The organism is Microscilla marina ATCC 23134, assembly GCF_000169175.1.
GTDB classification, from domain to species: Bacteria; Bacteroidota; Bacteroidia; order Cytophagales; family Microscillaceae; genus Microscilla; species Microscilla marina.
This window is the reverse complement of record NZ_AAWS01000015.1, coordinates 1-57,671: the sequence shown is the minus strand read 5'-3', so window position 1 is coordinate 57,671 and position 57,671 is coordinate 1. Positions and strand designations below refer to the sequence as shown.

The following is a 57,671-nucleotide window of genomic DNA, read 5'->3' as shown; positions in this document are numbered from 1 at the left end:
ATCATACCCACCATACAAAGCATAGTAATATTTATCATTGCCTGCTCCTCCATACAGCTTATCATTGCCTTTGTCTCCATAAAGTTTATCGCTACCGTCTTGTCCATACAAGTCATCATTTTCTTTCCCCCCATATAGGTCATCATTGCCCGAACCTCCATATAGCTTGTCATTGCCTTGATCACCCTTTACTATGTCAGAGCCATCGTTTCCTTGGAGGTAATCATCGCCCTTACCTCCGTAAATCACGTCATCGCCTCCATTGGCATATACTTGATCGTTGCTGGCATAGGCAATGATTTGCTCAGAAGCGGAAGTACCTTGCAAAAAATCTTGTCCAGAGGTGCCATATACTGTACGTGTAGTAGTCATGCGGCTTTTAGTAGTGGTTGTTAATTGCTTTGTCTCAGGTTTGGGGTCTGTTTTTTCTGTTTTTTTGCAGCCATAAGTCATAAGTGTTGCCGCAAAAATGAATAACATGTAAATCTTTTTCATAAGAATTTGTGATTAAATAGTCGGTAGTAGCAATACAGCGTTAAACCCATCTAAATAGTAAGAATATAATTAATTTATAATGAGCCAATTAATCTTACTTATAGCTTATCATTCACTGCTTGTTTCTACTTATAATTTCTTTGTACATAAAATATTGAAACTTGTCATGGCTTTCGCTCACGGTGAGGTTGCGTTAGTGGCGCTTCCCTTGGTTGTTTACCACCCAGGTATAGTTTGTTTTTCCTGGAGTTACCCACTCCAAAAAGAAATAGCAATACATAGGGTAATAATTACCACCATTGTTGTAGCTAAACCATTTATCTATGGTAAAGCGGATATCATCTTTCCGTAGGTAAGCAGTATTAAAAGATTGTTTGTAACCATTTTTGGTTAATTGATATTTGAGGGTAATGCCCCAAGAATCTTCAGTAGCAGTGCCATTGGTTACGGTAGCCCAAACATTATAACCAAACTTGTGGAGGGTAACACTTACAAAAGCAGCACAGGCAACACCTGCATGCCCATTGGCTTCGTCAGGCAGAGATCGCCAGTTGTCATCAGCATATTGAGCACGTATTGCTATTAGCAATACTTACTACTTTACTGTCTCTATGCTACCATTTTGTATGGTTACTCTGCCCGAAGAGACACTCAATATCACATTGTTTCCTCTATAAGCTTACTGATTGATTTTTAGCAATACTTTGCAAGTAGATCAAATCGGCACCGTTGGCATCTTCAATAACATCATAACCACCATACAAAACATAGTAATATTTATCATTGCCTGCTCCACGATACAGTTTGTCGTTGCCTTTGTCCCCGTAGAGTTTATCGCTACTGTTCGTCATTTTCTTTCTCTCATACAGGTCATCATTGCCCAAACCTCCATATAGCTTGTCATCGCCTCCATTGGCATATACTTGTCGTTGTTGGTGTAGGCAATAATTTGCTCAGAAGCTGGGGTACCTTGTAAAAAATCTTATCCAGAAGTACCATAAATGATTTTAGTAGTAGGCATCCGATTGGCTATATTGGTTTGAAGGTTCTACAGTTGGGCATGCCTTTTCTGTTTTAGTACAACTCCCCATTACCAAGGCTACTACCCCTCCGCTAACAATTTTTTTTTCATTACTTTGTAATTAATGTTTGAAAAAATACGCTCTGACAATGATTTGATAATTGTCTTGGAGCTGATGCAATGATAAGAGGTGAAACTCAATAGAGGCAAAAAAGGGAGGTGAACAAAAAGTAAACATCATGAAAGGGATATTGGCAATTGAGTAAACACTTTGCTCTTGTGCAATGCATTAGACTAAAAATAAAGTACTGATAATCAATTCTTTATTAAAGAAAGGGAAATGTAAACATATCAAGCAAAAAAATAATTTCACTAAATTTCCAGGAAGGTTTATAGCATTATTAGATCAAAAATTCAATGCAAGCTATGGTCTTCATAATGCTTTAAAGAGTCACACATAAGACACTGATTAAAAGTTTTTTACAAAAAACTCACTTACTATTTCATAGGTAATATCTATCAAGTATCCCGTATTGGTCTATATAAAATACCTGTATAGTAGCTCAATCAGGTTTATTCAAAAATATAATTTATCTAATATTTAAACTCTAATTAACCATTGTTTTATAATTTGATAGCCTCGTTTTTTAGCATTTTATTTGAGAAAATATTTCAAGATTTGATTTGGCAAAAAAACCAAAAGCATTATTATATAAGCCTTCCTTCCAAAATAATAAATGATCAGAAGCATTCTTCACTCAAATTCAGTTGAACACTCATGAACAAAATAGCCGCTCTATGAGAATTTTTATTACAGTATATTGTTTAGGGTTGTTTTGGTGCTCAGTAACTGGGTATGCCCAAAACTCCAACATTGATAGTTTACAACGCCTACTGCTAAAAGCGGATGCCCCCAAAGAAGAGGTACAACTACTGGATGCCATAGCCCAAAAACTGCAACCAACAGATGCAAAACAAGGGCTTGACTACATCAATAAGGCTATAGCATTGGCAAAACAAAACGCCCTCAGTACTCAGCTTGCCTATTGCAAACTCACGCTTGCTTCTCTGCAAAACAGGCTCAAAAGGTTTGGCAAATCTAAACAAAATATTGCTGATGCGTTGGCTTTATTTCAAGCACAAAATAATGTAACAGGGCAAGTACAAGCTTATTACTTGATGGGTATAAGAGCAAGCGATCAGAACAACGAACAAGAAGCCATTCGGCATTATCAAAAAGCATTAAAAATCAACACAAAAACGTCTACTAGTGATCAAAAAAAACAAGCTAGTGCAGATATACACAATGGGTTAGGGTATTCTTACGATGTGCTAGGCAAGCTCCCCAAAGCAGTAAAGTATTATCAACAAGCCCTTGCTACCTACAAAGCATTGGGCAACGAAGCACGCCAAATGGCTTTGCACATTAACCTAAGTCAGATAGAAAGAGTTTTGGGAAATGTAGGGCGTGCGTTTACACATGTTAAAAAGGGCTTGAAGCTGGCTAAAATGCTGAAAAACACAAAAATGGAGGGGTATTTATATAACAATCAAGCCATTATCTATGAGAAACAGGCAGAATATACAGAAGCACTTAAGTTGTATCAAAAAGCCTTGAAGTTCGATGAAGAGGCAGGAGATAAAGATGGAATGGCGCTTTCGCTCATGAATATTGGAAATGTTTATTTGTTCACAAAAAAATATAAACAAGCCTTTAATACTTATCAAAAGGGGATGAAAATAGCGCAAGAAACTCACAACAAGATGATAGAGCAACAGCTCAAGGGTAATATTGCCTATGTAGAGTTCAAAATGGGTAATTATGACAGCGCCATTAGTAAGTTTCTTGAGGAGCAAAAGTATTATAAACAACAAGGATTAGAAAAACAGCAAGCCATTGCATTGGCAGATATGGGAGAAGTGTGGGAGGCTAAAAAACGTTATGAAAAGGCACTTACGCTGTATGAAGAAGCTTATGCCCTTTTCAAAAAAATTCAAGATAAACGACACCTGGCTAAGGTAACTAATGCAATCGCCGAAGTGCGCTTTAAAATGAAAGACTATGAGGCTGTACAAAAACACCTAAAAATAGCCCAAAAACTAGCCAAGGGGGTAAACGCCAAAGATATTTCTCAACGTATATTTTTGAATTTATATAGACTTGACTCTGTTAGACAAAACTATCAATTGGCTCTTCATTATTACCGTCAATATAGCGTATTGAAAGACAGTAGCAATAACCTTAAAAAAAACAAACAACTGGAGGTCTTGCGTATCAAATATGATTTGGCAGATAAAGAAAAAGAGGCGCAAAAACAAAGTAAAAAAGCAGAGATTATGGCACAAAATGCCCGTTATGATCAACTGCTGATTTGGAGCCTTATTGGAGGATTTACACTAGCAAGCATAGCAGTTACTTGGTTGATTTTTTGGCAACGTAGTAACCAAAAAAAACTCAATCAACTTAAAGAAACTGAACGGGTGTTGTTGCAGGAGCGCTTGCAACGCAAAGAGATAGAAGAACAAGTATTACAAGAACAACTGCGTGCTGACCAAGCAATCCAACAACAACTCAAAGAAACCTTGGAACACAAAAACCATGAGTTAACCAAACAAACCTTGTACTTGGTACAAAAACGTCAGTTTTTGGGCGAGCTAGAACATAAAATCAAACTAATATCGCAAGAGTGCAACCCTACTGCCCAAGGCAAACTCAAGAGCCTTAGCAAGACCATTAAGAAAGAATCGGCTGAACACAAAGAATGGGAAAAATTTAGGCAAACGTTTGAAATAGCGCACCCTAAGTTTTATCGAAACCTCAAAGAATTGTTTCCTGAGCTTACCCCCAACGAAATGAAGTTGTGTGCTTTATTACGACTTAACTTTAATACTAAAGAGTTGGCATCTATTCTTAATATAACTACCGAAAGTGCCAACAAAGCACGTTTTAGACTGCGTAAAAAGCTGAACCTTTCAGACGAAAACCTGAACGAGTATTTAATCAATTTATAGGCAACACTGGCTTTATCTACAAGCAGAAACTCTACTGCATTCATCAAAAAACTAAAATTTTATTTAAATTGGATTAAAATATCAACTAAAGGCCACAGGGTCAAGCATTGTACCTTTAATGATAACAAAGTTTTACATTAGTTAATTACTTGTAGCTCAACCTGTAAACACGCTCTACCTGGGAGGTGGAAATACAAAGTGTTATTTTTCGAAAAAAGTTGGCTTTTTTTGAGAATGCATGCAACCCTTGACTATTACGAGGGTCTTTACACCGAACCTATAAATGTAAGAGATGTGCTACAAAGAGCAGCTTTAAAGCAAAAAGTCTTGAAGAAAGGATATACTGATATACACCAAAAACTGGTGGAATCTTGTAAGCGAGGTGACCGTAAGGCACAATATGAATTATACAAGCTTTACTCAAAAGCCATGTTTAATATATGCATGCGCATTACCAATGATTATGCAGAAGCAGAAGATGTGTTGCAAGAAGCTTTCGTGGATGCTTTCCGAAAGTTAGATACATTTAAAGGTGATGCTACTTTTGGAGCCTGGCTCAAACGAATTGTGATTAATAAGTCTATTAATCATGTCAAAAAACGTAAAGCCGACTTTGTGTCGGTAGATAATATGGATTTTGGTGAAGAACCACCCCGTACCACTAAAGAAGATGAGATGGAGCTTAAGCTTCAGGTAAAACAGGTACACCGTGCCATTCAACAACTCCCCGATGGGTTTAGAGTGGTTCTGACTTTGTACTTGCTGGAAGGCTACGATCACCGCGAAATCTCGGAAGTACTGGGTATTTCAGAATCAACATCCAAATCACAATACAATCGGGCAAAAAAACGATTGTTAAGTATCATTAGAGAAAATGTATTGATATGACTCGTCTGAATGATAAAATATTAGAAGATTTCATCACCCAACACCGTAAGGCGCTGGAGGTGTTTGAACCACCCGCTGAAATGTGGCAACGCATCGCAGAGGAACTGGACAACGATGCCCCTATAGCCCTTGACGAAGAGGAGGATGGCTCTGATATGCATACATTAGAGACTTTTATCAGCCAAAACCAGTCAGACTTAGATCTGTTTGAACCACCCACCGAAGCCTGGCAACGCATTGCTGGAGCATTAGACAATGTCTCAACCGAGCGTGACCAAGAAGATGCTCAACTTGAAGGCTTTGTAATGGAGCGTCAAGATGAATTTGATGTATTTGAACCATCGTTGGAAGTATGGCAAAAAATTGCGGAAGAAATCAGTGACCCAGTTTTGACTGAACCAACCCAATCGTCGCCAAGCCATCATCAAACCACAACAGATGAACTACTAGAGCAGTTTGTTACAAAAACCAGGGACGAATTCAATATGTTTGAACCACCTGCCGAAATTTGGCAACAGGTTTCGGGAGCACTGGACAACGACTATACAGGCAAGGTCATTACTTTGTCTTATCGTTCTATTTGGAAAATAGCCTCAGCAGCGGCAGTTATCCTATTAGTTGGTTTTATTGGCGTGAAATTTTGGGGAGGGCAAACACCTGCTTCTACTCATGACAATATGGCGACCACAGAAGACTCTACTATATTAAAAAATACTTTGGCAGACGATTTTAACCTCAAAGAGTTAGATCCTGAACTTGCCGAAGCAGAAAGCTACTACACAGAATTGATTGCGGAAAAAAAGAAGGAATTAGATAAGTATTCTTTAGAAGATGTAACACTAAAAGAAGAATTTAAGGGGGATATTTCTGAACTGGACTCTACTTACAATGCTTTGAGAAAAGAGTTGTACAATGTGCCCAGCAAAGATAAAGTAAGTGAGGCAATGATATTGAATTTACAGACTCGTATCGAGATTCTGAACCAACAACTTAAGATTTTAGAAAAAGCGAAGAAAAAGACAAAAGGAAAGAAAAATGAAAAAATGGACATTTAATATATTGATCCTTTTCTTAGTACTAAACACAGCCACTACTTTTGCACAGGTAGAAAAAACTAAGAAAGTCTCAAAGTCTTATACTGTAAGCAACACCACGGCTTTGAATATAGACAATAAGTATGGAAAGGTACACATCAACACCAACAATGGCAATACCATTAAAGTAGATGTAACTATGGTAGGGCGGTCGTCAAGCGGTGAACGTGCCCAGGATATTCTAGACAACCTAAAGGTAGATGTGGTAGAGGGCAATGAAATTAGCTTTCGTTCGGGTATTATCTCCAGCATTCGTTCATCGCGTCGTTGGAAACGCAAAGGCACCCGTTCTTTCGAAATCAACTATTTAATATCAATGCCTAAAAACATAAAACTTAAGGTAAAAAATAAATTTGGCAGCGTATTTTTAGGCGATTATATCGGAGAACTTGACTTATATGTGGCCTATGGCAGCATTAAAGCCGGCAAAATAACCAATGTAGAAGACAAAAAAATCAAAGTAGCTTTTGGTTCTGCCGACATAGACCAGGTAGAACAAGGAGAATTGACAATAGCTTACGGGTCGCTCAAACTAGACAACGGCAAAAAACTATTGGTAAAAAACAGCTTCTCTACAATGGAGATCAGAGATATTCAAGACTTAGACATCACGAGCAAGTATGGAACTGTCAATATTACTAAAGTAAACAATCTGTCAGGCAGTTCATCTTTTGATACTTTTAAAATTGGTGAGTTGAACAACAACTGTACGCTTAAGCTGAAGTATGCCAAAGGGTTTGAAGTAAGCCGGGTAAATAAAAATTTCAAAAAAATAGACATTGACGGACAGTTTAGTGCTATGGAGCTTCGCTTTGACGAAGGGGCTTCGTTTGACTATGAGGTGAATACCAAATTTGGCAAACTCAAAGCAGCTTTGCGCCAAAAGATGAAGATTAGAAAGCAAATAGAACAAACCAATAGCAACTACTACGAAGGAAAGTATGGACAGGGCAATGCCAAATCTAAAGTAACCATTAAGTCTAAGTATGGTAGCGTGAGAATTAAGTAAGTGATGGACTCAGGCTGAGTGCTACAAAACATCACTACATTTTGGCAATATACAGAATGTCCAACTACGATTTTATATATTTAAAAACATCTCTTAATCTGAGCATTAAGAGATGTTTTTTTATGTATTGTAAGCAGTATGTTCCAGAAGTTTTTAAATTTGTTGGTACGAATAAACCCCTGATGTTTTATGATACCCTTGGAGTACTATTTATATGTAGCGGCTTTTTTGTTTTGTGTTGGTGTGGTATTGGTGCTTACCAAACGTAATGCTATAGTGGTACTCATGGGGATTGAACTCATTTTTAATGCTGCCAATATCAATTTAGTAGCTTTCAGCCAATATGACCCTACCCATCTTCAGGGGCAAGTATTTAGTTTGTTTGTAATTGTAATAGCCGCAGCAGAAGCTACCATTGCTCTCGCCATTGTTCTAAAAGTATACCAACGTTTCAAAACCATACGTTTGGATGATTTGAACGAACTGAAGGGATAACTTTTGTAAGTGCGCCCTCCTGCTTGCTTCCAAGCACATTTTTTCGTTCACCTTGTCTGTTTATCAAATCATACCACGACAAGGCAAATAAAACTCATGGTTATTTTTAGGTTTAAGTTTGAAAACTTGAAGCAGTAAAGTAGATTGGTTTCCAAATGATAAAAAGTTATGAAACTGCACCTACAAAATTTTGGACCTATACAAGAAGCCACAATAGATTTGACAAAAAAAATCTATGTATTTGTGGGCTATAACAATAGCGGCAAAACTTACCTTTCACAATTGATCTGGAGTATTTTTTCGGAAGACACCCTACAACGCTTTACCAAAAGTGTAACTACGCTGGGAAAACCCACCCAAGAAATGCAGCTTACTCCTACCCTGCTCGACGCGGTCACCCATCAGTTTGCTGAATTTATTCTACAAGAGGTACTACCTGAGGTGTTCAACGACTCGCGCAAAGAGTTTATAGGCAATCATCAGCTTCAGCTGAATTTTCGCTATACAATTGAAGCACTTATTCCATTAGAGGTAGACTTGCACTATCCAGCTTTGGCAAGTGAAGGAGGGCTGATAAGAATGGTCAAGCCCAAGGGGAGTGAAGTGATCAGGGCTGAACATGGCATACCTACTGCGGTGCAATGGGTAGATTGTATCACTCGTTTACTGTTTCACCAAACCGTAGGTCAAACACCTCTTTTTTTGCCAGCCAACCGGATTTTTTTTCCTGCTTTTTACAAATACCTGTTTCAGCTGGAGCGTGAAGATAAACAACGCATGGAGACTGAAATGTCTCGTTTGTTTCGCTTGTTGCAATCAGACACTGAAGAACTACAGCAAGCTATGAAAACCTTGATGGAGGCTTTTCAAAGCCCTTACACCGCTCCTACCAATGTTTTGTTCAAAAAAATGTATGAGCTCAATACCCACTCGGTGCCCAAAAACCACTACCGGGACTTGATGCTTATCTTACACGAATTGTTGGGAGGAGATATTGTCATGCGTACAGTAGAGGGCTTGGGTATTGTAGAGTTTAGGCTTAAGCTACACAAACAGTCACGTGACTTACCTATGTTTCTGGCGTCTTCGTCGGCTAACCAACTCACTACCTTGTATTTATACTTAAAGTATTGGGCAGAAAAACAAAACAATTTTTTGATGATAGACGAACCAGAGGAAAACCTACATCCTGGCAATCAGGTAAAGCTCAGCAACTTGCTCATTAGGTTTGCCACTGAGCACCAAAACCGGGTACTGATTAACACCCACAGCCCTTTGATGGTAGAGAATATTAACAATTATGTGTACCTCAATATTTTACGTGAACGCATAGGGCAAGACGTAAAGGATATTATTCGCCAAAACGGGCTCAGGCTAGACCCCGACATTCGTCTAAAGCGGGAAGATTTGGGAGTATACTTCTTCAAAAGGGGCAAAGTAACCAACCTGGACAATGAGTCTACTGATTTTGGTATTCATTTCCGCGATTTTTACCGTGTATCGCGAGAATTGAGCAATACAGGGAAGATTTTGACTGATTACATAGATTTTGCCGACGATGAAGAAGATATATTTGATTAATCATCAGACTGAAGATGGCTTGCTCAAAAGCTTGTTTCCGGTAGCATTGCGCAGCGAGGGACTAGGGTTTATAGAACAGGTGCCGCTCAACCAGCACATTCAAATAAAAGGAGGCACTCTGGAACGCGCTCCTAAACTAAACGCCTTGAAAATAGAAGGGTTAGATGAAATACAAAACCTGCGCGAAGTATTGGTGGTACACCTGGAGCAAGACATAGAGGGAATATCTACCAAACATCGCACTCCCGAAGTAGCTATTTTGTTGTTACAGGAATTTGAGTCTACCTTTAGGCTGCAAATATGGTTGATTGAACTGAAAACTTCTATCACTAACCGATCGCTTGACAGCATAGAGGCAAAGTTTCGTTGTGCAATGAACCGCATGTACATGTTACTCAACTTTTTGGATTACACGGACTATGGGGATCATAAAAACATTTATATGACTTTTAAAGGCTTGGTATTGTATAACAACGACCATACTAAAACCGAAGACGATCGGATTTTGTACCAAATTCTCAAGCACTACCGTGAAGGAACTATTACCCATAAACGTGACGTGACCCTGCGTTGCGATACCTTATTGAGTGAAAACGACAAGATTCAAGTAAAATTTATTCAAAACACCACTACTAATCTTCATAATTTTGTTTTATCATTGAAAGAATTAATGCGCAACCCTTTGTGATAAAGCCTGATTATGACAGTATAAAGAATAATTAGGATAATTGACTGATGATTAAGTCTTTAACCCTGAACACATGACCTATTTAACACTGCTTATATTACTGCTCCCATTCATCAATTTTTTGGTTTTGCTGACTGGACAAAAAAAGATCAAACGTGGAGGCGGGCACTTTGCTACAGCTGTATTGCTTGTTACTACTGTGTTGGCAATTGTCACCGCTTGGCAGGTATTAGGTGGTCAGCCGTTGTACATAGACATTTACTGGTTTAGTTTGGGTACGCGTAGTTTTAAGGTTGACTTGTACATTGACAATTTGAGTGCTTTGATGATGATTGTGGTCACGTTGGTATCAGCATTGGTGCACATGTTTTCGTTGGAATATATGAAAACCGACAAAAACTATAACCGTTATTTTGCCTATTTGGGCTTGTTTACCTTCTCGATGTTGGGCATCATCATTTTTCATAATTTACTCATCATCTACATTTTTTGGGAACTGGTAGGCGTTTCTTCTTATCTGCTCATTGGTTTTTGGTACGAAAAGAAATCAGCTACCCGTGCCAGTCAAAAAGCATTTTTAGTCAATCGCATTGGTGATGTAGGCTTTTTAGCAGGCATCCTGTTGGTTTTCAATTACTTTGGCGATTTCAACCTATTGAGCATTGCCCAAAGTCCTCAATTTGCCAGCTTGTCGGTGGGGGTTTTGCTTATCATTGGTTTATGCTTGTTTTGTGGTGCAGTAGGCAAATCGGCTCAGTTTCCTTTGCAGGTATGGCTGCCCGATGCTATGGAAGGACCTACCCCAGTATCGGCACTTATTCACGCAGCTACCATGGTGGCAGCTGGGGTATATTTGCTGGCACGCATTTTCTTTTTACTGAACCTAGAGGCTTTGTCTGTCATTGCCACCATTGGTTGTATTACCGCATTTATTGGGGCATTTTCGGCACTAGCCCAAAGCGATATCAAAAAAGTATTGGCTTACTCTACCATTTCGCAATTGGGCTATATGGTCATGGGCATGGGAGTAGGCGCTTACGAGGCCAGCTTATTACACTTATTGACCCACGCATTTTTCAAAGCTTGTTTATTTTTATGTGCTGGAGCAGTTATTCACAGTATGCATCAACTTGAGCACAAACTCAATATACATTTCGATGCCCAAAACATGTACTTGATGGGAGGATTGCGCAAAGCCATGCCTTTTACTTTTATGTGTTATGTATTATCTGCTGCGGCCTTGGCAGGGCTGCCCTTCTTCTCAGGCTTCTTGTCAAAAGATGCCATCTTGAGTGGTTCGCTTGCCTGGGCATCGTTCAAAGGAGGTGGAGTATGGTACTTGTTGCCCTTATTTGGTTTTTTGTCGGCATTTCTTACTGCTTTTTATATGGGACGACAGTTGTTTTTAGTGTTTTTTGGCCACCTGGAACTTGAAAAAGTATTCGAGGAAGCCAAAGGAGCCCTTGCCAAAGTGAAAGATGTACCACTTCAGATGAAAATACCTTTAGGAGTTTTAGCACTGGGTGCCTTATGGTTGATGGTATCGCTCAACCCTTTTGATGCCGAAAGTGGTGCTTTGTGGCAATGGTTGGTGCCTGCCAATAAAAGTAAGGTCATCGCTGACAGTGTTTTTACTGAGCTCGCCACCAGTAGTCACCACGTACATGGGTTTACCATTGCAGTATCGGTCATTCTTGCCTTTTTGGGTTTAGGGCTTGCCTACGCACTGTATCGCAAACACAAAGTACACCCCGAATATGCGCTGTTGGGTACTCCGGCTTTGTTTCACCTATCACATCACTCGCTTTATATTGATAAGTTATACAAAAATACTGTGGCTCGTTTTTCCCTTCGTTTATCGCATAAAAGTTTTGCTGTAGACGACTTGTATGACCAGGTTTTCACCAATGGCATTGTGAAGTTTTCGGGGACTGTAGCCCGATGGGATAAAAAAGTAGTAGATGGTGTAGTTAACTTTGTGGCCAAGTTTTATGTAGTACTGGCTCATATCATTGCCTGGATAGACAAAGCAATTGTAGATGGTTTTGTGCATTTGTTGGCTTACCTGGCAAAGTTTACCGGACGCATTAGCCGTAGTTTTCAAAATGGGCATATCCAGAGTTATTACCTTTGGGTTGTCATATCTTTGATTGCTTTGGTGCTATTTTTAGTCGTCAATTAAGGGAACAAAGAAGAAATAGTAGACACATTTTTAGATGTTCTTTTTCACACTTTATTGCCCCTATAGTTTAAGCATACATTTTAGCCAAAACCTAAAGCGTTGCCAATGGCTCCATTGATGATATAGAGAAAGTTGGTTTTGCCCAATTAATTGAAAAAAGCGTTTGCCTAAATGAGTTTGCCCTGTGGTGTGTTTACTCCATATTGATTTCAACAGGTTAGTAAAAGCAGGTTCAGGGTATATTTGCTTTGCCCGATTTTGTCGGTGTAGTTTTAGCAACCAATCTGAAAGCTGCCGAAGTGTTTCTACACTTTGCGATAACTCACTACGGGTACAGGCGTAATGCAAGTCTAGCTCTTGAGGAGTGGGTTTGATGCCTAAAGCCTGAAGTTGGCATTGATGAATAAGTTGGGTGTTTTTAATCTGAAGTGCTTTAAACCTGACTGAGACTTGTTGATCGTTTTGCCGTATATAATAAAGCACTTCCGGAATATTGATAAAGTGGGCAATCGCCAGACACCTTGTCCATAAATCATAGTCTTCGGCATGCACAAACCCTTGATCGAACTTTAGATGATGCTTTAGCAAAAAACTCCGCCTAAACATAGTAGTGGCATGCATGATTGAATTACCCCAAAGTAAAAAAGCTTTGATTGCCTCACTCTCTACAGGTAGTTGGGTGATAGTTTTTGAATGTTGGGTGATGTAAGCTACCCAGGTACCACACAAATCCGTGTCAGGTTGGGCTTCCATTAGGTGTACTTGCTTTTCCATGCGAGTTATTTCACAATAATCATCTGCATCCATTCGAGCTATATACTTTCCCTTTGCCATACCAAACCCTTGATTCAAGGCAGTAATTACTCCTTGATTTTGCGAGTGTTGGTATACTTGAATGCGCCTGTCGGTATATTTTTCTATTACTTTTAAGCTGTCATCAGTAGAGCCATCATCAATGATGATAAACTCAAAGTTAGCATACGTTTGGTTCAGTATGCTTTGCATACTTTGAGCAAGGTAAGGACTGGCATTGTACACGGGCATTACCACCGATACCAAAGGTTGATCTGTCATGATTGTGCAGGCTCTAAGTAGTGGCTTTTCTTGGCTAAAATACAATCAAGCAAAAAACGTAAGGTATTTTTTTTTCCCGCATTGTAATACTTTCTAAAGAAAGCTTTTTTGTATAAACGCCAAGTGCTAAATCCTTGGGTTGTGTATTGATTGCAGAAAGCAAACCATTTTTTCGCTATATCTTCCAAAAGTAAGTCCTGGGGGCAAATGTATTCATTGAGTTCCCTGTTAGTGCTGATCAACTTTTGTAACCAGTCTAAAGTTGTTTGAAACTTTGCCTGAGGATAAGTTTGTAAAGCACGCTGAGAAAAAAAATCGCAATGTAATTGAAATTCCTCTTCGGTTATATCAGGGTAAATGGTTTGCATCAGTTGCCGAAAACTTATTGTATAATTCTCCACCAGCAAATGATTGAGAATAGTAGACGTTTGTTGATCGTGTAGTCTGTAATGCACCAAAACTTCGGGTATATTACCAAACTGACAAAAAGGGGTCATTCTATGCCAGAGGTTGGCATCTTCGGCGGGGTCTTTTGTTGGGTCATATTTGAGTTGGTGCTCTTGTAAGAGCTGGTGCCTGATGATGACCGTGGGATGATAGGTAAAAGTTCTACGGGTAAAAATTCGTAAGCGACATACCTCAGGTTCTGAAGGATAATTGTACACCTTTACCCACTGATCTTTGCCTTTGACCGTTTTAAATTGATGAATAAATGCCCCTGACACACCTATATGCGGATTGTCTTCCATGAATTTCACCTGGGTGGCTATTCGGTGAATCACGCTTTTATCATCCGCATCCATGCGTACAATATATTTACCCTTGGCTACCGCAAGCCCTTGGTTTATAGCGTCTGCAATGCCTGTATTGGTGGGTTTGTTAATCAAACAAATCCTGGGATCATTGTATGATGTTATAATGTCTTGACTTTCGTCTTGCGAAGCATCATTTACAATGATAAATTCAAAGTGAGGATAGGTTTGGTGCAAAATACTGTCTATGCTGTCTTTAAGGTAAGGTGCTGCATTGTATACAGGCATGACTACCGAAACTAGTATTTGGGTGGAGTCTGTGTGCATTGATTAAAAAGTATTGAATAATTATGGTCAGGGCAAATCTATCATTAAAACCCTAAAAATTGTTGTTTCGGGTTACAAAATCCCCTCCAGATCAATTCATTTTTTTATCCAGCAAACCGAGTTATTATAGGTGTAAATTCTCGCGGTGGCACTTCTCGCAGATAAAAAATCATGCACAGCCCTGGCACAACCATCCCAAGTATAATAGTCGTCCATAATGATAATGCCATCATTGACTACATAGTCAAACAAGTGCTCAAGGCAGAGTAAGGTAGAAGCATACCAATCTGCATCAAGCCTTAATAAAGCAATAGGTTCTTTAGGGTACTGTCCCAGAGTTTGATCAAACCACCCTTTATAAATATAGGCATTGGTAATGCCTGCCAACTCCATTGCTTTAGCTGCCTCCTCATAGTCAGCCTTACAATTGTTATGATAATGAGGGTTAGAAGGCGTTGCCTGCCATTTCAGGGCTCGCACACCATCTATAAGTTCTGCGGGGGGCAAACCTTCAAAACTATCAAAAAGAAAGTACTCTCGCTGACGCCCCAATAATTTAGCCATTCCAGCAATCATTCCTCCTTTCCAAACCCCACACTCTACTATAGCCCCCTCAAAGTACCTGATTCTTTCGGCAAGTTCAAGGTTATGTAGGTAGGGTTGTCGAGGCACCATTGTATACGTTTGAAAAGTCTGGTAAATATGCTGACGATACCGCTTTTGTTTGGCAGCAAAAAAATGCTTGAGCATAAAAAGAAGGGTTCAGTTTTACAAATGACTAAAGAAGAGCTTGGAACATTTTATTTTCTGTGTTTTACAAAGGGTAGCTTTCTCTTCACTCCCTTCATTAAGTTATTAAAAGCATTCTTAATACCCGTATTTTCTTGTTTAAGATAGGCAATATGTTCTTTTAACAATGATATTTCTGCATTTTTGTTCGCTATCATTTGTTCCCATATTTTTGGATGTACCACATCCTGGAGCGTATAAAGTGAGTTTTGCTTTAAGTGCTGCAGGTGTGCATCGTGTTGCAGCCGTTCGTTTTTTACAAACACCAACAGGTTCTGCTTATACCAGTGCTCTACCTGGTCGTTTGCCCAAAGGCTATGCTTGATACAATTGACAGGAGTGAAACGTGCTTTGGCAAATAAATCCACCCAATACGACGCCCACTGCTCGTTGACATGATGAATGCCCCCCTGATGAGGAATGGCTGCCGAAAAAACCACAATCTCTCCTAACCTTGTCAATGACTGTACAAGGGTATTCGCTTGGTTTGCAGGCAAATGCTCGGCAACTTCAAGACACATTACCAAATCGTACGATTGGTTTATTGCCAGTGGTTGCTGCAGATCATGCGCAAGAAAATCCTTGGGATGAATCACCGAATGATTCAAGTCAATATACGCTGGGTTGTCTATTCCCAACACTGACGACACCCCTTCTTGTTGAAAAACGGATAACCATATTCCCAACCCACAACCCACATCTACTACCGATTTGGGTTGAAACAATTGTATAAGCAGCGGTACTACTTGTTGAGCTGATGGCAACATGGCCAATAAAAGTGGGTGGGGATAAGTTGCTTCATTGCCAGTTTTCATCAAACACAAGTTATGGTTAAATCGGGTTGATAATAGTGATTAAAATACGTTTTGGGCAACACGCCTGACTTGTATACATCTGTTGGTATCAAGCGAAAGGATAAAGCATCTAAAATCACGTCGAATATATGCTGTTGATCTCCCAAGTATAAATCCAGCGAATAATTACCATCGCCATAAAGCAATAACTGTGGTATAGTAATAGTAATAGTGCCTTTTTGGGGATCTTTTGACGAGAGTACAACTCCTTGTTGTTGATTGTTGACGCCTAATACCTCTTGGTTGAAGCTATTTTTGACCACAAAGCCGAAAATAAGCTGAATAAATGGTTTGCTATGCTCAAAGTGTACCTCGCATTTAAAATGGCAACCACTGTACATTTGGTCTGACACACGATGGTCACAATACAACACCGCACTGATCATGCCTTGGCTATTGGTATAGGTTTTATTGGGGTGGTTGTACAATGAGATATGCTCTGAGGCTACTTGAATGTGTGTCGATGATGACGAAGGTGAGTAAAGCATTTGTGCATAAAACTGCAGACTTTTTTGAATGGTTCCTTCATACATCTGCTTGCCCTTGCCGAGCACCAGCCCCCGGTTGCACAATTGCGCCAACTGAGTTTGATTATGGCTACATATAATCACGCTTTTACCTTGACTAATATGCTGTTTGATGTACTGAATACACTTTTTTTGAAAAGCCGCATCGCCCACTGCCAATATTTCGTCCAATACCAGTATATCAAAACGTAAGTGTATCGCAACCGTAAAAGCCAGTCGCATATACATTCCAGAAGAGTAGTGCTTTACAGGGGTATCAATAAATTGGGCAAGTTCAGCAAAGTCTATCATCTGATCAAGTTGTTGCTGTATGTCACCCTTGGTCATTCCTAAAATTCCCCCATTCAAAAAAATATTCTCTCTGCCAGTAAGGTCGGGATGAAACCCTGTACCTACCTCAAGCAAAGCATTGATACTGCCCCAAAAAGTGATCTGACCAGTAGTAGGAGGAGTAACTTGTGCAAGTATTTTGAGCAGGGTACTTTTTCCTGCACCATTTTTACCCAAAAGACCCAATACATCTCCTTGCTTTAGGTCAAAAGAGACCTCCTTTAGCGCCCAAAAACTCTGCGATTGAACTTGTTTCTTAGAGGTAAAAAACTGCCTTAGGGTATCTTGAAAGGATGTTCTTTGATCATAAGATTTATAACATTTACTCACATTCTCTACACTTAGCACAACTTCGCTCATGGGTAAACAAGTTAAAACTATTTGATAAGCACTTTTTTTACAATTTTAGCATTCCCTCTAATAAAGACCAATGTATACAAACCAGTACCTAATTGGTTGGTAGCGTATCGGTAATTATTACGCCCAGCAATCAAGTTTAGCAGCTGTACCTCCCCCATTAACACCCCTTGACTACTAATTATTTGTAACTTTACCACATCGTTGTTTTGTTCCGAAGGTAAAAAATAGTCTATATTGATGTAATCTACTGCAGGGTTAGGGTTAATACCCAATATTTTAAACTGACTGTCATATTCCTGGCACGCCACATTGTTAGTAGCTACAGCATCTGTAGTATCATTTATTTGTGATATAGAGGCGCAAAAAAATGGGCTGCTTGCCAACTCATCGGCTGACACGGGTAAAGGCACAATATAGTTGGTTTGCTCATTTGTATTCAACAGCCCTGTCCATACTGTTTCTTGGGTGGTATTACCAAAGTCTAATACAATTTTGAGTTTTGTTACAGGCACTTGTGCGTTATTCTTCAAGAACATAATACAGCTCCCCCCTTGCACCAGGGCATTGGTTACTTGTGCATCAAGAGTATTTTTACAAAAACTGTTGTCAAGTGTTTTTGCATCTTGTCGGGCGTTTACATCTATAATATAAGCGCAAACCTGAGACACCATACTACCTTGTCCGGTTTGCAAAGTAAACAGGTACTCGGTAGATTGTAACGAGTTCAAAACACCACTCCATTGTCCAGTAAGTGTATCGGTGTTGTTGAGTACTACCCGTAAGTTAGACGAAATAATAGGGGTGTTGCCGTTATTGGTAAGTTCTATAAATATGTTATCATCTTGTATCCTTACGTTGGTCAAGGCAATTTCAGTCACAGTATTGGATGCCGACACAATTACTTGTTTGGTTACAGGAATACTACAGCCATTTGCTCCATAGGCACTAAACGTAACAGTATAAATACCCGGCGTATCGTATACATGCGCTGCGTTGGCATCTGTACTGGTTTTGCCATCCCCAAAATCCCACAAATAGCTCAATGCCCCACTGGTTTGATTGGTAAAACTCACCGACAAAGGAGCATCACCTGTAGTAGTAGACATTTGCATACTGCTTTGCAAACCCTCTTGAAAACTAATGCTCTTTTTGAAAGTGTTGCTCACTCCCAAATTGGTTGTGACAGTCAAACTTACCTCATAAGTAGCCACAAAATCAAAGGTCACTATGGGGGTCTTTTCGGTAGAGGTACCAGCCCCGCCAAAATTCCATTGATAGCTCACTATCTCGCTCCCTACATTGTCTTCTACTTTACTTGTATTCACAAATGTAAGTGGGGTTTTGGTACAGGCTTTTTGCGAAAGGTCAAAGTTTACCTCTGGCACTGCTCCTACAGTAACACTTTTGGAAAAGAAAGAAGAACAGCCACCAGTTGTATCTGTTACTGTAAGGCTCACATTGTACACACCTGCTTTGGTATAGGTATGCGAAGGATTTTTATTGATAGAAAAAGTACCATCATCAAACAGCCAGAGGTAACTGGTTTTACTGCTTTCATTTTGTACAATGCTGTTATTAGTAAAACTAATTGCTTGAGAAGCAGCCGGGTGGTTGCCCACCTGAAACTCCGCTTTGGGCATAGGCCTTATTTTAATCGTTTTTACCAAGGCATTATCACAGGTGCCACTCACAGTTTTTGGGGTAAGTTTTACCTGATAAGTACCTGGTATAGTATAAGTATGCGAAGGGTTTTTGAGGGTAGAAACTGTTCCATCTCCAAAATCCCAGTCCCAACTATTGACATCACTGTCAGACCCAATACTTTGGTTTTGAAACACGGTAGTTTCACTTATACAAAGGTTAGTTGGAGTAAATTGTGGTATAACGCTCGCATCTATATTGGTACTATCTATATAATAACCCAATGATTGCATGTTGGCGTCGAACACCTCTAGCTCTGTATAATATTTACTTGACAAAATATAACGGTTACTTGGGTTAATGCTGGTAACAGACTGCTCAACAGAGTTATTACAATTGGTGGGGTTATCAAGTTTAATTTTTATAAAAAAGGGTTCGATGCCTAAATTACTACTTTGGTTGGCTACATACAAGAACCAGTCAGACTTATCTTTGTTTACACTAAAACCAAATGTTTCGCGGGTATTGGTTCTTGCCAAAACATTAAACCCTCCCAGGTTTGTTATTGAAGCTTTTGGATCAGATATTTTTTCGCCCAAGTCCAGTTTCAACACTACATACTTGTTGGTGAGAATCAAGGCATAATAACGATTGCCTTCCCGCACTATTTCTACGTCAAACCCTGCTCCTACCTCATTTGCTGCGGCAACGTCACTCCATCCTTCGATTTCGCTATCCAACAACTTAATAGTGGGTGTATTGTTGATGGTAGCACCAAAACTTATATAATTGATATTTATCGGGCCAACAAAGGTAGGGCCAGTGGTTGCCCCAATTCCATACCATTGATTGTCGTCTCCTTTGATAAGATCAAACCCCCACACCCCATGGTCGCCTGCTCCTGTCTTTAATAAGTTGGCGGTAGCCGAGGTGGTAGGAGCGTTTGCCATAGAGTTGCCAAAATCAAATATCACCAGGTTTTTTTTCCAGTTGGCGGCTACAGCCACAAACTTGCTCCCATCTTTTACCAAAGACAAATGGGTGGGGAAATCCAAATCAGCAGAATTGATGACGGTTGCCACGGGAGTGTTATTGCCTAAATCACTGCCAAAGTTTAGCTTAGTCAAGGTGTTGTTACCAAAATTTACAATCAGCCCATACCAGGTGCCATTGTCATTGATAATGTCTATGCCACAGGACTGGTTCAGCGAACCAGTAAAGCCAGCGAGGTTGGTAATGACAGGAGTGTTGTCGAGCGAGTTGCCATAGAAAGCCCTGGCAACGCCTGCGTTTCTAAAGTCAGGCATAAAAGAGTACCAGTTGGTACCGTCAAAGACTGTAGCAATGTCAAGCGGGCGGGTCACTCCATTAAGGCCAGTAGCAATAATATTACCGCTGCCCGATGCCTCCACTAAATCGCCTGGGCAAAAGTCCCAAAAATGACGGTTTGCGCCAGGGTTGGGCGAGGTAAAGGTAATGTCAGTGTTGGGACAGGAATTGTCAGGAATATTAAAACCCTGAGCTAATGTGAGTTGAGAATGGATAAGAAGCGTCAAACAGATGAATAAACTATAAAGCTTTTGAGAATGAATCATAAAAACAAACCTTTGAGAATAATATTTAATAGAATAGCAGGGTAACAAAATATTTTTTTGTTTAAATATAAATACTTTGAACAGTACGACACGAAGTAATTGATAGTTGAACTATAACTTATTAATTTTACGGTTTTGTATACAAACAGTTTGAGAATTTTGATGGTATTCGCGCTTTAAACAAGCACTAAGCCTACACTTTATGTAACCAACAAGTCTATTTTTTATTAAAAAATCCACCCTTTGTGAAACTCCCCCATTTGCCCCAACACCTGAGCCCAAAGCAGAAAAAAAATGCCCACTACTGGATGCATCTATTGCTTTTTGGCAGCAACCTGATTGGGTTAAGTTACATTTTTTTGGTTGCCTACTATAACAGACTTGCACTGGATGACTACTGCGAGCTGTACATGTACCAACGCCATGGTTTTTTCACCGCAGTAAAAATATGGTATAACCAATGGACGATCAGTGTAGCCCTCAAGCCTATCACGGTGTTTTTTATCAATGCCTCCAAATACATCCATTCTTTATGGGTATACATCATACTACTTACCACATTGTTTATTTGGGTGTTTTACCGCTTGATCAACACCATACAGCAAACGCTCAACTTACAAAAGCAGCCTTGGTTCAACCTTCAACTTTCTATTTTTATTTTTTGGGTACTGTTCAATAGTTTCTTTAATCCCAGTACTTACTTTTGGGTAACCGCTTCGGTAGGTTATTGCTTTACTTTGACCTGCTTTTTACAAATCATAACTTTTCTTTTAAGCCCTCCTAAACCTAAAGTACTCAGTTACTTTTTTACGGGTCTAAGTGCTTTATTTATTGGCAATGGCTCTATCAACCTGGCATTTACTTTATTGATCCTGCTAGGCTTGCTCATGCTTTTTCTATTGTTTGAGCACCCCTGGCAAGTAAACAAAAAACAACTGGTCAAAAAAGTATGCTTTGTGCTCGTGATCTGCCTCACAGGTATTACTGTTACCTTGCTGGCACCAGGCGTATATGCACGCAAAGCCATGTTTCCAGAAATTAGCATTGCTGAGGCTTTCCGTCGTTCTCTAGGGGCTATTCAGGTATTATCGGCACTTATTCAAGACAAACTTAAGTACTTTCTTATTCTGCTTCTTCCTATGGTCTATGTTGGCACTTTGTTTCGGACGCCCCATACTCAAAACGATGCCAAAGTAACAGGCTGGTTTCTGTTGGGCTTACCTTTACTGCTGATCATTATTTGGGTTGCCACCTTGCCCACCATATATGCCATAGGTAGCATAGGCCCCCTTAGATCACTTACTCATCTCAGCCTGTATATAGTGTGTTATGTAGTAAGTTTTGGTTTTTTGATAGGGTACCAGACTATGTTCTCTAAAAAACTGGCCTTTGTACTCGCCTGCAGTAGTTTTTTTTACCTTTGTGTGATTGGGCTAAAAAAAATAAAAGACGATGTGCCACAGGTAGCCCAATATGCCAAAAGCTATGACCAGCGGATGGCATATATAAAAAAGTTAAAAGCCCAAGGGCACACCCAAAAAGTAGTCCTTCCTCCACTAGCTCAACCCAACTATACCATCATTGCAACCGATGAATTGTCTCAATCGTCCAATTACTGGGTAAACAGTTGCCTGCAAAATGCCCTGGAGCTGAAATTTGAACTTACAGAACGCCAAACAAAAAAATAACCCCTGTATCTGTTTGCCACTTCTGCTAACATGTCATAAGTTTACACTTGTTTTTGGCTGATTGCTTGTGTACAAAAACAACTCATTGATTATCAGCACTCGACAATTAATAGATGCTACTTAGAGAAATACAAATACTTGTCAAAAAGGAAGCCTTGTTAGAATGGCGGGAACGCTACGCCCTTAATGGCTTATTGTTATATATTGTAAGTACAGTCATGATTACCTACTTGAGCTTTAACCTCAAGCAAGCTGTACTCTCCCCTCCTACCTGGAACACCCTCTTTTGGATCATTCTTTTGTTTACAGCTATTAATGCGGTAGCCAAAAGTTTTATGCAAGAACGTCAAGGCAGGCTCCTTTATTATTATACTCTGGTAAGTCCACAAGGCATTATTTTATCCAAAATCATTTATAATAGTTTGTTGATGTTGGTCATTGCCCTCATTGGCTTTGCTACCTATGCCTTGGTATTGGGTAACCCTGTGCAAGACACTGGGTTATTTATTTTTAATATGCTATTAGGAGGCATAGGGTTTTCGTCTACACTTACCATGGTATCCAGTATTGCTGCCAAAGCCAATAACAATGCAACTTTGATGGCCATCTTGAGCTTTCCGGTGATACTGCCCATGTTGTTGATGTTGATCAAAACTTCTAAAAATGCGATGGATGGCTTGGCAAGAAGCGCCAGCTTTGACGAAATACTTACCCTCATAGCCATCAACATGATTGTAGCTACGGTGTCTTTTATCCTGTTTCCATATTTGTGGAGGGGATAAGCAATAACTCACCCCATATTTGCAATAGGATATTTGAAAACTAAAAATTATCTTGCTAACTTCATAAAGATATAAACCATCACAAATACAATGGCAGTAAATAAAGAATCAGAAGAATTAATTTACGATCGTGCCAAGCATCATTTTATGGGTAAGTTTCCCAACATTTTACCTATAGAGCAAGCTTATGTTCATATCGGCATGTTTTTGGGCTGGATATTGGAACACAACATGTACAGCGAGTTGTTTGAAGACGAAGCAGGGCACCAAATCATTCGTTTCAAAGAACGCGAAATTACTGCCTCTATACTAAGCGCTATGTGGGATGGTTATTTGGGTGAAGATTTGTTTAATAACGAAGGGAATGAGTTTTCGAAAAGCTACTACCAGTCAGGAGAATACAAAAAAGACTATGAAGAGCTATTGGCTTCGAGCCTGCCCTCTTTTTATCACGTAGAAGATACCTGGGAAAACTACCACAAAATAGCTGAGCGAATCACTGAACGTTATGACAGATGGAAATCTTCGCCTAAAACTTAGTCTTACTCTCCTTCCTGCATTTTTTGGTAAACTGCCCAGGCTATTTTAAGTTTGAAGGGGTCGTACTCACCCTCAAAATGGGCGATAATCTCTTCTGGTTTTACCTCGCTCCCCTTGAGCCTTACTGTAGACAAAATTTGGTCAAGTTCTTGCCTACTGATAAACTTCAATAATTCTACCTCGTGCCCCAGCTCATACAATTGCACCAAATGCTCATAAATATCTGTCAGAGGTAAATTTTGCTCTTTAGCAATGTCTTCAGGGTTTAGGTCTTGCTCATAAAACTTGTAAGTAATCAAATACAACGCCCCTTCTACCTTTTCGCCATTATGGTACTGTTCTATCAAAAACTCACGAATGAGCTTCAGAAAATCTCTGCCAAACTGCTCCGCTTTTGGAGGGGTTACCCCCGAAATCATTTCCATATTGACAAGTGTCGTGGGGCGCCCTTTGGCAAGTTCGCTCAATGTATAATCATTGAACACCTCTTTGGCAGGTATATCGTGGGCAGTAGCTACTTCTTGCCTTAAAATGCGTAGTTTTTCAAACAACTCTTCGTACAACATCTCAGGCTTGCTGCGGGGTTGGTCACCTTTGCGGCTAAAATCAAACTCAGGTAGCGCCAGCTCCACTATGTAGTCTTCATACAACACCTTAGCACTCAAAGCTCCCCGTTTCAACACAAAATTGTCATCATAGGCTATGTCAAAAATACCCAGGTTAATCATTTGTTGTAAATAATCTTTCCATTCGGGATAACTGACATTTGCCGCCGAGCCAAAGGTTTTTATTTCATCGTAGCCCTGTTCGGCAATCAAGGCAGTTTTATTGCCTCGCAACACATCAATCAAAGTAGGCATTTGCACGGCTTCTTTGAGTCTGATACATGCTGACAACGCTTTTTTTGCTAATAATGTGGCGTCAAACCTGCTGCGAGGCTTGCGACATACATCGCAATTGCCACAATCTTCATGAACCGCTTCCCCAAAGTAATTCAATAAAATTCTACGTCGGCAAATGCTTGCCTCGGCATATTGCTGCATACGGGCAAGCTTTGCCATTTTTAGCTGATTGTTATCCAGTTCGTGGTTGGTTTTGCTTTCAGCAATTAAGGTACGCCAGTGAATCACGTCTTTGAAAGAGTAAAACAGAATCACATCGCTTATCTCCTGATCTCGCCCGGCACGCCCAATCTCTTGATAATAGCTCTCCAGGTTGCGTGGCATATTGTAATGAATAACAAAACGTACATTGTTTTTATGAATGCCCATGCCAAAAGCCACCGTAGCACATACAATGTGTACCTCATCATTGAGAAAACCGTGTTGTACCTGACTCCGCTCTTTGCTATTAAGCCCAGCGTGGTAACAACGCGCAGCAAAGCCTGCTTCCTGCAACTTTTTACTCATCTCTTCAGTTTCTTGCCGGGTAAGGCAATAAATCAACCCTGTTTGGTTGGGGCGGCTGTTCAAAAATCGAATGATGCGCTCTATTCTGTGAAAACCAGTAGTCACATTCATCCGAATATTAGGACGGTCAAATGATGCCGTAAACAGCTCATAATCGGTCAGTTGCAATTGATTTATAATGTCTTGCCGGGTAATGGTATCGGCGGTGGCGGTAAGTGCCACCATGGGCTTGGTAGGAAAAAACTCTTTGATTTTACTTAGTTTACTATATTCTGGGCGAAAGTCGTGCCCCCAGGCAGAAATGCAATGCGCTTCGTCAATGGCAAACATACTGACCTGAATAATTTTAAGAAAATTGAGAAAAGTCTCTGAGGTGAGCTTTTCGGGGGAAACATAAAGTAACTTGATTTCTTTATTAAAACACTTGTTCTCAATCAACTCTTGTGCTTCGTTACTCTGGGTACTGTTGAGGTAAGCCGCCGGAATATTGTATTGGGCAAGGGCTGCCACTTGGTTTTTCATTAAGGCAATCAAGGGGGACACTACTACACAAAGCCCGTTGAACATCAGTGCAGGTACTTGATAACAAAGTGACTTCCCTCCTCCAGTAGGCATCAGGGCAAATACATCTTTACCTTCCAGAATAGCACTGATAATTTCTTTTTGCAAAGGGCGAAATCGGGAATACCCAAAATAGTCCTTAAGTATTTTTTCTGATTCCTGAACAAGCATTAGTTAGTCAATTGGTTTGTTAAAATTACAAACTTATGCTAATAAAAGCAATGCAAAAATGCTAAAATATACCATTCATAAAAGGATTCTGCTATTTAAATGGGCAATATTTTCATCAATGGTGAAGCTACTTAAAAATGGGGTGATTGCTTGATGGTTTGATGGTTCGCAAAGCAGTTAAAAACAGCGGCTGACGCACCTCATTGTGCCATTGTAGACAATTCAACCCTAAATCATACACAAGTTGTTTTTCAAAGTCTAAGGTCAGCAGTGCTCAGGTCACCCTGTGGTAAGACTTGAGCAAGAGGTAATTGTTTGAGTTGAAGTGGCCCTACGTGTGCCGTTGTAGACAATTCAACCCTAAAAACAGCCTCCACATATTGGCATTAAGGCTTTAGCCAGACCAATACCCTACCCTAAAACCCATACACAAGTTGTTTTTCAAAGTCTGAGGTCAGCAGTGCTCAGGTCACCCTGCGGTAAGACCTGAGCAAGAAGTCATTGTTTGAGTTGAAGTGGCCCTACGTGTGCCATTGTAGACAATTCAACCCTAAAAACAGCCTCCACATATTGGCATTAAGGCTTTAGCCAGACCAATACCCTACCCTAAAACCCATACACAAGTTGTTTTTCAAAGTCTTGGGTGAGCAGTGCTCAGGTCGCCATGCGGTAAGACCTTCGCGAGAGGTAATTGTTTGAGTTGAAGTGGCCCTACGTGTGCCGTTGTAGACAATTCAACCCTAAAAACAGCCTCCACATATTGGCATTAAGGCTTTAGCCAGACCAATACCCTACCCTAAAACCCGTACACAAGTTGTTTTTCAAAGTCTGAGGTCAGTAATGCTCAGATCGCCCTACGGTAAGGCCTTCGCGAGAGGTAATTGTTTGAGTTGAAATGACTCCCTACCTGTACCGTTGTAGATAAAAAGCAACTTCCACATATTGGCATTAAGGCTTTAGCCAGACCAATACCCTACCCTAAAACCCGTACACAAGTTGTTTTTCAAAGTCTGAGGTCAGCAATGCTCAGGTCACCCTGCGGTAAGACCTGAGCAAGAAGTCATTGTTTGAGTTGTCCCTACGTGTGCCGTTGTAGACAATTCAACCCTAAAAACAGCCTCCACATATTGGCATTAAGGCTTTAGCCAGACCAATACCCTACCCTAAAACCCATACACAAGTTGTTTTTCAAAGTCTGAGGTCAGCAATGCTCAGGTCACCCTGCGGTAAGACCTGAACAAGAGGTAGTCCTATCACCCCCTAACCTAGTAAACACAAAAGCGTTTGAAGGCATGTTATACAGCGAAATTCATCGATTTTACAATCAAAAAAACAAATAACCCAAGTCGTTTTAATTCACCTACAAATTAGGCTTATGCAGAAGAAAGCCAAAACCTAGCATCAGCACCTAAAACCCATACACAAGTTGTTTTTCAAAGTCTGAGGTCAGCAATGCTCAGGTCACCCTGCGGTAAGACCTGAGCAAGAAGTCATTGTTTGAGTTGTCCCTACGTGTGCCGTTGTAGACAATTCAACCCTAAAAACAGCCTCCACATATTGGCATTAAGGCTTTAGCCAGACCAATACCCTACCCTAAAACCCATACACAAGTTGTTTTTCAAAGTCTGAGGTCAGCAATGCTCAGGTCACCCTGCGGTAAGACCTGAGCAAGAAGTCATTGTTTGAGTTGAAGTGGCCCTACGTGTGCCGTTGTAGACAATTCAACCCTAAAAACAACCTCCCCGGTCACCCTTCATTAAGACCTAAGCAAGAGGTAGTCCTATCACCCCCTAACCTAGTAAACACAAAAGCGTTTGAAGGCATGTTATACAGCGAAATTCATCGATTTTACAATCAAAAAAACAAATAACCCAAGTCGTTTTAACTCACCTACAAATTAGGCTTATGCAGAAGAAAGCCAAAACCTAGCATCAGCACCTGCGTACATTCAATCATGAACTATCATACCGAAATAGCTTTTGCCCTTAAAGTATTGCAAGATGCTGAAGGTAATGACTTTGACGAAGACAAAATGCAAGCAATCGTACAACAAGAAGCTGATTATATGCGAGTGTTTTTGCCACAGCCTTACACGCTCGCTCATATTTGCCACCTTGCTCAAAATGCTTTATATGGCTTAGACAGAACTATAGCTATAGAGAAGTCCATTATTGCCAAAGAAAAACGTTACGAAGAATTAAATCAACAGTTGGAAAAATTATCGGCTGGCAAGCTTTGGTTTTTCCAGAAAAAGAAGAAACAAAAAACACAAGATTTTCAAACATTGCTGGCTGATCTTCAACAAGAAATATATCAATGCATGGAAGAAGTTCAATCACCTTCAGCCGCACCTTGGGAACGAGATAGAATCGAGCTTTGCCACATATTTGGTCAGCTTTTATGCCCTCCTACCCTTGACAATACTGAAGAGTTTGAGCAAATATTATGTAACGAAATTCACCGGTTTTATGGGCAAAAAGCCAAATACTTTGAATCCTTATATAATTGATTCATAAAACGACACCCTCACCAAACTTTATTTGGCTTTATTAAGCATTACTAATACAATATTAACCTTCCATTCATTCACTCCTAATGAGCAAATGTTGCGCTTTGTTTGGCAACAAAACCCTTATCATATAACACAATAAGGATAAAGTTATACTCTACGGCTAAACCTTACCAGATTATTGCCATACCTACCTTTCTTTTGTGCAACTCTTTTGCGCTCTATATTTTTTTTATCATTTTTAGCCTCTTTCAAAAAAGTAATTCAATTATCAATTATCAATAAAATACAATGGTGTTTCACACAGGCTATGTGGAAGCATCGCTATTTGAAAATCACTAAAATGCAATGAAAGTTTTAAAATTCGGAGGTACTTCGGTGGGTTCACCTGAGAGTATCAAAAGTGTAAAAGACATTGTACGCCAATACCAAGAAGGCGGACAAAAAATCGCAGTAGTTGTTTCCGCCCTCAAAGGAACGACGAATGCCTTGGTAGAAATGGGGCAAAAAGCCCGTTTGAACGACACCACCTACCAAACGATTTTAACAAACACTGAAAACCATCACTACGATACCATCCGAACGCTTATTCCTGTGGCAGTGCAAAGCAAACTTTTGTCAGGCGTAAAGGTGCTGTTCAACGAAATAGGTGAGCTGTTACAAGGAATTTCATTGCTTCGCGAATGTTCGCCCCGCACCTTGGACATGCTGCTAAGTTTTGGCGAACGTCTTTCGTCCTTGATTGTGAGCGAGTACCTCAAAATAGAGGGCATTCAAGCGGTGCAGGTAGATGCCCGACAACTCATAGAAACCAACGACCAATACAACAAGGCAAGGGTAAACACCGAAGCAACCAACCAAAAAATACGTCACTACTTTGATGCCCTCAACGGGGTGGCAGTAGTGACTGGATTTATAGCAGCTACTGCTCAGGGCGATACTACTACCCTTGGGCGAGGTGGCTCTGACTATACGGCGGCTATCTTAGGGGCTGCATTGTATGCTAAAGAGATAGAAATATGGACAGATGTAGACGGCATGATGACTGCTGACCCACGCGTAGTGAAACGGGCTTTTTCGCTAGAACACTTGTCTTACGAAGAGGCCATGGAATTATCTCACTTTGGGGCAAAAATCATTTACCCTCCTACCCTGCAACCTGCCATTTCTCAAAATATTCCATTAAGAATAAAGAATACTTTTAACCCCGATTTTGCTGGCACACTCATTGGTCAGGCAAGTGCACAAGGACAGTTTCCAGTCAAAGGAATATCGTCTATAGCACACATTGCTTTATTGCGAGTAAGTGGCAGTGGTATGGTAGGGGTACCTGGAGTATCGTCGCGTATCTTTGGAGCGTTGGCCCAGCATCAGATCAATATAGTATTGATTAGTCAGGCTTCATCTGAGCATTCTATTTGCTTTGCAGTAGCTCCTGAAGACGCTAAAGAAGCTAAAGAGGTGATAGAGGAAGCTTTTTCACTTGAAATTCAAGCCAAAAAGGTCAATAAAGTTTCTATCGAGCAAGACTTGTCAGTGGTGGCAATTATAGGCGAGCACATGCGCCGTATGCCGGGTATTTCGGGCAACTTGTTTACTGCATTGGGCAACAATGGTATCAATGTGGTGGCTATAGCGCAGGGTTCGTCTGAACTAAACGTATCTACGGTCATTGCCACCAAAGATTTGGCGAAAGCCCTCAATGCTTTGCATGAGGCTTTCTTTTTGTCGAACACCAAAACCATTCATATATTTATGTTAGGGGCTGGTTTGATCGGCAATACATTGCTGCACCAATTACACCAACAAAAAGAGTATTTGTTGCAAGAACAAGGCATCAATATTAACCTGGTAGCCCTTGCCAACTCTAAAAAAATGCGCTTTGATGAAAATGGGCTGGATATTTCTCTGAGCAAAGATGAGCTGTTGGCCACTGGCGAAACATCTGATACACAAGCTTATATCAATAAAATGAAAGCGCTCAACCTGCCCAACAGCATTTTTGTAGATTGTACTGCAGCCCATATCGCCATTGACTACTACGAAGACATTCTCAAATCCAGTATCTCAATCGCTACGCCTAACAAGCTTGCCAACTCAGCCGACTACCTTACTTACCAAAGGCTAAAGCAAGCAGCTTTGTTGCATGGGGTCAAGTTTTTGTACGAAACCAATGTAGGGGCTGGGCTTCCGGTAATCAATACCCTGAATGACCTACAAAACAGTGGAGACAAAATACATAAAATAGAAGGGGTATTATCGGGTACACTTTCTTATATCTTCAACAACTTTGACGGAAGTACCCCATTTAGTGAAATAGTAAAAGACGCTAAAAATAAGGGGTTGACTGAACCTGACCCTCGTGATGATCTCAACGGACAAGATGTGGCACGTAAGATTTTGATTCTTGCCCGCGAAGTAGGTTGGGCACTTGAGCCAGACCAGGTACAAGTAGAAAATATTTTGCCGCAAAGTTGTTTGGATGCAGCTTCGGTAGAACAGTTTTTTGATGCGCTGGAGCAAGCGAATGGAGTTTTTCAGGAAAGGGTGGAACAAGCAGCCAAGGAAGACAAAAAACTACGCCTGGTAGCGGTGCTTGAAAACGGTGAAGCCAAAGTAAAACTGGAGGCAGTAGATAGTACCCACCCTTTTTATACTTTACGAGGCAGCGATAACATGATTGCTTTTACTTCGCAACGTTATCAAAGTCAACCTTTGGTCATTAGAGGACCAGGCGCAGGAGCCGATGTAACAGCGGCAGGAGTGTTTGCCGAAATCATAAGCGTGCGTCATTATTTGGGACAAAGCAGCTATAAGTTTAACCTCAGCATCAACAAAGTATAAGGTTATGGGAAAGAAAATCAAAGTATTTGCTCCAGCTACTGTGGCCAATGTAGCCTGCGGCTACGATGTATTGGGCTTTGCCATTGACAGCCCCGGCGATGAAGTAGTAGTAGAGCTAAAGGACGAACCGGGAGTAGAGATTGTGGCAATTACTGGAGACGGTGGCAAACTGCCTACCGATACTACCTCAAACACTGCTGGCGTGGCTATGCAACAATTGATCAAAAAAACTGATTATGAAGGGGGTGCCAAAGTTTGGCTTCACAAAAAAATGCCTTTAGGCAGTGGGTTGGGCTCTAGTGCGGCAAGTTCAGCAGCTGGAGCTTTTGCCATGAACCAACTCTTGGACAAACCATTTACCTCCGCCGAACTGGTCCCTTTTGCTATGGAAGGGGAACGCCTTGCCTGCGGAGCCGCTCACGCCGACAATGTAGCCCCTGCCCTCATGGGTGGTTTTGTGCTCATCAGAAGTTATGCTCCGTTAGACATTGTCCCCATAGATACTCCAGAAAGTTTGTATTGTACTGTGATACATCCACAAATAGAAGTAGCTACTAAGGATGCCCGACAGATTTTGAAAAAAGACATTCCTTTGACTGATGCAGTGACACAATGGGGAAATGTAGCAGGCTTGATTGCAGGCTTATACCGCAAAGATTATGGACTGATTAGTCGCTCACTGCAGGATGTAGTGATAGAACCCGTGCGTTCATTATTGATTCCTTCTTTTGGCGAAATAAAAGCGGCTTCGCTCAAAGCCGGAGCGTTGGGTTGCGGTATTTCAGGCTCAGGACCTTCTATTTTTTCGCTTTGCCAGCATCAAGAGGTAGCCCTTGAAATAGCCCACATTCAGGCAAAGATTTTTGCTGATATGGGGGTCACCAGCGAAACCTATACTTCGGCAATTAATCAAAATGGTCCAATAGTAATGAAGTAACAAATTAAAAGCTGCAAGTAGCTACAGTTTTGGGGCAAGTGTTTAATAAAACTTGTGGCTTATAGCTTGCCCCTTGCAGCTTTTTATCTCAAAGAATTTTCAAAAATGCAATTATATAGTACTCAAAAACAAAGCAAGGAAGTAAGCTTTCAACAAGCGATCTTTCAGGGGCTTCCGCCCGATAATGGTTTATATGTGCCCAAGCAGGTACCTACCCTGCCTGCTAGTTTTTTCGACAACATCGAATCGTTGTCTTTACCAGAAATAGCCATTGAAGTAACTAAAGCCCTGTTGGGCGATGAAATACCTGAAGCTGACCTTGAGCGTTGTGTACGCACAGCAATCAATTTTGATGCTCCTGTCAAGAAGTTAGACGAACAGGTATATGTACAAGAGCTTTTTCACGGACCTACACTTGCCTTCAAAGATTTTGGGGCACGTTTTATGGCACAACTGATGGGCTATTGGCAAACCAAACAAGCCACTGATGCTTCAGCTACTCAAACACAAGATATTCATATTTTGGTAGCCACTTCGGGCGATACTGGCGGGGCGGTAGCCCAAGGCTTTTATCAAGTACCTGGTATCAAGGTGGTGGTACTTTACCCGGCAGGTAAGGTGAGCCCTATTCAGGAAAAGCAGTTTAGCACGCTGGGCGAAAACGTGACCGCGATAGCCATTGACGGTACTTTCGACGACTGTCAGAAACTAGTCAAGCAAGCTTTTCTCAACGATGAACTAAGAAATCAACTACCGCTGTCATCGGCTAACTCCATCAATATCAGCCGATTGATTCCCCAATCGTTTTATTATTTTTATGCTTATGCGCAACTCAAGCATTTGGGCAAAAAACTAGTATTTACTGTGCCTAGTGGCAACTTGGGTAACCTATGTGGAGGGTTGCTTGCTCAACAGATGGGCTTGCCTGTTCATGGCTTTGTTTCGGCAACCAATAAAAACAATGTATTCCCTCAGTTTTTGCAAAGTGGCGAGTTTACTCCTCACCCGTCGTTTGCTACCATTTCTAACGCGATGGACGTGGGCAACCCCAGCAACTTTGCCCGGATCAAAGAGTGGTTAGGTGATGATTATCAAGCGTTTGAAGGGAAAATCACCGGGAAGTATTACAACGATGAGGAAACCAAAGAAACCATCAAAAAGGTGTTTGCGCATAGCCAATATGTGCTAGACCCTCACAGTGCCATTGGCTATCGTGCTACTCAAGAGTACCTTGCCAACAAAGACGATGATATAGTAGGGGTGTTTTTGTCTACCGCCCACCCCGCTAAATTTCTGGAGGTAGTAGAACAAACCATCGGACAGAAGTTGCCAATACCCGAAAAATTGCAAGAGGTAATGGATAACCCCAATAAAAACCTGACGATGTCTAACAGTTTTGAGGAGTTTAAAGCATACTTGATGAAAGCATTTGCAGAGGCATAAAATCAACCTAAGGAATGGTGAAAAAATAAATTTCTATAGTTTACAAAATATTTTGAAGCTAGACGCGGCACGGCAATATCCAGTGGATATTGAGCGAGCTTGAGGGATGGTCGGCTAATAGCAGCGCTATTCGGCTATTTTTTAACAAAGTATAGCAACAAAAGATGAGGTTAAGAATGTAAATTTATTTTGGAAGCATTCCTAAGATCAAGCTTGGCGCTTGGTCTTTTTCATTATTTCTTTTTGTCTGCGTTGGCTTTTGGTTTGTTTGGTATCATTTTCACCTCTATCAGGGGTTTGGCTACCTTTGGAGTCTTTTTCTTGGGCTTGTTTTTTTTCTTGTTGCTACTTGAGTCTTTCAGGGTATTGGCTACACTATCGCTCATTGCTTTCATTTTTTCGGCTACTTCTGTGTAAATGTCTTTCATGTGATTCATGTTTTCAAAGTAGTAGTCATAGCTTTTGTAGTAACGGGTACTGTCTGTTTTATACTTTTTAAATATATCCACTTGTGCTTTGAAATAAGCTACCTGTGCCGAGTCACGTAACAAATACCGGGATGCATCTATTTTTGATTCTTCGAGGTGAATATCTACCAACATATTCACCATTTCTTTTTTAGGTATAATGTCTTTAGGTATCTCTTTTTTGTTAGAGCAGGCCACTATCAAAACCACTATACAGGTATAAATGAAATTTTTCACAAGGGTATCGTCAAAGAGTTATTAAATAATTGGCAAAAAATAATAGACTTTACCAAAGTTGTATCATTGATTTTGAAACCGTACACTTTTTTATAGCAGATAAGTCTTGATTTTTTTAATAGTTTTACAGCATAACAATAGCTGCTAATCTGTTGAGTTGTAGAATAAAACCTGGTTTCGTTTCCCTCAGGCATCCGTTCATTTCCCCGAATCAAGTTCGGGATCATGGATTTTCTTTAGCTAAAAAAACGAACCAAAAAAAGCCACCGCTGTAGTTTGCCTGGCTAAAATTTGTTTCATTACGCCGAAACAGCTCAAACTCGCCTGCGGCTCAAACAGTGATCTGTTTTTACGGCTTCATTTCTCAAACCGATAGCTACAGCTTCGCTGTGCTGAGCTCACCGAAGGTAATTTCTTAACGCCCACAAACTAAGGCGGAAAGTAAAGATGCTGTTTTTCAAGCACTTTTGAGACTGATAAAATTAAACTCTGCACAAGTATTAGTAGTGAAAAATTAGTGTACGGTTTTGAAATCATTGATAAAGCCTATTCGTATATAGATCGCAATATGCTACTATTTAGTAGTTAGTGATCTGGAAAAAATAAGATGTGCCAATTCAAGAAAATATATTGTTCTCAAACGATTCAAAAAAAACGGTGCATAGCCAAAGCTATGAAACTTTTTTTTTGAGAAGAATGAGGGCAATAGATACACTTTAATGGCTCAAATTATTTATGAAAGATCACTTACAGTATACATTTCGGCAAGTTTTTCTACCACATAGTCTACCTCTTCTTTGGTATTGTAGCGACTAAATGAAAAACGCACCGCTCCACGGTCTTTGGGTCTGTCCAAAGCCCTCAATACATGTGAACCTACATCTGAACCACTAGAGCATGCACTGCCACCAGAGGCAGAAATTTGATGAATGTCCAGATTAAACAGTAACATGTCGGCATTGTCGGTAGGTGGCAAACATACATTTAAGACAGTATACAAGCTTTTGTCAAGGTTGCCACTTTCACCATTAAAATCAACCCCCGCAATTTTATGTTTCAACTGCTCAATCATATATAATTTTACCTGCTCGATGCTTGTCCGGTGCTCGTTCATTTCTTCATAAGCAAGCTCTAGCGCTTTTGCCAAACCAATAATTCCATAAAGGTTTTCGGTACCACCTCGCATATTACGTTCCTGGGCTCCCCCATATATCATAGGTTTAATCTTGGCATCAGCATTTACATACAAAAAGCCCACCCCTTTGGGTCCGTGAAACTTATGGGCTGAGCCTACCACAAAGTCAACATTAAGCTTTTGTAAATCATGTACATAGTGTCCCATTGTTTGCACCGTGTCTGAATGGTACAATGCCTGATACTCTTTGCATAGTTCACCAATACGCTCCATGTCGGTCAGGTTACCCACCTCATTGTTGCCGTGCATCAACGATACCAAGCTACGGCTATTGCCTTGCAAAAGATCGCGTAGGTGGTCATAATCAATGTTTCCTTTACCGTCAGTATTGACCATACTGAGCTTAACTTTACCTATCTTTTGCAAGTGTTCCAGGGTATGCAAAACGGCGTGGTGCTCTAGTGGAGAGCTAATAGCGTGTGTAAGATTAAATGTATCTATGCTACGCTTAATGGCAAAGTTGTCGGCTTCGGTGCCACCAGAAGTAAAAAATATTTCAGAAGGAGAAGTATTCAGTAAATCAGCCACTTTTTTTCTTGCCTTCTCAATGGCGGATTTAGTTTTACGCCCATGCGAATGTATAGACGAGGGGTTGCCAAAGTGTTCTTTCATGTAGGGCACCATAGCATCCAATACTTCAGGAGCCAATGGGGTAGTTGCGGCATTGTCAAAATAAACGCTCATACTCATAACAAAAAATATATCTTTCCTTAAATGCTGTAAGCAGTTCTTCATAAAGGAGATGTTCCTTCATAGGTTATTTTATACTTTTTTTATTTCAAATAACCTTTTTTTTCAAAATTACGGATATTTTTTGGATGATTTCAAGAAAAAAAAGGTAAAAAAAATTACCCAACCTTTGCAAGTTGGGTAATGTATATTTTGTATAAACTGTATTTATCGCAATTATGAATTGTCTTTTGCTGTTACAATTTCACGTATGTCGTCAATTATCTTATTTGCCAAATTATCAGCGGTAGACATAGAAGCGGCTTCAGCATAAATACGAATGATAGGTTCGGTATTGGACTTGCGTAAATGTACCCAAGACGACTCAAACTCTATTTTTACCCCATCAATGGTAATCACATCGTGGGCTTTGTATTTTTCCTGAATATCATTGAGTATTGCCGAGGTGTCTATTTCGGGAGTCAAAGATATTTTGTTCTTTGAGATCTGATATTTAGGGTATTTGGCTCTCAACATAGATACTGGCTTTTCACTTTTTGCCAGGTGAGTCAAAAACAAGGCAATGCCTACCAAAGCATCACGCCCGTGGTGCAAATCAGGGTAAATAATCCCTCCGTTGCCTTCACCCCCTATTACCGCGTCTACTTCTTTCATTTTGGTCACTACATTCACCTCTCCTACTGCCGATGTATGATACTCTTGTCCTGCTTTCTCGGTCAGTTCTTTGAGGGCTTTGGTAGAAGAAAGGTTAGAGACAGTAGCCCCTGGATTATGCGACAATATATAGTCTGAAATGGCCACCAACGTATACTCTTCGCCAAACATAGAGCCATCTTCACACACAAGCGCCAAGCGGTCTACGTCGGGGTCTACCACAATACCCAAGTCATAGTCGCCATTTTCTACCTCTCTCGAAATATCCCTAAGGTTTTCAGGAATGGGCTCAGGGTTATGAGGAAACAAACCATTAGGCTCACAATACAAGCCCTTTACTTCTTTTACACCCAAAGAGTGTAACAACATAGGAACTGCTATACCTCCAGTAGAATTTACACAATCCAAGGCTATTCTAAAGTTGCGAGCTTCAATGGCTGCTTTGTCTACCAACGGTAGTTCCAATATCGCCTCAATATGTTTGTGGATGTATTCGCGGTTTACGCTGTAGTCTCCTAACTTTTTGGTTTCAACAAACTCAAAATCTTCTGCGTCAGCAATTTCAAGTATTTTTTCACCATCAGCTGCCGAAATAAACTCACCTTTGTGATTCAACAACTTGAGGGCATTCCATTGAATAGGGTTATGGCTGGCAGTAATAACGATTCCTCCACCGGCTTCTTCCATGACTACCGCCATTTCTACAGTGGGGGTAGTAGACAATTCAAGATCGACCACATCTATTCCAAGCGACTGAAGGGTAGAAGCTGCCAATTTTGTGATCATTTCGCCCGATGGGCGAGCGTCACGACCAATTACCACTTTATGGTTTTCAGAGTTTTCTTTTAACCAGATGCCATAAGCAGCTGCAAATTTTACTACATCTACCGGGCTTAAAGTGTCTCCAGGTTTTCCGCCAAGGGTACCCCTAATACCAGAAATTGATTTGATGAGTGTCATTAAACAAAATTAGAATTATAAATATAGCTGTGGAAGAATTATCATGTTTTAATTTGTTCAAAATCACCCTCTTCCATAGCATTTCAATGTATCATAACTTTTGGTAATTTTATGCAAATAAAATGCATAAAACACACTGTATTTAGCTGATCAGGCAGTAGCTACTTGATCATCTTTTGTCTCATTTTCGCAAGCTCCCACTGGCTTTCCACATACGCCACATTCTACTCCATCTTTTAGCAACAATGGGTTTTGTGAAGCACAAGTACCTTTGATTTCTTTACCTCTTATTAGCAAGCCGATACTCATCAGCACGGCAAATAAAATCATTACGGCAATAGCTAAAACAACTGTCATAGTATTTTGTATTAAATATTTGAAAGTATATAAATCTATATACTTCGAACATAATTCAGGAGTCGAGTGTTCACTTGCTGGCTCATTATTAAAAAAAAATCCATTAGTAGTTACAAATGAACTGTTGCAAAACTACTATTTTATTCACAAACGTTTGCGTTTTTTCCTAAAAAATCCCACTCATTGTATCCTAAGTTACTGATAACCAATAATTACCTAACAACAGTAGTTTTATTGCTCTAGTTTAGTAGCAATCTCACTTCCGACGGTAGAGCCCAACGCTATTCCCATACCATTGAGACGGGTGCCTATGACTATATTCTCTGAGACATTTTCCATAATGGGACGCTTGCCGCTTTGCCCAAAAGCCATAATACCTGCCCAGGTATGCTCCACTACAAAGTTTTGCTGTGGTAAAATAACGCTGCTTAATTTTTCTTGAAGATGCTGGGCTATTTGTTGATTCAGCTCAAAACTTGCGGTGGCTTCACCCTCAAAGTCAAGGTTACGCCCTCCTCCAAATATTATCCGGTTTTCGAAGTTACGGAAATAATAATAGCCTTCGTCGAAGTGATAAGTACCCTTAAATTTAAGATTGGCAATAGGTTCGGTTACCAATACAATGCCTCTGCCTGGTTTGATGTCCAGTTCAGGTAATAGCTTTTGAGTAAAAGCATTGGTACATACTGCAGTTTTGCTGGCAATAAACACGACCTCTTGCTGTGACAAGTGTCCAGAAGTACTGATTTCTACCTGACCACCAGTATCTTCTATGGCGGTTACCTTACATCCATTGACTATTTCTACTCCTTTTTGGGTGGCACATTGCAATAATGAACGCATCATGTTTCCGGTATGAATTTGAAACTCATAAGGAGTAAATATAAGATGGGCTACTTGGCTTGTGTCAAATCCTAGTTCTGTGATCTTGCTATCGGGTAATTTCTCAAAAACCTTTTCATTGCCAAACAACGGTCGCAACAAATCATTTATATATTCAACTTTCTCTAAGGCATTGGCATTCAAAGCTTCGTATTTTTCGCCTTTAAGCAGTAATTCAGAGCCCCCAAAGTTTTTACGCCCCATAGCGTCTGCCCCTAACCTGTTTTGCAACTTTTGCAAACCGCTCCAACGTTGTTCTACCAGCTTCAACACCTCGTGTTCGCCCATCACTTCAATATCACTCAATAACTCGGTTACACTACCAAAGCAACCAAAACCTGCGTTTTTTGTACTTGCTCCAGTAGGAAAGATGCCCTGCTCAAGCACCAACACTGAGGCTTGTGGGTGATTTTCTTTGAGTGTAATAGCAGCTGATAACCCTACAATGCCGCTGCCTACAATAATATAGTCATATTCTAGAAATGATTGTTGTTCCCAAAAACTTAGCATAATTATCTATCTTTATAATATTGTTTCTCTTAACTTCTAATTGTACTCTACCCAGTTTTTTGCTCTGGGTTTGATTTCATATTTTTTTGGAGTAAAGCACAAATACTCCCATTTTTGGTTAAATATTATGTGTAAGCTCTTGAACTATTATTAAACAAGTGCTTGGCATGTAGTCGTCGAAGAGAGTAATTGGGATGCAAAATGAATCATTTTTTTATAGAATCAATAATAGTTTGAATCTGCAATGAAATGACGAGGTGTTGAAAGTGTAGCCGTTGGCAGAGCCCCTAGGCTTGCACTCGGGGAATTTATAAATAGTTATTGGTTTTGACCATAGCTATGCTCGCAAAATTTGCCAAGCCTCTACTCAAAAACACGTACTTTATTTACTAATTGCTCCTCAATTAAACTGCATAAACTCACTTATATTTTTTATCTGCCAGTGCCTTAATCTCTCAATAAATTGTGATGAATTTTGTTTTCTTACATGCTTCGAATTTATCCCGCAAGGAACCATTACCTTTCGCTTTTTGAAGATCGCCAAAGAACAAGCTTTATCAAAATTCCTACTTTACCCAATTAGAAGCTAGAGTACTAGAATACCAGGCTGTTTACAATGGGGATTTCTGTTACTTGTGCAATGAAGTTATGTCTCATAGGTAAATAGCATTTTTGGAGTTTTGGTCAAAACAAAAATCTTATTTCCTTTATTTCTTACTAACCTAAAAAATAGTAGGGTAGAATATTCTAATTGCATCTCACCAAGCTTTTTGGTTATTTATACAATTAATCCGCAATGTTAACAGTAAAATCCCGTATTTGGTAACCCGTTGATAGATTTTTAGTCGGAAACCTTCTTATTATCGTTCCTAAGTTTTACTAGATTTACCCTTGTTATGAAACCTTACATACACATACACTACGCTTATGTTCCACAGGTAAAAGCTCATTTTTCGCTCGAAGATTTATTACAACAGCTGCCAAAAAACTTGCATGAAGGTATTATGCGCTATGTGTTTGACAAAGACAGGTATGTGCATGCACTAGGAAAATATCTGCTTCAGCAACAATTGATTTTTTTCGGCATTCCTCCCGAAAGGCTCTCTCAGCTCACCAAGACTACTTATGGCAAACCTGTGCTCCCTGGCAAACCTTTTTATTTTAATATATCGCACTCGCATGAACTGGTCGCCTGCGGAGCCACGCTTGATGGTAAACTGGGGCTGGATGTAGAACACCAGAGATCAATTACAATGAATGATTTTGAAAGTTATTTTACGAAACCGGAATGGCAGAAAATAAAGGAAGATGATACGCTCCACACTTTTTTTGAAATATGGACCAAAAAAGAAAGTGTTATGAAAGCAGATGGTAGGGGAATGTATTTGTCACTAGACACTATAGACACGTTGCAAAACCCAGTAAGGCTGACTGATGCCTCAAAAACATGTTGGTTTTTGCAAGAGTTACACTTGGGTACAGCGTACAAAGCTTGTTTGTGTACTATTGAACCAGCCAGGGAGGTGGTTTTAAAAAAAATGATTTGAGAAACCTAATCTATTCCTTGACTTCCCAAATCAATTTTAGACATTATACAGTAATACTTTGAGACGCCTTTGCATAACCGTTGATCAACTTACCACAACAGTGGCAGGTAAACGGACTACTCATGTCAGTTTCTGACACATTGTAGTTAAAGGTGACTTCTTCTGTCTCGTTAAGGTCTCGTAGTGCCACCAAATGGTTGCCTTTTACCTCTACCGAGGGTTGGCAATCGTGGTTGACATATTGCCCTAGTTTGTCTTCTATGTGCTTCGATTCACCTATTTGAATAGAAGTACGTGTAGGGTAAGGTAGTATGTCGCCTGTTAAAACCATAACTACTTCTCCTTTTTTGTGACTCTTGGACGTAAAAAGCCCCTTGAAACCGTTATTATTGATAATATTCATAATAGAGAGTTGATTTCACTTGTATTACAAGCTAATTAAAAAAAATATTGATTGATTATTTAATAGTTATTTGCTCCTGAATAGCTTCTTTAATTCGCTGGGACAACAATTGAACATGGGGTTGCCCCAACATAGTAAAGTGATTGCCCGATACATTCAATAGTTCGAAGCCTGCTGTTGTAAATTCGTTCCAGTCACCTACATTTACTCTAAAAAATTTGTCCAGATAGCCGCTTATTTTATTCTCTTCAGGGCATATAAGCAGGATAGGGATGTTGAGTAAATCTTGCGTCGAATAAGACGATGAGACATCGTTGATACACACCTTTAAAAAACGTTTCAACTCTGACATACTTACTTCTATGCCATCGTCTGTTAGTTGTTGGTGTATGTACTCTAGTTGAGTAGCCTTGCTTTTTCTGCTAAGTGCTTGTGGACTTACCTCTAACTGATGCCCAAAATAGCGGGCATAAATGGTAGTGCTCAACGCCAGGTACATTTCTGGGGTAGCATACTCCCCTATCAACTCACGAAAACTATTTATAGGTGCTATGACATCTAAAACAATGAGTTTTTGGGGTGGATTATTTTTTAATTGCAATTGCCTTGCCATTTCATAGGCTACACGCCCTCCTGCTGAGTATCCTGCTAAAATATAAGGACCTTGAGTCAATTTTTGAATAGCTTGAACATATACTTCTGCCATTTTTTCAAAAGATAAAGGCTCTGTCACTCCATCGAAAGCTGGGTTTTGCAACACATATACAGGGTGATCTTGGTCAAGTGACTTAGCCATTTCAAAGAAACTCAACGGGTTGCCTCCTGCGCCTGGTACACAAAAAATAGGGATACCTTTTTGTTGGTCATTCATCTTAAGGGCAATTTCAAGCGATGTTCTTTGGCTCACCATAGCCGCCTGTAGTGCAACAGTAGCCGCCTTGAATATAACAGAAACAGGCAACTGGGTATAGTAAGAAGCATTGATCTTGGCAATCAACCGAACGGCTAAAATAGACTGCCCTCCCAGCTCAAAGAAGTTGTCGTGTACGCCTATTTTCTCTACACCAAGTAGCTCGTGCCAAATAGCCGCAATGTTTTGCTCGATAGAAGTAGTAGGTGCTACATAAGCTTGACGGTCACTTGAACGGAAGTCGGCCTTGGGTAATGCTTTTTTATCTAACTTACCGTGGGTATTCATTGGTAATTCGCCCATAGGCACCACCAACGAAGGAATCATGTAATGAGGTAGCCATTCTTTTGCATAAGCAAGCAACTCCTCTTGTTCAAATTGTTCTTGTTGGGGCACCACATAAGCTACCAATTGCTTATTGTTCTTATGTTTTTTCACCAGTAATACACCGTCTTTGATCAACCCTGATTGACGCAGCACATTTTCTATCTCGCTCAACTCTATACGGTAGCCCCTTATTTTGACTTGTTCGTCTTTTCTTCCCAAAAACTCAATGTTCCCATTAGGCAACCATCTGCCCAAATCTCCGGTTTTATATATTCTTTCCCCCTCGGCAAAAGGATTTTCCGGAAAATTTTCACGGGTTAGTTTGGGGCGATTTAAATATTTTTGCGCCAAACCGGTTCCTCCAATGCAAATCTCACCAACCACACCCACTGGTTGCAACTGATTTTTTTCGTTTACAATATAGATGGGCTTATTAGCTACTGGTTTGCCTATCAAAGAAGCTTGAGTTTGATTGGTAATGATGTTGAAAGTAGCCGCCACGGTAGTTTCAGAAGGTCCATAACCATTGGCAATATTTACTTTACCAAATAAGTGATCAATCTGCTCAGGCTTTAGTAACTCTCCCCCGCTAATCAACCAACGAAGCTGTTGGGTAGATGAAAGCTCTTCATTTAGCCACCCTACTATGGTAGGAGTAGTAGTTAATAGGGTAGCTTGGTGGTTTTCAATGTAATCTTTAATTGTCAATACATCTTTGCTTCCTTCCTTTACCATTAATAAAGTAGCACCACTGGTTAAAGCAGGATAAATTTCTTCTACCAAAATATCAAATGCCCACGAAGATTGCTGAATTACCCGATCTTGCCAGGTAATACCAAACATTTGCCGGAAGGTAAGCACATAGTCAAGCAACGATGCGTGACTAATCGCTATTCCTTTAGGTTTTCCGGTAGAACCTGAAGTATAAATGGCATAAGCCGAATCTGTAGATGAAGGCTCAACGGTTACTTGTGAAACAGGTTGTTGACTAATTACAGTCAAAGCTTTGTCTGTTCTTACCACACTTACCCCGGCAAGGTGTTCGATAAGGTCACCAGAGAGGTTGGTAATCAGTAGCTTTACAGAAGCATCAGCCAGCATATAATGTACTCGTTCTTGTGGATAATCAGGATCGATGAACACGTAGCCAGCTCCTGCTTTTAAGATTCCCCACAACCCAATTAATGACTCAAAAGAAGTATGCATGTATAACCCCACATAATCCCCTTGCCTTACCCCATTTTCTATCAGGTAGTGTGCCATTTGATTAGACTTTTCATTTAACGCCTGATAAGTCAAACAATCGTCGCCTAATATGGCTGCCACTGCCTCTGGGGTTTGATCAACTTGCGTTTCAAACAAGCTTACAACGGTTTCATTATTGTATTGAGGCTCTATACGCTGTGGGGCAGCCAATAACTGCTGTTTTTCTTCGGGCGGCACTACCTCAATGGAGCCTATGGGCTGGTCGAGGCTATGCTGAAACTGCTCTAAAATAAAGAGAATGCGTTTGGAAAACAGGTCTATTTCCTCTTTAGTAAAATAGGCTTTTTGAAAATCTATATGTAGTACCAATGGTTGTTTGTCACCATAGTCAAACCAAAACCATTGCAAGGGGGTATGATCATCGTGACTGGTCACAATGCGTATTTTATAAGGATTGCCCTCAGGCATTTTAAAAGGTGCATAATTTACAATTACGTCTACGGGCACCTGTTGCTCTTGCAACAACAAATTAAAATGACGGTTAAGGTGCATAATAGGGTATTTTTGATGAGGATAATCCCTTCGACGGGTCGACTTACATTGCTTAAGAAAATCCTGCAAAAGCTGTTCAGGCTGGAACGAGCTCTGGAACAATACATATTTAGAAAACATCCCTACTGTATTTTTTTGTTCTCTGTTCCACCTGCCATGGATAGGCATCCCTAGTACTACTTCGTCTAAAGTTTGAATTTGGGCAAAATAGATGGACAAAGCTGCCAAGGTAAGTTGATTCACACTGGTATTTGCTTGCTGAGCAGTTTTTGCTAACTGTTGTCTCTGCTCCTCAGACAATTCCACCGTAAAACTTTCACTTCCTTTTTCATTGCTTTTTTTGTGTTTTTTCAACAGCAATTCAGGAGCCACCTTAAACTTTTGTTCCCAGTACTCTTTATCTTTTAAATAATCTTCAGAGTTGATGTACTCCCAAGAATCCACCATGTGATTCTGATAAGCAGGATAGGCTATTGTAGTGTCAAGCTCTTTTTTGCTTTGTAAAGCCTGGTATTGATTCAATACATAGTTTACAATGATGGCATAACCTAGTAAATCGATTAAGATGTGGTGGCAACGAAAAAACCAGTAGTACTCAGTAGCACTTATTTTTATCAAAAAACACTCATACAACTGTGAGCCATTGATATCCAATACTGTTTGAAAACGCGCCTGCATCCATTGGATAGCTTTCTCTTTACTATCACTAAAGTCTTTTTCTATTACATTGAAAACGACTTGTTCTTTGAAGCCTGCAAGAGGCTTGTCTTGGCTAAAGTCAAACTGGATGCGGAAAACATCAAATACTTCGGGAAGAGTTTTTAATACTTGTTTGAAATGGTTAATGTCAGGAGTGTCATGCAAAAGTACATAGCCACCTATACTATAATAGGCATTGTTTGGGCTTAAAATGTGGTCATAGTAAACATCTTCTTGTGAAAGGTGCAACGTTGTTTTGGTTGTCATTTTTTAGATGGTTAAATACGATTGAGAGTTGATTTACAGTGAACTGCCAAGTCATGTAAGGTTATTTGTAAGTAAAAACGGTTTATTTACCTACATTACACCTTCTGAACAATTTGCTAGATTTCATATTTACAAAGTAAAGTCACAGAGGTAATGTATTCTTGTAAAAGTACATTTATGGTAATTTAATTCTCTTTTCAAATCACCAGCAGCTTCCTTTACAATAGCCACTTGGCTCAAATAAGTTAATAATACCTCATAAGACTTCCCTTTAAAAAATAATCTGAAATAAATCCAGGAAATCAAAACAGTTCATAGGAACAACGCAGAAAATGTACAAATAGTTTATATGTGTGACATAAACAGGGTATTTTCATTGTACTTTAGCCACGTTTGCTCCTATAAACACCCTTTGTATCACCCCTAAAAAACGTAATTAACCGACAAAAATTTCTTACTCATCAATTTTGACTTGTAAGGCTATTTTTACTAAAAACCTACGCTAGTAGGTATTTATGCTTAAACATAAATAGTGAGACAGCAGCAAACTCAATCAAGGTAAAATGCAAAATAGTTTCATAGTACAACAGTTAAAAAAAGGCCGCAAACATAGCATTTAAGCAAGAAAATGGGATTGAGATGTAAGCCTTTTTTTTACACAAACAGGCTCATTTATTACACGTTTCACACTAAGTAGCAAAAACTAACTATCAGAACATCAACTAACCATCAGTCAGTTACTTAACCACATTCACTAAATTTTCTCACACTATTACTCAAGTTTTTTTCATTTTTAAACCAATCGGTATATTTTTGTATTCGTTTTTTCATCTTATCGGCAATAAGGTTTATGAAAAAATCAGAAAAGACCAAAAGAACTATCATAGAAAAGTCAGCACGCTTGTTTAACCAAAAAGGTTATGCAGGTACCTCTATCCAAGATATTATTAAAGTAACTGGGATGAGCAAGGGGAGCATTTATGGCAATAATTTTCATAATAAGGATGAAATTGCCCTGGCAGTGTTTTCTTATAATGTAAACTTGCTCTTTGCCGATTTATGGGCAATGGTTGCCGAGCAAACATCAGCGCGGGCAAAACTGATGACTTTTTGCGAGTTTCATCGTCAAAATTATCAAACAGTGCTCGATTATGGGGGGTGCCCTATGCTCAATGTGGCTATAGACTCTGACGACACTCACCCGATGCTCAACCAACAGGTAGCTTTATCATTTAAAAAATGGGAAACAAAGCTAACAGATATTATCGTGCTGGGTATTCGGCAAAAAGAGTTTAAACCTGAGACTGATGCATTTCATTTTGCGGGATTAAGTATTTCTTTGATAGAAGGGAGTATTATGCTGGCAAAAACCCACAAAGACCCCAAGTATATTTTAAATGCTTTGGTTCATATAGAACATTTAATAGATACATTAGACATAAATCATTAATTTGCAGTACAAAACATCCCTTTCGGTTGTTTACAAATAATTGGTTATGAATACATTTAGCAAAACAATACAATTAAGAAGAGTGGTAGTCACTGGTATGGGTGCCCTCACTCCAATTGGTAACAATATAGAAGACTATTGGCAAGGGTTGATGAGTGGAAAAAGCGGTGCAGACAAAATCACTCGCTTTGACCCTTCTAATTTCAAAACCCAATTTGCCTGTGAAGTAAAGGGATTTGAGCCTAATGATCACTTTGACCGTAAAGAAGCCCGCAAGATGGACTTGTTTACCCAGTTTGCAATGGTGTCGGTAGAAGAAGCTATCAAAAACGCCCAACTAAACCTTGATACAATAGACACCAATGAAGTAGGTGTGATTTGGGCATCAGGTATTGGTGGTTTGAATACACTTCAAGAAGAAATCATAGGCTTTGCTGACCGTGATCGTCAGCCTAAGTTCAACCCGTTTTTAGTACCTAAAATGATTGCTGATATTGCCGCAGGTATGATTTCTATCAAGTATGGCTTTCGTGGTGTAAACTACTGCACTGTGTCAGCGTGTGCATCGAGCACTAACGCTTTAATAGATGCTTTTAATTTTATCCGTTTAGGGCAAGCCAAAATCATTGTAACGGGCGGTTCCGAAGCATCTGTAAATGCTACTGGGGTAGGGGGGTTTAGTGCAATGAAAGCTTTGTCTAGCAACAACGAAAATCCCACATCAGCTTCACGCCCATTTGACGCCAACCGTGATGGCTTTGTGTTGGGTGAAGGTGCTGGCGCACTTATTTTAGAAGATTTGGAGCATGCGCTCGCGCGAAACGCCCCCATTTATGCTGAAGTAATTGGAGGAGGAACCGCAGCTGATGCTTACCACATCACAGCGACTCACCCTGAAGGTTTGGGTGCTCAATTGGCCATGCAACGTGCCATGGCAGATGCTGACATTGGTTTGGCAGACATAGATTATATCAATGCACACGCAACGTCTACTCCAGTGGGCGATGTAGGTGAGATGAAAGCTATCTCAGAATTGTTTACTGACCACCTGAATAACCTGGATGTAAGTGCTACCAAATCTATGACGGGTCACTTGTTGGGAGCAGCTGGAGCTATTGAAGCAGTGGCAAGTATATTGAGTATAAAAAATAACATGATTCCTCCTACAGTTAACCTGGATAACCGAGACGAAAACATAGATGCTCGCCTTCAGCTGACGCCTAATACAGCAAAAGCCAAGAATGTAAACATTGCTATGAGCAATACATTTGGTTTTGGGGGTCACAATGCTATTGGTGTATTCAAGAAATTTGAACAATAGAAAATAATCATTATATAAAAGGAGGTGTGTTGAACACCTCTTTTTTACATTTTATTAATACTTCTACAAGCTGTCCCCATTTTGCCACTCTATTGCCAAACACTGTCAATTAAACCCTCAAACCTTTCCTCAATTTCTTGCTTTTCTTTATTTTTATGAGAGTAAATAATGCTTATTTGCCTAATAAAACATAAAAAAAAATGACTAACAAAGCACTTACTAAAGACCAAAGTAAAATAACTGACAATGTGCCACGACCACCTCAGTATGATACTCCCCAAAAACAAAGGAATTATCTAAAGAGGCAATTAGCCGCAGCCTTTAGATTGTTCGCTAAATTTGGTTTCGACGAGGGAGTTGCTGGACATATCACTGCTCGTGACCCAGAATATACCAATCATTTTTGGGTAAACCCTTTTGGGTTAGATTTTAGTTTAATCAAGGTCTCTGACCTGGTATTATGTAATGACAAAGGAGAAGTAGTAGAAGGCAAACATCCTATGATCAATCGCGCCGCTTTTGCTATTCACTCTTGTATACATAAAGCACGTCCCAAAGTAATAGCTGCTGCCCATACCCACTCTATGTATGGCAAAGCCTGGTCTACTTTAGGGCGTAAACTTTCTCCTATTACCCAAGATGCCTGTGCTTTTTACCAAGACCATGAGTTGTTTGACGATTATAACGGGGTAGTAAATGAACTAGAAGAAGGCACTCGGATTGCCCAAGCATTGGGGCAATACAAGGCGGTTATTTTGCAAAATCACGGCTTGCTTACAGTAGGCAATACTGTAGAAGCTGCCGCCTGGTGGTTTATCACGATGGAACGCAGTTGTCAGGCACAACTCTTAGCCGAGTCGGTGGGCAAACCCGTGATGATTTCGCATGAGGTGGCAAGCAAAACTCAAGCAGAGCTTGGTTCACCTCTGGCGGGCTGGTTTCAGTTCCAACCACTTTGGCAACGCATTACCAAAGAGCAACCCGATTTGCTGGATTAGTTCTATGCAGGAGCATCACTCAAACAAGGATACTCCTTTATTTTTTGTACTCACTTACATATTTGCTTGGGCATAAGGTTCTAAAATTCCCATTCCTTTCTTAAATTTGAACACAATGTTTTTCTTAATGATTTGCAAAAAGAAGAAAAGAAACTAGTAAAGGAGTTATGTGTCAAACACAACCTTGAAGAATCTTCAAAACCGTACACAAAAAAACGGTTTAAAAATGTTTTCTAATTTGTAAAATACATCTTCCTGATTTTCGGAAATGTAGTTTGCTATTTTATACCCAATTTGGAAGATAGAATATTGATGTATTCTATCTTTTCTCACAATTCGGCTAATTTTAATATGTTTTTGATTAACTCCCAAAGCAAAAACTAATAGAAATGCGAGTGCTACAATAATGAGTAAGTTATCAAGCATTTCTGGATTTTTCACCCTTACCTTATGGAGGTTAAATCCACGAGACTTCATGTCACCAAAAATTGTTTCGATACTGAACCTTTTTTTTGTAAAAGTCCATTAAATCTTTGAACCAACTAAGGTTGGAAACTAGATAAATAGGCTCATCATATGAAGGATGGTGCCAAACTAAACAATTCACTACCCCATATCTGTGTTCACTAAAGTAAGCATCTTCGATCCAAAAATGATTCTGGGTAGGATCAGGATAACAAGTACTTAGCTTAAACCTTTCCCCATCCTGGGTTTCCAGAAGAGTATTTTTAGCGGTCCTCAAAACATATTTCCAACCCTGTGATGTTGCAAATGCTTGTAATTCAACTGAATCAAATTCACCATCACCTACAGTATAATCTCCACAGATTTGGGAAGTAATGTGCTTACGACCTTTACTATGTTACACTCATGTGCCCTTTTTTTTGCTGACGAACAACCCAGGCAATGGGAATGGCTCGTTTACCATAAACAATTGATACTACTAAAGCCATACAATCTTTGCCCACTACTGAGCCATCAATACTGATAAACAAACGAGATGTAGTGGAAAATCCGGCTAAAAATGAAGCAATAAAAGGCATAAAAAAGCTCTGATAATCAGTATACTTACTTTTTAAAAAGCGTTTCACCTTTTTGACCTTACTTTCCACATCAATGGATTCTTCGAGTCCTTCACCTATTTTCTGTAAGGAGCTTTCTCCTTTCTTAATGACGCAGTATATAAAGTTTGTGAGTTTCTCAAAGCGAGCCTGATCCGCTTTTCCACTAATTTTATGAAGACTTGCGAGACTTTTTTTATAGTTTTGTAAAGCATAATGATGGGTAGTTTATGTTATTTTTTCCACCTCAAAATTGCTCATCTTATGCTTTCTTTCCCACATTTCTCCAAAAAAAATTAGTGTACGGTTTCAAATGAAGAATCAATGATTTTTCATTTGCTTGACCGCGCCCTTGAAATACGCTACAAAGAACGTGTTTATACAGGGTTTTCTGCCACTGTTGACGGTGTGCTCGAACTAGAAGGTAAAGAACTACGTATTCATCGCCGTTTTGTAAAGGATGGGTCAGGTTTTCAAGAACAAGCCATTATAAGCTACGATGGGCAAGAACGTAATGAAGATTTTTTGGAAAATATCTTGCCCAAAAACTTTGCGCAATTCTTCTTTTTTGACGGTGAAAAAATAGAATCACTCATTAACACCAAAAATATCAACGTAGAAGATTCGCTGAAAACTCTGCTTAATATCAAGGCTTATGAAAGGTTGATCGATGGGAGTAATATAGCCCGTATCAAACGTGATTTTAATGCTGACGTACAAGATGCCCCTACTGCTGAACAAATTAAAAAAATAGATGCCGAAATATTGAGTATCCAAGCCAATCTGGAATATTTGCAAGCAGAAATCACCACGCTCAACAAACAGGTGAAACAAAAAAACAATGAAATTGAGCGAATCCGCGACAAAGTTTTCGGGTTAAAGTCCACTGATGCTCCTAACCTAAAAGTCCTCAAAAAAGACCTGGAAAGGAAAAGTAAGGAGCTGGCTCAAATACGCAAATCATTGAATGACAAGGTAAAAAACAATAGTTTGTTTATCATGATGGCACACGACCTTGCCAAAGAGTACCTTGACAAACTCAATGATGACAACGTAAATTACCAACTCGACGAACAACTCATTCGCTTTAAAAAGCTATTGAATAAAATCAAGAACAGCATTTTTGAGGATGATTTTGACGATGAAGGGGTACCTCCCGAACACAGGTTAAGCTTTCATACTCAAGAGTTTTATCAAGAACGTATAGACAAGGTTTATAAAAAGTTTACCAAGGACGATAAGCACCAAATGGAGCAGCAAGTCATCTATTTTTATGAAGAGGACAAACAGCTACTTCAAGATATTTTCCAACAAGAGGCATTTACCCGCAAGGAGCTTCAAACCTTGAATGCACTTACTAAGGATGTAGAGGCATTGCAAGACCAGGTAGAAACATCGCAGGGAGATGATGATGAAAAACAGCAAAAGCTGGATACATTCAAAAAAGAATTGGCAACTGCCGAAGCAGAACGTAATCAATTGGAACAAACTATAGGAAGTACGCGTTGACAACACGCTGAAAGCGCCAAACGCAAAACCGATTTAGAAAACCAGATTATTGACCTTAAAAACCAGTTTGCCATTGCCAAGCCAGTAAAGCGTGCGCTTGATTTAACTGAAAGAACCATTGACTTTTTTAATGAGTTTATCGATGAATTGCTCAAGTCTAAAGTAAACGCCTTACAAAAGGAATTTAGCCAAACCCTTAAAAAACTATTGCCTGATGACCGGATTTATAAGGTAAAAATCGACAATCGTTTTAATATTAAGATTTATAACAAAGCTAGTAAAGAGCAAGCCATAGGTTCGCTTTCGTCGGGGCAAAAACAGATTGTTGCCACTTTGTTGATGCAAGCCATTAGTAAGGTTGCCAAAGTAGACGCTTTTGTATGTGTAGATACTCCGTTGGCACGTATTGATAAACTAAATCGGGAACGAATTATTAAACATTATTACCCACAAGCTGCCAATCAGGTAATTATACTTGCCACTGACTCAGAAATTGCTCCCAAAAGTGATGAATATCAATACTTGAAACCACATTTGGCTAAAGAATATACCATTTTAAATAGTTATGAAAACCGCTCTTCTTACTTTAAAGAAGGCTATGTAGAAGAAAAATAACCTCCGATTATGGCTCTACAAATACAAGCAAACGCTAGAAAAACGCTCCGAAAAGTGAGCTTATATATCAAAGAACAATTAGGAATGACCTCTTTGTATGATGTGGTGATTTGGAAATTGGCTTTCTTCATTTCCATTAAATCTAAAAACACCCAATTTGAAGAAGACGAGAAAATTGACCGAAGCATTCGGGTAATTACCGATTATACCAGTTTGTTTAATAACACTGAAAAATACTTAATCATCAACTTGTTGTCTATTGTACACCAACGCAAGGTTGACATCAATAGCGAAGAACCTATGCGCCTGGTAGAAAAGCATTGTCGCCAGGGTTTTAAAATTTTAGAAGAAAAGTTTGCGGGCACCGATGTAGATGTAGTTAACTTTTTTTTGAACGAAATACCCAACATAGCTGCCGATGCTCCTGCCGAAGATTTGGATAATTTGGAAGAATTGATTGTAAAAGTAAAAGATAAACTTTCGGAAAAACTGCATGAGGCATTTATAGAAACCAAAATTGCGGTGAAGTACTTGGGCTATCGTGATTTTCAGCGAATTTCTAAATACTATTTTGAGGTAAGGGACTTGAACCATAACCGCGAAATTGTAGATGAAATTACTAAAAGTAACCTGGAGCTTCAAACTGGGCTACATAATAAGCTTTACCTTGCCAATTCTTCACGGGAACGTACATTTAGTGTAAATGTAATAAAAGATGAAATCCCTCCTTTTTATGTGGAGGAGTACTTGTTTGAAACCAATGATCGAGATTATTCTTTAATGATTGGACTAGATGATGAAGATCGGGTATTTACCACTACATTAGAATCACTGCCTCACTTGCTGATAGGTGGAACTACTGGTAGTGGCAAAAGCGTATTTTTGAAAAACCTGGTGTATCAACTTAGTAAAAAGTACTTGAACTTGGTATTGGTTGACCCAAAGGGAGGGACTACTTTTGGCGGTTATGAAGACAAAGAACGCTGCATGTTGATAAAAAATACCAAAGATGCCGATGCCATCATGAGCGATTTGGTAGAAGAAATGGATGAACGCTACCAAAAGAAAAAGCTGGATTTAGAAATGCCTATAGTGGTGGTAATAGATGAACTGGCTGATTTGCTGGGGCAAAACAAAGGTTTAGAGGCTTTGCTTATTCGGTTAGCCCAAAAAGGGCGTGAAGCACACATTCACTTGATTTTAGCCACTCAACGACCTGACGCTAAAATACTTGAAGGGTTATTACGCACCAATTTACCTTCCCGGATTGCATTTAAGGTTCAAAACCAAAACGAAAGTCGAATTATTTTAGGCGACATGGGTGCCGAAACACTACAAAACAAAGGCGAAATGCTTTTTAACAATCAAAAATTCACCAAACGGCTTCAAGGTTTTTACATTGAATAAAAACAAGGTTGGTCAAATGATATAAAAGCCCAAGTCTACAGAGAATGTCTGTAGCTTTGGGCTTTTTAGCTTATTTAAGGCTACTCAGTAGCATAGGACATTTTTTCATGCTGTTTCCGCTTTCTAATCATCACAGACAACACCAACAACACAATGCAATGCAATGCAATGCATCATCAGCTATTCTAACCTTAGCAAACATCCATTTATCCGCTAGGTTTGACGCCAGGTTGTGGTTGCCCATTTCTATAATGATAATACCATATTTTGAATCAAGGTATACCCTTGCGATGGTATTAATTATGGATAAAAACTCCCCAAGCAATCGCCTATTTACTCACAGATGCCATCTGGTTTAGCATATTTTCTAAGTTTACAAGTAATACCTTCGTCATCAACACTTACATTTTCAATCAATGAAGTACTATGGCAATGGTATTACTCAGGTTTAACCATTTTTTTCAACAAAAAAATCATTGTCCTGCCGTTGATTGTTCTGCTTCTGAAATCCTTAAAGGGTATTCGTCTTTGGCTTCCTTGTACTTGTCAAGCATTTTTTTAGTTGCTTTCTCTTTATCTAGTGCCAGGTAGTTTTGCAATGAAATACCCATTCGTTTTGCCCGCAAAGTATTATAAGCCGCTTGTACCTCATTCATTACTTTCATATAGGTATTATAATTTGTACCTCTGTCTGTTTTGATAGATACTACTGCCTTTTGCGGGCTATCCGAAGATTGAGGATTGCTTCCTCTGTTCTCCAAAAAATCAATGGTGGTTTTACGCAAGTCTTTGATGTTCAAAGGCTCTTTTTCTACTAACAATTGATTGTTAGAGTTTACCAATACCGTTAGAATATTTTTTTGTTTTACCTTTACATTCTCTTGGTGAGTATTCTTTGGTGGTAACAAAATAGGCAATCCTTTTTCATTAGGGATTTTAGTGGTTACCAAAAAGAAAATCAGCAATAAAAAGGCAATGTCAGCCATAGAGCCGGCATTTACCTCTACTGGGGTTCTTCTTGCCATAGTGTTAGTGTTAAATATTGTTTTATCTCTTACTACATCTTATATAAAACAAACTTACAACTATTTTTTTAGTTTAAAAACTAACTCAATAGTTTTTATTTAAAATGGCCTCCTTTCTTTAAATAACCCACTGATAGCAAATAGTTTACGGCATAGTTTAAAACAAAAAAGGATTTCTCAGTTTACCCGAAAAATCCTCCTTATTCATTTTATAATGATTAAAATCTACCTAAATCAACTTTACATAGCTTCCCAGCCACTTAATTTTATCGCCGTGTTTATCCAATACTTTTGATATATGCTCATCTTCGATATGCCCGTCTAAATCAAGGTAAAACCAAGCTTTGAAGTTAGTATCAGTTCTTTCGGGGCGATTTTCAATTTTAATCAGGTTAATGCCATGATCTCTAAAATCCTGTAAAAAAGTGGCCAAGCTACCTACCACGTCAGGCAACTTTAAAATAACCGTAGTTTTGTCTGCCCCACTTTTTTTATTAGTAAAGTTTTTACTGATAATCAAAAAACGCGTTTGATTATCAGAAGTATCTTCTATGTTATGAAACAATATAGGCGCATTGTTTATCTTGGCAGCGACATCAGAGCATATCGCAGCACTATTATCTACCTCCATGGCCATTTGAGCAGCTTTCGAAGTAGAATCTACAGGTACAATTTCTACGTCTGTATTACCAAAATACTCACGTAAAAACTTGCGGCACTGCTTAAAAGCTACATCTTTAGAATAAATGTATTTAATATCGCTCAACTGATCGCAACGACTGGCAAAAGTATGATGAATAGGTAATACTATCTCAGCCACAATTTTCACATCCAGGTCATAAAACATGTCTACGGACTCACCTACAAACCCCTGGCGGTTGTTTTCGATAGGAATCACCCCAAATCTTACCCTTTCAGTATCTACACTTTCAAATACCGATTGAATATTACTCAAAGGAATGTACTCGCTGGTTACGCCAAAACGCCCCTCAGCGGCCTGGTGGGTAAAACTACCCGGAGGTCCCAAGTAGCCTACTCGTTCGGGTAACTCAAAATTGCGGCTTGCCGCAAATATTTCCAAAAAAACTGCTTCAATCATACCTCTGGTCAATAAACCATCATTTAAACCTTCCAGGCGGTCTATAATTGACTTTTCCCGCTCTGGTCGGTAAATGATTGCGTTATTACTTTTCTTTAATTCTCCTACCTTTTGTACCACAGACATTCTCTGGTTAAGCAAGGCTAACAACTGATTATCTACCGAATCAATTTGTTCACGAAGTTGGTCTAGTGCTTTTTCCATAATTTATTAAAACCAGCTGCAACACTGAGTTGCAAATTTCTGCTATCATGAGGCCACTGTCAAGTACTTAAATTAATAAAAGGCGGCATAATTTAGCAGGCATAGCTAAACTAAATAAGTGCTTAAGAAAATACAAGTGTGGGATAGATATAAAACAAAAAAACCTTCCCTAAGGAAGGCTTTTTTGTATTTAATATATTTCAAGTATGGTGTTACTCTACTCCCATACTTGCCGCATAGTTTACCTTTCGGGCATCAGCCTCACGCAAACTTAGTTTTACGTCGCTAATAATTCCCATTTTGGCTTTGCGGTCTACTTTAAGAGATACCGTCATTTTGTTACGTTGGTATTCTTTAAGTTTTGATCTTTCCTGTTCCACAAATTTTACAATTGTTCTTTGAAATTGCTTTTTTGTGGTGGCAATCACAAATACATCGTTTACCTGAACCAATGGTTGTTTACCATACTTTCGGAAGTCTTTAGGTTTACCTACATAAATGTAGCTTACCAAAGAAGCATCTTCTAGCTTGGTCAATTGGGTAGCTTGAGGCAAGCTCTGCTCTACCAATACATCGGTTTCTCTCATCACAGTTGTTACCATAAAGAAGAATAACAACATAAATACAATGTCAGGTAATGATGCCGTTGATATTGCCGGCTGTTCTTTTTCTTTTTTACCAAATTTTGACATTATTTATCCTCCTACTGATGTTTGTTCTGCTTCTGAGATATTTAACGGATACTCTTTTTTAGCCGCTTTATGCCTCTGCCGAAGTTTTTTAGAGGCTTTTTTTGCGTCATAGGCTAAATATTCTGTAAGGGTGATCCCCATGTGCCTGGCACGCAAGGTATTGTAAGCTGCCTGTACAGAGTTCATTACCTGTATGTATCGTCTATAACTTGTCCCCCGGTCTGTTTTCAGGGATACTACTGCATCTTTTGGACTGTCAGACAAATGTTTGTCTTTTTTCCTGTTGTCTATAAACTCAATTGTTTTTTCCGTTAAATCTTTGATATTCAAAGGCTCACGTTCAACCAATAGTTGGTTTCTTGAGTTTACCAATACAGTGAGTACATTTCTATCATGCAATTCAATTTTTTGCAATGAATTTTCGTCTTTTTTAGGAGGCAATATAATGGGCAAGCCCTTCTCGTTAGGAATCTTCGTCGTTACAAGGAAGAAGATTAGCAACAAGAAAGCAATATCAGCCATTGAGCCTGCGTTTACCTCTGGTACTCCTCGTTTTGCCATATCGCTATCTTTTTAATTGGAATAAAAATTATTAACGAATAAGTCTTATTATCCAAGCTGCTATTATTGACAAGAAAGCGGCAATAAATAACAAAAAGGTTAAGAATAGCATACCTCCGATAAACTGAGATAAACTTGCTCCGACTACAGGAAATGGTTTTGCGTAAGTTTCGTTGGTGGCCATGCCATAATATGCAATAGCAAACAGACTCCTAATACTAATATAGACCCTCCTGACTTAATCAATGACTGAGGGTTGGTGATTGAA

44 protein-coding genes and 2 pseudogenes (1 of these 46 running past the window's edge) are annotated in these 57,671 nt (G+C 39.6%); 22 read left to right on the top strand and 24 right to left on the bottom strand.

What is annotated here, in order from left to right:
• From M23134_RS38280 to M23134_RS42730, 4 genes and pseudogenes are all read right to left on the bottom strand, one after another.
• A protein-coding gene (locus M23134_RS38280) for a C39 family peptidase (protein ID WP_082226583.1) crosses the window boundary here: on the bottom strand, positions 1 to 495 show its 5' portion. 1,044 nt of this gene lie to the left of the window's left edge; 495 of the gene's 1,539 nt are visible here — the first part of the coding sequence; it begins with the start codon at positions 493 to 495; its stop codon lies off the left edge, out of view.
• A gap of 193 nt (positions 496 to 688) precedes the next feature.
• Positions 689 to 1,084, bottom strand: a complete 396-nt coding sequence (locus M23134_RS15550) for a hypothetical protein (RefSeq protein ID WP_002697765.1) — start codon at positions 1,082 to 1,084, stop codon at positions 689 to 691.
• A gap of 82 nt (positions 1,085 to 1,166) precedes the next feature.
• Positions 1,167 to 1,346: a calcium-binding protein gene (locus M23134_RS15545; protein ID WP_045113678.1), complete on the bottom strand. Its 180-nt coding sequence runs from the start codon at positions 1,344 to 1,346 to the stop codon at positions 1,167 to 1,169.
• Positions 1,347 to 1,361: 15 nt separating this feature from the next.
• A pseudogene (locus M23134_RS42730) lies at positions 1,362 to 1,418 on the bottom strand (hypothetical protein); the annotation flags it as partial.
• An 896-nt stretch (positions 1,419 to 2,314) separates the two neighbouring features.
• On the opposite strand from M23134_RS42730, the gene M23134_RS15540 reads away from it, so the two are divergent.
• From M23134_RS15540 to nuoL, 8 genes are all read left to right on the top strand, one after another.
• Positions 2,315 to 4,528, top strand: coding sequence for a tetratricopeptide repeat protein (locus M23134_RS15540; protein ID WP_002697759.1), 2,214 nt, complete (start codon positions 2,315 to 2,317; stop codon positions 4,526 to 4,528).
• Positions 4,529 to 4,855: 327 nt separating this feature from the next.
• Positions 4,856 to 5,416 (top strand): RNA polymerase sigma factor, encoded by a 561-nt coding sequence (locus tag M23134_RS15535; protein WP_232296809.1) that lies wholly within the window; start codon positions 4,856 to 4,858, stop codon positions 5,414 to 5,416.
• Complete coding sequence (locus M23134_RS15530; protein ID WP_002697755.1) at positions 5,413 to 6,471, top strand: hypothetical protein; 1,059 nt, start codon at positions 5,413 to 5,415, stop codon at positions 6,469 to 6,471. Before M23134_RS15535 ends, M23134_RS15530 begins: the two co-directional genes overlap by 4 nt.
• Positions 6,452 to 7,519, top strand: a complete 1,068-nt coding sequence (locus tag M23134_RS15525; protein ID WP_002697754.1) for a hypothetical protein — start codon at positions 6,452 to 6,454, stop codon at positions 7,517 to 7,519. The genes M23134_RS15530 and M23134_RS15525 overlap by 20 nt, the downstream gene beginning before the upstream one ends.
• Before the next feature lie 189 nt (positions 7,520 to 7,708).
• Complete coding sequence (gene nuoK / locus M23134_RS15520) at positions 7,709 to 8,014, top strand: NADH-quinone oxidoreductase subunit NuoK (RefSeq protein ID WP_002697752.1); 306 nt, start codon at positions 7,709 to 7,711, stop codon at positions 8,012 to 8,014.
• A 168-nt stretch (positions 8,015 to 8,182) separates the two neighbouring features.
• The gene (locus M23134_RS15515) at positions 8,183 to 9,595 is read left to right on the top strand and encodes an AAA family ATPase (protein WP_002697750.1); all 1,413 of its coding nucleotides are present in this window, start codon (positions 8,183 to 8,185) and stop codon (positions 9,593 to 9,595) included.
• A complete protein-coding gene (locus M23134_RS15510) occupies positions 9,573 to 10,283 on the top strand; it encodes a hypothetical protein (protein ID WP_045113677.1) in 711 nt (236 codons plus the stop codon). The genes M23134_RS15515 and M23134_RS15510 overlap by 23 nt, the downstream gene beginning before the upstream one ends.
• A gap of 73 nt (positions 10,284 to 10,356) precedes the next feature.
• On the top strand, positions 10,357 to 12,465 hold the full coding sequence (gene nuoL / locus M23134_RS15505) for an NADH-quinone oxidoreductase subunit L (protein ID WP_002697744.1): 2,109 nt from the start codon (positions 10,357 to 10,359) through the stop codon (positions 12,463 to 12,465).
• A gap of 60 nt (positions 12,466 to 12,525) precedes the next feature.
• On the opposite strand, the gene M23134_RS38275 is transcribed toward nuoL, so the two are convergent.
• The 6 genes from M23134_RS38275 to M23134_RS15475 form a co-directional block, all read right to left on the bottom strand.
• On the bottom strand, positions 12,526 to 13,539 hold the full coding sequence (locus M23134_RS38275) for a glycosyltransferase family 2 protein (RefSeq protein ID WP_002697743.1): 1,014 nt from the start codon (positions 13,537 to 13,539) through the stop codon (positions 12,526 to 12,528).
• Positions 13,536 to 14,618: a glycosyltransferase family 2 protein gene (locus M23134_RS38270; protein ID WP_002697742.1), complete on the bottom strand. Its 1,083-nt coding sequence runs from the start codon at positions 14,616 to 14,618 to the stop codon at positions 13,536 to 13,538. Before M23134_RS38270 ends, M23134_RS38275 begins: the two co-directional genes overlap by 4 nt.
• 96 nt (positions 14,619 to 14,714) lie before the next feature.
• A complete protein-coding gene (locus M23134_RS15490; protein WP_002697739.1) occupies positions 14,715 to 15,368 on the bottom strand; it encodes a TylF/MycF/NovP-related O-methyltransferase in 654 nt (217 codons plus the stop codon).
• A 50-nt stretch (positions 15,369 to 15,418) separates the two neighbouring features.
• A complete protein-coding gene (locus M23134_RS15485) occupies positions 15,419 to 16,222 on the bottom strand; it encodes a class I SAM-dependent methyltransferase (protein ID WP_002697737.1) in 804 nt (267 codons plus the stop codon).
• Positions 16,222 to 17,478: an ABC transporter ATP-binding protein gene (locus tag M23134_RS38265; RefSeq protein ID WP_002697735.1), complete on the bottom strand. Its 1,257-nt coding sequence runs from the start codon at positions 17,476 to 17,478 to the stop codon at positions 16,222 to 16,224. The genes M23134_RS15485 and M23134_RS38265 overlap by 1 nt, the downstream gene beginning before the upstream one ends.
• A 17-nt stretch (positions 17,479 to 17,495) precedes the next feature.
• The gene (locus M23134_RS15475; protein ID WP_082226582.1) at positions 17,496 to 20,714 is read right to left on the bottom strand and encodes a PKD domain-containing protein; all 3,219 of its coding nucleotides are present in this window, start codon (positions 20,712 to 20,714) and stop codon (positions 17,496 to 17,498) included.
• A 245-nt stretch (positions 20,715 to 20,959) separates the two neighbouring features.
• Between M23134_RS15475 and M23134_RS15470 the strand changes: the two genes are divergently transcribed.
• The 3 genes from M23134_RS15470 (at position 20,960) to M23134_RS15460 (ending at position 23,724) form a co-directional block, all read left to right on the top strand.
• On the top strand, positions 20,960 to 22,402 hold the full coding sequence (locus M23134_RS15470; protein ID WP_002697731.1) for a DUF6056 family protein: 1,443 nt from the start codon (positions 20,960 to 20,962) through the stop codon (positions 22,400 to 22,402).
• A gap of 113 nt (positions 22,403 to 22,515) precedes the next feature.
• Complete coding sequence (locus M23134_RS15465) at positions 22,516 to 23,184, top strand: heme exporter protein CcmB (RefSeq protein ID WP_002697729.1); 669 nt, start codon at positions 22,516 to 22,518, stop codon at positions 23,182 to 23,184.
• 90 nt (positions 23,185 to 23,274) lie between these two features.
• Entirely contained in the window at positions 23,275 to 23,724 is a 450-nt protein-coding gene (locus tag M23134_RS15460; protein ID WP_002697727.1) for a DUF7832 domain-containing protein, read from the top strand.
• Between the two features lie 2 nt (positions 23,725 to 23,726).
• Here M23134_RS15460 and recQ read toward each other — a convergent pair whose 3' ends face one another.
• The gene (gene recQ, locus M23134_RS15455) at positions 23,727 to 25,865 is read right to left on the bottom strand and encodes a DNA helicase RecQ (protein WP_002697725.1); all 2,139 of its coding nucleotides are present in this window, start codon (positions 25,863 to 25,865) and stop codon (positions 23,727 to 23,729) included.
• A gap of 1,954 nt (positions 25,866 to 27,819) precedes the next feature.
• Here recQ and M23134_RS15450 point away from each other — a divergent pair.
• The 4 genes from M23134_RS15450 (at position 27,820) to thrC (ending at position 33,598) form a co-directional block, all read left to right on the top strand.
• Entirely contained in the window at positions 27,820 to 28,374 is a 555-nt protein-coding gene (locus tag M23134_RS15450) for a hypothetical protein (protein WP_002697723.1), read from the top strand.
• Positions 28,375 to 28,722: 348 nt separating this feature from the next.
• The gene (gene thrA / locus M23134_RS15445) at positions 28,723 to 31,218 is read left to right on the top strand and encodes a bifunctional aspartate kinase/homoserine dehydrogenase I (RefSeq protein ID WP_002697721.1); all 2,496 of its coding nucleotides are present in this window, start codon (positions 28,723 to 28,725) and stop codon (positions 31,216 to 31,218) included.
• 4 nt (positions 31,219 to 31,222) lie between these two features.
• Positions 31,223 to 32,155 carry a homoserine kinase gene (locus tag M23134_RS15440; RefSeq protein WP_002697720.1) on the top strand — a complete coding sequence of 311 codons (933 nt, stop codon included), beginning with the start codon at positions 31,223 to 31,225 and terminating at the stop codon, positions 32,153 to 32,155.
• Positions 32,156 to 32,260: 105 nt separating this feature from the next.
• Complete coding sequence (thrC, locus tag M23134_RS15435; RefSeq protein WP_045113696.1) at positions 32,261 to 33,598, top strand: threonine synthase; 1,338 nt, start codon at positions 32,261 to 32,263, stop codon at positions 33,596 to 33,598.
• Between the two features lie 233 nt (positions 33,599 to 33,831).
• Here thrC and M23134_RS15430 read toward each other — a convergent pair whose 3' ends face one another.
• The 5 genes from M23134_RS15430 to M23134_RS15410 form a co-directional block, all read right to left on the bottom strand.
• Positions 33,832 to 34,302, bottom strand: a complete 471-nt coding sequence (locus tag M23134_RS15430) for a DUF4296 domain-containing protein (RefSeq protein WP_075164030.1) — start codon at positions 34,300 to 34,302, stop codon at positions 33,832 to 33,834.
• A gap of 733 nt (positions 34,303 to 35,035) precedes the next feature.
• Positions 35,036 to 36,181, bottom strand: coding sequence for a cysteine desulfurase family protein (locus M23134_RS15425; RefSeq protein WP_002697706.1), 1,146 nt, complete (start codon positions 36,179 to 36,181; stop codon positions 35,036 to 35,038).
• Between the two features lie 222 nt (positions 36,182 to 36,403).
• Entirely contained in the window at positions 36,404 to 37,801 is a 1,398-nt protein-coding gene (gene glmM / locus M23134_RS15420; protein WP_002697698.1) for a phosphoglucosamine mutase, read from the bottom strand.
• 150 nt (positions 37,802 to 37,951) lie between these two features.
• A complete protein-coding gene (locus tag M23134_RS15415) occupies positions 37,952 to 38,158 on the bottom strand; it encodes a hypothetical protein (RefSeq protein WP_002697697.1) in 207 nt (68 codons plus the stop codon).
• A 231-nt stretch (positions 38,159 to 38,389) separates the two neighbouring features.
• The gene (locus M23134_RS15410) at positions 38,390 to 39,550 is read right to left on the bottom strand and encodes an NAD(P)/FAD-dependent oxidoreductase (protein ID WP_002697696.1); all 1,161 of its coding nucleotides are present in this window, start codon (positions 39,548 to 39,550) and stop codon (positions 38,390 to 38,392) included.
• Between the two features lie 896 nt (positions 39,551 to 40,446).
• Here M23134_RS15410 and M23134_RS15405 point away from each other — a divergent pair.
• Complete coding sequence (locus M23134_RS15405) at positions 40,447 to 41,097, top strand: 4'-phosphopantetheinyl transferase family protein (protein ID WP_002697695.1); 651 nt, start codon at positions 40,447 to 40,449, stop codon at positions 41,095 to 41,097.
• Positions 41,098 to 41,140: 43 nt separating this feature from the next.
• Here the strand turns inward: M23134_RS15405 and M23134_RS38260 are convergent, their stop codons facing one another.
• Complete coding sequence (locus M23134_RS38260; RefSeq protein WP_053337311.1) at positions 41,141 to 41,500, bottom strand: SET domain-containing protein-lysine N-methyltransferase; 360 nt, start codon at positions 41,498 to 41,500, stop codon at positions 41,141 to 41,143.
• 55 nt (positions 41,501 to 41,555) lie between these two features.
• Positions 41,556 to 45,461 (bottom strand): non-ribosomal peptide synthetase, encoded by a 3,906-nt coding sequence (locus M23134_RS15395; protein WP_002697690.1) that lies wholly within the window; start codon positions 45,459 to 45,461, stop codon positions 41,556 to 41,558.
• A gap of 850 nt (positions 45,462 to 46,311) precedes the next feature.
• Here M23134_RS15395 and M23134_RS15390 point away from each other — a divergent pair.
• The 3 genes from M23134_RS15390 (at position 46,312) to M23134_RS15380 (ending at position 49,230) form a co-directional block, all read left to right on the top strand.
• Positions 46,312 to 46,911 (top strand): TetR/AcrR family transcriptional regulator, encoded by a 600-nt coding sequence (locus M23134_RS15390; protein ID WP_002697688.1) that lies wholly within the window; start codon positions 46,312 to 46,314, stop codon positions 46,909 to 46,911.
• A 46-nt stretch (positions 46,912 to 46,957) separates the two neighbouring features.
• Complete coding sequence (gene fabF, locus M23134_RS15385; RefSeq protein WP_002697685.1) at positions 46,958 to 48,232, top strand: beta-ketoacyl-ACP synthase II; 1,275 nt, start codon at positions 46,958 to 46,960, stop codon at positions 48,230 to 48,232.
• A gap of 200 nt (positions 48,233 to 48,432) precedes the next feature.
• The gene (locus M23134_RS15380) at positions 48,433 to 49,230 is read left to right on the top strand and encodes a class II aldolase/adducin family protein (RefSeq protein ID WP_002697684.1); all 798 of its coding nucleotides are present in this window, start codon (positions 48,433 to 48,435) and stop codon (positions 49,228 to 49,230) included.
• 195 nt (positions 49,231 to 49,425) lie between these two features.
• On the opposite strand, the pseudogene M23134_RS42725 reads toward M23134_RS15380, so the two are convergent.
• Together M23134_RS42725 and M23134_RS15365 are read right to left on the bottom strand one after the other, a co-directional pair.
• Positions 49,426 to 49,737, bottom strand: a pseudogene (locus tag M23134_RS42725) (hypothetical protein); the annotation flags it as partial.
• A gap of 350 nt (positions 49,738 to 50,087) precedes the next feature.
• Positions 50,088 to 50,321 carry a hypothetical protein gene (locus tag M23134_RS15365; protein WP_157558500.1) on the bottom strand — a complete coding sequence of 78 codons (234 nt, stop codon included), beginning with the start codon at positions 50,319 to 50,321 and terminating at the stop codon, positions 50,088 to 50,090.
• 294 nt (positions 50,322 to 50,615) lie between these two features.
• Between M23134_RS15365 and M23134_RS15360 the strand changes: the two genes are divergently transcribed.
• The 3 genes from M23134_RS15360 to M23134_RS38255 all read left to right on the top strand — a co-directional run bounded on the left by M23134_RS15360 (position 50,616) and on the right by M23134_RS38255 (position 53,822).
• A complete protein-coding gene (locus M23134_RS15360; RefSeq protein ID WP_002697678.1) occupies positions 50,616 to 51,800 on the top strand; it encodes a hypothetical protein in 1,185 nt (394 codons plus the stop codon).
• A gap of 147 nt (positions 51,801 to 51,947) precedes the next feature.
• The gene (locus M23134_RS15355) at positions 51,948 to 52,415 is read left to right on the top strand and encodes a hypothetical protein (protein ID WP_002697676.1); all 468 of its coding nucleotides are present in this window, start codon (positions 51,948 to 51,950) and stop codon (positions 52,413 to 52,415) included.
• Positions 52,416 to 52,424: 9 nt separating this feature from the next.
• On the top strand, positions 52,425 to 53,822 hold the full coding sequence (locus M23134_RS38255) for an FtsK/SpoIIIE domain-containing protein (protein WP_002697673.1): 1,398 nt from the start codon (positions 52,425 to 52,427) through the stop codon (positions 53,820 to 53,822).
• 473 nt (positions 53,823 to 54,295) lie between these two features.
• Here the strand turns inward: M23134_RS38255 and M23134_RS15345 are convergent, their stop codons facing one another.
• From M23134_RS15345 to M23134_RS15330, 4 genes are all read right to left on the bottom strand, one after another.
• A complete protein-coding gene (locus M23134_RS15345; protein WP_002697672.1) occupies positions 54,296 to 54,847 on the bottom strand; it encodes an ExbD/TolR family protein in 552 nt (183 codons plus the stop codon).
• 229 nt (positions 54,848 to 55,076) lie between these two features.
• Positions 55,077 to 56,150, bottom strand: coding sequence for a chorismate mutase (gene pheA / locus M23134_RS15340; protein ID WP_002697671.1), 1,074 nt, complete (start codon positions 56,148 to 56,150; stop codon positions 55,077 to 55,079).
• Positions 56,151 to 56,362: 212 nt separating this feature from the next.
• Positions 56,363 to 56,842: an ExbD/TolR family protein gene (locus M23134_RS15335; RefSeq protein ID WP_002697670.1), complete on the bottom strand. Its 480-nt coding sequence runs from the start codon at positions 56,840 to 56,842 to the stop codon at positions 56,363 to 56,365.
• 3 nt (positions 56,843 to 56,845) lie between these two features.
• Positions 56,846 to 57,403, bottom strand: coding sequence for an ExbD/TolR family protein (locus tag M23134_RS15330; RefSeq protein WP_002697669.1), 558 nt, complete (start codon positions 57,401 to 57,403; stop codon positions 56,846 to 56,848).
• Positions 57,404 to 57,671: the final 268 nt, after the last annotated feature.

Excerpts from the sequence above, each read along its gene's own strand:
- M23134_RS15545 (WP_045113678.1), bottom strand. The coding sequence starts at position 1,346 with ATGACGAACAGTAGCGATAAACTCTACGGGGACAAAGGCAACGACAAA.
- M23134_RS15540 (WP_002697759.1), top strand. The coding sequence starts at position 2,315 with ATGAGAATTTTTATTACAGTATATTGTTTAGGGTTGTTTTGGTGCTCA.
- M23134_RS15530 (WP_002697755.1), top strand. The coding sequence starts at position 5,413 with ATGACTCGTCTGAATGATAAAATATTAGAAGATTTCATCACCCAACAC.
- M23134_RS15525 (WP_002697754.1), top strand. The coding sequence starts at position 6,452 with ATGAAAAAATGGACATTTAATATATTGATCCTTTTCTTAGTACTAAAC.
- nuoK (WP_002697752.1), top strand. The coding sequence starts at position 7,709 with ATGATACCCTTGGAGTACTATTTATATGTAGCGGCTTTTTTGTTTTGT.
- M23134_RS15515 (WP_002697750.1), top strand. The coding sequence starts at position 8,183 with ATGAAACTGCACCTACAAAATTTTGGACCTATACAAGAAGCCACAATA.
- M23134_RS15510 (WP_045113677.1), top strand. The coding sequence starts at position 9,573 with ATGAAGAAGATATATTTGATTAATCATCAGACTGAAGATGGCTTGCTC.
- nuoL (WP_002697744.1), top strand. The coding sequence starts at position 10,357 with ATGACCTATTTAACACTGCTTATATTACTGCTCCCATTCATCAATTTT.
- M23134_RS38275 (WP_002697743.1), bottom strand. The coding sequence starts at position 13,539 with ATGACAGATCAACCTTTGGTATCGGTGGTAATGCCCGTGTACAATGCC.
- M23134_RS38270 (WP_002697742.1), bottom strand. The coding sequence starts at position 14,618 with ATGCACACAGACTCCACCCAAATACTAGTTTCGGTAGTCATGCCTGTA.
- M23134_RS15490 (WP_002697739.1), bottom strand. The coding sequence starts at position 15,368 with ATGCTCAAGCATTTTTTTGCTGCCAAACAAAAGCGGTATCGTCAGCAT.
- M23134_RS15485 (WP_002697737.1), bottom strand. The coding sequence starts at position 16,222 with ATGAAAACTGGCAATGAAGCAACTTATCCCCACCCACTTTTATTGGCC.
- M23134_RS38265 (WP_002697735.1), bottom strand. The coding sequence starts at position 17,478 with ATGAGCGAAGTTGTGCTAAGTGTAGAGAATGTGAGTAAATGTTATAAA.
- M23134_RS15475 (WP_082226582.1), bottom strand. The coding sequence starts at position 20,714 with ATGATTCATTCTCAAAAGCTTTATAGTTTATTCATCTGTTTGACGCTT.
- M23134_RS15465 (WP_002697729.1), top strand. The coding sequence starts at position 22,516 with ATGCTACTTAGAGAAATACAAATACTTGTCAAAAAGGAAGCCTTGTTA.
- M23134_RS15460 (WP_002697727.1), top strand. The coding sequence starts at position 23,275 with ATGGCAGTAAATAAAGAATCAGAAGAATTAATTTACGATCGTGCCAAG.
- recQ (WP_002697725.1), bottom strand. The coding sequence starts at position 25,865 with ATGCTTGTTCAGGAATCAGAAAAAATACTTAAGGACTATTTTGGGTAT.
- M23134_RS15450 (WP_002697723.1), top strand. The coding sequence starts at position 27,820 with ATGAACTATCATACCGAAATAGCTTTTGCCCTTAAAGTATTGCAAGAT.
- thrA (WP_002697721.1), top strand. The coding sequence starts at position 28,723 with ATGAAAGTTTTAAAATTCGGAGGTACTTCGGTGGGTTCACCTGAGAGT.
- M23134_RS15440 (WP_002697720.1), top strand. The coding sequence starts at position 31,223 with ATGGGAAAGAAAATCAAAGTATTTGCTCCAGCTACTGTGGCCAATGTA.
- thrC (WP_045113696.1), top strand. The coding sequence starts at position 32,261 with ATGCAATTATATAGTACTCAAAAACAAAGCAAGGAAGTAAGCTTTCAA.
- M23134_RS15425 (WP_002697706.1), bottom strand. The coding sequence starts at position 36,181 with ATGAGCGTTTATTTTGACAATGCCGCAACTACCCCATTGGCTCCTGAA.
- glmM (WP_002697698.1), bottom strand. The coding sequence starts at position 37,801 with ATGACACTCATCAAATCAATTTCTGGTATTAGGGGTACCCTTGGCGGA.
- M23134_RS15415 (WP_002697697.1), bottom strand. The coding sequence starts at position 38,158 with ATGACAGTTGTTTTAGCTATTGCCGTAATGATTTTATTTGCCGTGCTG.
- M23134_RS15410 (WP_002697696.1), bottom strand. The coding sequence starts at position 39,550 with ATGCTAAGTTTTTGGGAACAACAATCATTTCTAGAATATGACTATATT.
- M23134_RS15405 (WP_002697695.1), top strand. The coding sequence starts at position 40,447 with ATGAAACCTTACATACACATACACTACGCTTATGTTCCACAGGTAAAA.
- M23134_RS38260 (WP_053337311.1), bottom strand. The coding sequence starts at position 41,500 with ATGAATATTATCAATAATAACGGTTTCAAGGGGCTTTTTACGTCCAAG.
- M23134_RS15395 (WP_002697690.1), bottom strand. The coding sequence starts at position 45,461 with ATGACAACCAAAACAACGTTGCACCTTTCACAAGAAGATGTTTACTAT.
- M23134_RS15390 (WP_002697688.1), top strand. The coding sequence starts at position 46,312 with ATGAAAAAATCAGAAAAGACCAAAAGAACTATCATAGAAAAGTCAGCA.
- fabF (WP_002697685.1), top strand. The coding sequence starts at position 46,958 with ATGAATACATTTAGCAAAACAATACAATTAAGAAGAGTGGTAGTCACT.
- M23134_RS15380 (WP_002697684.1), top strand. The coding sequence starts at position 48,433 with ATGACTAACAAAGCACTTACTAAAGACCAAAGTAAAATAACTGACAAT.
- M23134_RS15360 (WP_002697678.1), top strand. The coding sequence starts at position 50,616 with ATGATTTTTCATTTGCTTGACCGCGCCCTTGAAATACGCTACAAAGAA.
- M23134_RS38255 (WP_002697673.1), top strand. The coding sequence starts at position 52,425 with ATGGCTCTACAAATACAAGCAAACGCTAGAAAAACGCTCCGAAAAGTG.
- M23134_RS15345 (WP_002697672.1), bottom strand. The coding sequence starts at position 54,847 with ATGGCAAGAAGAACCCCAGTAGAGGTAAATGCCGGCTCTATGGCTGAC.
- pheA (WP_002697671.1), bottom strand. The coding sequence starts at position 56,150 with ATGGAAAAAGCACTAGACCAACTTCGTGAACAAATTGATTCGGTAGAT.
- M23134_RS15335 (WP_002697670.1), bottom strand. The coding sequence starts at position 56,842 with ATGTCAAAATTTGGTAAAAAAGAAAAAGAACAGCCGGCAATATCAACG.
- M23134_RS15330 (WP_002697669.1), bottom strand. The coding sequence starts at position 57,403 with ATGGCAAAACGAGGAGTACCAGAGGTAAACGCAGGCTCAATGGCTGAT.